General features: G+C 38.1%; 58 protein-coding genes. 25 read left to right on the top strand and 33 right to left on the bottom strand.

The genetic code is table 11. From position 1 onward, the window contains the following. Window positions 1-415: 415 nt before the first annotated feature. Window positions 416-1,768 (top strand): MFS transporter, encoded by a 1,353-nt coding sequence (locus AC1M89_RS13295; protein WP_481614311.1) that lies wholly within the window; start codon window positions 416-418, stop codon window positions 1,766-1,768. Between the two features lie 26 nt (window positions 1,769-1,794). Here AC1M89_RS13295 and AC1M89_RS13290 read toward each other — a convergent pair whose 3' ends face one another. Continuing rightward, window positions 1,795-2,283, bottom strand: coding sequence for a lytic transglycosylase domain-containing protein (locus tag AC1M89_RS13290; protein WP_481614315.1), 489 nt, complete (start codon window positions 2,281-2,283; stop codon window positions 1,795-1,797). A 266-nt stretch (window positions 2,284-2,549) separates the two neighbouring features. Here AC1M89_RS13290 and ybaK point away from each other — a divergent pair, with 266 nt between their 5' ends. Further along, complete coding sequence (gene ybaK, locus AC1M89_RS13285; protein ID WP_481614314.1) at window positions 2,550-3,020, top strand: Cys-tRNA(Pro) deacylase; 471 nt, start codon at window positions 2,550-2,552, stop codon at window positions 3,018-3,020. 10 nt (window positions 3,021-3,030) lie between these two features. On the opposite strand, the gene ppk1 is transcribed toward ybaK, so the two are convergent. The 6 genes from ppk1 to AC1M89_RS13255 all read right to left on the bottom strand — a co-directional run bounded on the left by ppk1 (window position 3,031) and on the right by AC1M89_RS13255 (window position 9,348). Then, window positions 3,031-5,097, bottom strand: a complete 2,067-nt coding sequence (gene ppk1 / locus AC1M89_RS13280) for a polyphosphate kinase 1 (protein ID WP_481614310.1) — start codon at window positions 5,095-5,097, stop codon at window positions 3,031-3,033. A gap of 177 nt (window positions 5,098-5,274) precedes the next feature. Then, on the bottom strand, window positions 5,275-6,366 hold the full coding sequence (locus AC1M89_RS13275) for a porin (protein ID WP_092768457.1): 1,092 nt from the start codon (window positions 6,364-6,366) through the stop codon (window positions 5,275-5,277). Between the two features lie 219 nt (window positions 6,367-6,585). After that, window positions 6,586-6,999 (bottom strand): HIT family protein, encoded by a 414-nt coding sequence (locus AC1M89_RS13270; RefSeq protein WP_092768455.1) that lies wholly within the window; start codon window positions 6,997-6,999, stop codon window positions 6,586-6,588. 29 nt (window positions 7,000-7,028) lie between these two features. Further along, complete coding sequence (locus AC1M89_RS13265) at window positions 7,029-7,295, bottom strand: YARHG domain-containing protein (protein WP_035266544.1); 267 nt, start codon at window positions 7,293-7,295, stop codon at window positions 7,029-7,031. Window positions 7,296-7,378: 83 nt separating this feature from the next. Further along, complete coding sequence (locus AC1M89_RS13260; RefSeq protein ID WP_481597983.1) at window positions 7,379-8,248, bottom strand: NAD(P)-dependent oxidoreductase; 870 nt, start codon at window positions 8,246-8,248, stop codon at window positions 7,379-7,381. 5 nt (window positions 8,249-8,253) lie between these two features. Further along, on the bottom strand, window positions 8,254-9,348 hold the full coding sequence (locus tag AC1M89_RS13255; RefSeq protein ID WP_481614309.1) for an alpha/beta fold hydrolase: 1,095 nt from the start codon (window positions 9,346-9,348) through the stop codon (window positions 8,254-8,256). Window positions 9,349-9,489: 141 nt separating this feature from the next. Here AC1M89_RS13255 and AC1M89_RS13250 point away from each other — a divergent pair, with 141 nt between their 5' ends. The 9 genes from AC1M89_RS13250 (at window position 9,490) to trpB (ending at window position 17,154) form a co-directional block, all read left to right on the top strand. Continuing rightward, on the top strand, window positions 9,490-10,677 hold the full coding sequence (locus AC1M89_RS13250; protein ID WP_481614308.1) for an O-succinylhomoserine sulfhydrylase: 1,188 nt from the start codon (window positions 9,490-9,492) through the stop codon (window positions 10,675-10,677). A gap of 24 nt (window positions 10,678-10,701) precedes the next feature. Next, on the top strand, window positions 10,702-11,031 hold the full coding sequence (locus AC1M89_RS13245; RefSeq protein ID WP_035266548.1) for a YbaB/EbfC family nucleoid-associated protein: 330 nt from the start codon (window positions 10,702-10,704) through the stop codon (window positions 11,029-11,031). A 12-nt stretch (window positions 11,032-11,043) separates the two neighbouring features. Further along, window positions 11,044-11,640: a recombination mediator RecR gene (gene recR, locus AC1M89_RS13240; protein ID WP_092768447.1), complete on the top strand. Its 597-nt coding sequence runs from the start codon at window positions 11,044-11,046 to the stop codon at window positions 11,638-11,640. 209 nt (window positions 11,641-11,849) lie between these two features. After that, window positions 11,850-12,992: a ribonuclease D gene (locus AC1M89_RS13235; RefSeq protein ID WP_035266550.1), complete on the top strand. Its 1,143-nt coding sequence runs from the start codon at window positions 11,850-11,852 to the stop codon at window positions 12,990-12,992. A 129-nt stretch (window positions 12,993-13,121) separates the two neighbouring features. Beyond that, window positions 13,122-13,427: a YcgL domain-containing protein gene (locus AC1M89_RS13230; protein ID WP_035266558.1), complete on the top strand. Its 306-nt coding sequence runs from the start codon at window positions 13,122-13,124 to the stop codon at window positions 13,425-13,427. Between the two features lie 34 nt (window positions 13,428-13,461). Next, window positions 13,462-13,833, top strand: a complete 372-nt coding sequence (locus AC1M89_RS13225) for a hypothetical protein (protein WP_092768473.1) — start codon at window positions 13,462-13,464, stop codon at window positions 13,831-13,833. 29 nt (window positions 13,834-13,862) lie between these two features. Beyond that, the gene (locus AC1M89_RS13220; RefSeq protein ID WP_092768445.1) at window positions 13,863-14,714 is read left to right on the top strand and encodes an AAA family ATPase; all 852 of its coding nucleotides are present in this window, start codon (window positions 13,863-13,865) and stop codon (window positions 14,712-14,714) included. 8 nt (window positions 14,715-14,722) lie between these two features. After that, window positions 14,723-15,910, top strand: coding sequence for a vWA domain-containing protein (locus AC1M89_RS13215; RefSeq protein ID WP_092768443.1), 1,188 nt, complete (start codon window positions 14,723-14,725; stop codon window positions 15,908-15,910). Between the two features lie 35 nt (window positions 15,911-15,945). Further along, window positions 15,946-17,154 carry a tryptophan synthase subunit beta gene (gene trpB, locus AC1M89_RS13210; protein ID WP_481593958.1) on the top strand — a complete coding sequence of 403 codons (1,209 nt, stop codon included), beginning with the start codon at window positions 15,946-15,948 and terminating at the stop codon, window positions 17,152-17,154. A gap of 35 nt (window positions 17,155-17,189) precedes the next feature. Here the strand turns inward: trpB and AC1M89_RS13205 are convergent, their stop codons facing one another. The 4 genes from AC1M89_RS13205 to AC1M89_RS13190 all read right to left on the bottom strand — a co-directional run bounded on the left by AC1M89_RS13205 (window position 17,190) and on the right by AC1M89_RS13190 (window position 19,577). Beyond that, entirely contained in the window at window positions 17,190-18,125 is a 936-nt protein-coding gene (locus tag AC1M89_RS13205; protein ID WP_481614307.1) for a hypothetical protein, read from the bottom strand. A gap of 176 nt (window positions 18,126-18,301) precedes the next feature. Further along, a complete protein-coding gene (locus tag AC1M89_RS13200) occupies window positions 18,302-18,733 on the bottom strand; it encodes a CBS domain-containing protein (protein WP_035266567.1) in 432 nt (143 codons plus the stop codon). An 87-nt stretch (window positions 18,734-18,820) separates the two neighbouring features. Then, window positions 18,821-19,204 carry a DUF2750 domain-containing protein gene (locus tag AC1M89_RS13195; protein WP_481609263.1) on the bottom strand — a complete coding sequence of 128 codons (384 nt, stop codon included), beginning with the start codon at window positions 19,202-19,204 and terminating at the stop codon, window positions 18,821-18,823. A 139-nt stretch (window positions 19,205-19,343) separates the two neighbouring features. Then, window positions 19,344-19,577: an SEL1-like repeat protein gene (locus AC1M89_RS13190; RefSeq protein ID WP_035266572.1), complete on the bottom strand. Its 234-nt coding sequence runs from the start codon at window positions 19,575-19,577 to the stop codon at window positions 19,344-19,346. A 225-nt stretch (window positions 19,578-19,802) separates the two neighbouring features. On the opposite strand from AC1M89_RS13190, the gene AC1M89_RS13185 reads away from it, so the two are divergent. After that, entirely contained in the window at window positions 19,803-20,162 is a 360-nt protein-coding gene (locus AC1M89_RS13185) for a hypothetical protein (RefSeq protein WP_481587962.1), read from the top strand. A gap of 106 nt (window positions 20,163-20,268) precedes the next feature. Beyond that, complete coding sequence (locus AC1M89_RS13180; protein WP_180028944.1) at window positions 20,269-20,589, top strand: hypothetical protein; 321 nt, start codon at window positions 20,269-20,271, stop codon at window positions 20,587-20,589. On the opposite strand, the gene AC1M89_RS13175 is transcribed toward AC1M89_RS13180, so the two are convergent. Both AC1M89_RS13175 and AC1M89_RS13170 read right to left on the bottom strand, forming a co-directional pair. Beyond that, entirely contained in the window at window positions 20,586-22,097 is a 1,512-nt protein-coding gene (locus AC1M89_RS13175) for a M16 family metallopeptidase (RefSeq protein WP_481614306.1), read from the bottom strand. The genes AC1M89_RS13180 and AC1M89_RS13175 overlap by 4 nt on opposite strands. 7 nt (window positions 22,098-22,104) lie before the next feature. After that, window positions 22,105-23,412 carry a M16 family metallopeptidase gene (locus AC1M89_RS13170; RefSeq protein WP_481614313.1) on the bottom strand — a complete coding sequence of 436 codons (1,308 nt, stop codon included), beginning with the start codon at window positions 23,410-23,412 and terminating at the stop codon, window positions 22,105-22,107. 252 nt (window positions 23,413-23,664) lie between these two features. Between AC1M89_RS13170 and ftsY the strand changes: the two genes are divergently transcribed. The 3 genes from ftsY to AC1M89_RS13155 all read left to right on the top strand — a co-directional run bounded on the left by ftsY (window position 23,665) and on the right by AC1M89_RS13155 (window position 26,330). Further along, window positions 23,665-24,744 (top strand): signal recognition particle-docking protein FtsY, encoded by a 1,080-nt coding sequence (ftsY, locus tag AC1M89_RS13165; RefSeq protein WP_035266635.1) that lies wholly within the window; start codon window positions 23,665-23,667, stop codon window positions 24,742-24,744. A 237-nt stretch (window positions 24,745-24,981) separates the two neighbouring features. After that, window positions 24,982-25,575, top strand: a complete 594-nt coding sequence (locus tag AC1M89_RS13160; RefSeq protein WP_035266583.1) for a nitroreductase family protein — start codon at window positions 24,982-24,984, stop codon at window positions 25,573-25,575. 113 nt (window positions 25,576-25,688) lie between these two features. Then, the gene (locus AC1M89_RS13155) at window positions 25,689-26,330 is read left to right on the top strand and encodes a DUF2057 family protein (protein ID WP_481614305.1); all 642 of its coding nucleotides are present in this window, start codon (window positions 25,689-25,691) and stop codon (window positions 26,328-26,330) included. Window positions 26,331-26,389: 59 nt separating this feature from the next. Here the strand turns inward: AC1M89_RS13155 and AC1M89_RS13150 are convergent, their stop codons facing one another. The 8 genes from AC1M89_RS13150 to AC1M89_RS13115 form a co-directional block, all read right to left on the bottom strand. Beyond that, entirely contained in the window at window positions 26,390-26,686 is a 297-nt protein-coding gene (locus AC1M89_RS13150) for a cyd operon YbgE family protein (protein WP_092768427.1), read from the bottom strand. A gap of 1 nt (window position 26,687) precedes the next feature. Beyond that, the gene (gene cydX / locus AC1M89_RS13145) at window positions 26,688-26,789 is read right to left on the bottom strand and encodes a cytochrome bd-I oxidase subunit CydX (protein ID WP_035266590.1); all 102 of its coding nucleotides are present in this window, start codon (window positions 26,787-26,789) and stop codon (window positions 26,688-26,690) included. 26 nt (window positions 26,790-26,815) lie between these two features. Further along, on the bottom strand, window positions 26,816-27,961 hold the full coding sequence (gene cydB / locus AC1M89_RS13140; protein ID WP_092768425.1) for a cytochrome d ubiquinol oxidase subunit II: 1,146 nt from the start codon (window positions 27,959-27,961) through the stop codon (window positions 26,816-26,818). Between the two features lies 1 nt (window position 27,962). Then, on the bottom strand, window positions 27,963-29,543 hold the full coding sequence (locus tag AC1M89_RS13135) for a cytochrome ubiquinol oxidase subunit I (RefSeq protein ID WP_481614304.1): 1,581 nt from the start codon (window positions 29,541-29,543) through the stop codon (window positions 27,963-27,965). Further along, window positions 29,543-29,734, bottom strand: coding sequence for a cytochrome oxidase putative small subunit CydP (gene cydP, locus AC1M89_RS13130; protein WP_481587955.1), 192 nt, complete (start codon window positions 29,732-29,734; stop codon window positions 29,543-29,545). The genes AC1M89_RS13135 and cydP overlap by 1 nt, the downstream gene beginning before the upstream one ends. A gap of 411 nt (window positions 29,735-30,145) precedes the next feature. Continuing rightward, window positions 30,146-30,760 carry an OB-fold-containig protein gene (locus AC1M89_RS13125; protein ID WP_035266601.1) on the bottom strand — a complete coding sequence of 205 codons (615 nt, stop codon included), beginning with the start codon at window positions 30,758-30,760 and terminating at the stop codon, window positions 30,146-30,148. A gap of 17 nt (window positions 30,761-30,777) precedes the next feature. Beyond that, window positions 30,778-31,086: a Rieske (2Fe-2S) protein gene (locus tag AC1M89_RS13120; RefSeq protein ID WP_171076765.1), complete on the bottom strand. Its 309-nt coding sequence runs from the start codon at window positions 31,084-31,086 to the stop codon at window positions 30,778-30,780. A gap of 16 nt (window positions 31,087-31,102) precedes the next feature. Then, window positions 31,103-32,107, bottom strand: a complete 1,005-nt coding sequence (locus AC1M89_RS13115; protein WP_481609268.1) for an adenosine kinase — start codon at window positions 32,105-32,107, stop codon at window positions 31,103-31,105. Window positions 32,108-32,365: 258 nt separating this feature from the next. On the opposite strand from AC1M89_RS13115, the gene AC1M89_RS13110 reads away from it, so the two are divergent. Both AC1M89_RS13110 and AC1M89_RS13105 read left to right on the top strand, forming a co-directional pair. Then, window positions 32,366-35,305, top strand: coding sequence for an insulinase family protein (locus tag AC1M89_RS13110; RefSeq protein WP_481609269.1), 2,940 nt, complete (start codon window positions 32,366-32,368; stop codon window positions 35,303-35,305). A gap of 73 nt (window positions 35,306-35,378) precedes the next feature. After that, complete coding sequence (locus tag AC1M89_RS13105) at window positions 35,379-36,470, top strand: phospholipase A (protein ID WP_228143132.1); 1,092 nt, start codon at window positions 35,379-35,381, stop codon at window positions 36,468-36,470. A 39-nt stretch (window positions 36,471-36,509) separates the two neighbouring features. Here the strand turns inward: AC1M89_RS13105 and AC1M89_RS13100 are convergent, their stop codons facing one another. The 7 genes from AC1M89_RS13100 to AC1M89_RS13070 form a co-directional block, all read right to left on the bottom strand. Then, entirely contained in the window at window positions 36,510-37,145 is a 636-nt protein-coding gene (locus AC1M89_RS13100; RefSeq protein ID WP_092768415.1) for a CoA transferase subunit B, read from the bottom strand. Between the two features lie 3 nt (window positions 37,146-37,148). Beyond that, window positions 37,149-37,853 (bottom strand): CoA transferase subunit A, encoded by a 705-nt coding sequence (locus AC1M89_RS13095; RefSeq protein WP_092768413.1) that lies wholly within the window; start codon window positions 37,851-37,853, stop codon window positions 37,149-37,151. Between the two features lie 78 nt (window positions 37,854-37,931). Next, window positions 37,932-38,864: a hydroxymethylglutaryl-CoA lyase gene (locus AC1M89_RS13090; RefSeq protein ID WP_481614312.1), complete on the bottom strand. Its 933-nt coding sequence runs from the start codon at window positions 38,862-38,864 to the stop codon at window positions 37,932-37,934. Beyond that, a complete protein-coding gene (locus AC1M89_RS13085) occupies window positions 38,864-40,858 on the bottom strand; it encodes an acetyl/propionyl/methylcrotonyl-CoA carboxylase subunit alpha (RefSeq protein ID WP_481614303.1) in 1,995 nt (664 codons plus the stop codon). Before AC1M89_RS13085 ends, AC1M89_RS13090 begins: the two co-directional genes overlap by 1 nt. Before the next feature lie 13 nt (window positions 40,859-40,871). After that, entirely contained in the window at window positions 40,872-41,672 is an 801-nt protein-coding gene (locus AC1M89_RS13080) for an enoyl-CoA hydratase/isomerase family protein (protein WP_481592297.1), read from the bottom strand. A gap of 12 nt (window positions 41,673-41,684) precedes the next feature. After that, window positions 41,685-43,286 (bottom strand): carboxyl transferase domain-containing protein, encoded by a 1,602-nt coding sequence (locus AC1M89_RS13075; protein ID WP_481614302.1) that lies wholly within the window; start codon window positions 43,284-43,286, stop codon window positions 41,685-41,687. 26 nt (window positions 43,287-43,312) lie between these two features. Continuing rightward, window positions 43,313-44,485, bottom strand: coding sequence for an isovaleryl-CoA dehydrogenase (locus tag AC1M89_RS13070; protein WP_481613563.1), 1,173 nt, complete (start codon window positions 44,483-44,485; stop codon window positions 43,313-43,315). Between the two features lie 145 nt (window positions 44,486-44,630). On the opposite strand from AC1M89_RS13070, the gene AC1M89_RS13065 reads away from it, so the two are divergent. The 5 genes from AC1M89_RS13065 (at window position 44,631) to AC1M89_RS13045 (ending at window position 50,446) form a co-directional block, all read left to right on the top strand. Then, entirely contained in the window at window positions 44,631-45,257 is a 627-nt protein-coding gene (locus AC1M89_RS13065) for a TetR/AcrR family transcriptional regulator (protein ID WP_092768402.1), read from the top strand. A gap of 102 nt (window positions 45,258-45,359) precedes the next feature. Next, a complete protein-coding gene (locus AC1M89_RS13060) occupies window positions 45,360-47,051 on the top strand; it encodes an AMP-binding protein (protein ID WP_481592300.1) in 1,692 nt (563 codons plus the stop codon). Window positions 47,052-47,151: 100 nt separating this feature from the next. After that, window positions 47,152-47,826, top strand: coding sequence for a class I SAM-dependent methyltransferase (locus tag AC1M89_RS13055; protein WP_481592301.1), 675 nt, complete (start codon window positions 47,152-47,154; stop codon window positions 47,824-47,826). Window positions 47,827-47,948: 122 nt separating this feature from the next. Further along, on the top strand, window positions 47,949-48,947 hold the full coding sequence (gene cysK, locus AC1M89_RS13050) for a cysteine synthase A (RefSeq protein ID WP_481592302.1): 999 nt from the start codon (window positions 47,949-47,951) through the stop codon (window positions 48,945-48,947). A gap of 182 nt (window positions 48,948-49,129) precedes the next feature. Then, on the top strand, window positions 49,130-50,446 hold the full coding sequence (locus tag AC1M89_RS13045) for a flavin monoamine oxidase family protein (protein WP_481614301.1): 1,317 nt from the start codon (window positions 49,130-49,132) through the stop codon (window positions 50,444-50,446). A gap of 60 nt (window positions 50,447-50,506) precedes the next feature. On the opposite strand, the gene AC1M89_RS13040 is transcribed toward AC1M89_RS13045, so the two are convergent. Together AC1M89_RS13040 and AC1M89_RS13035 are read right to left on the bottom strand one after the other, a co-directional pair. Beyond that, window positions 50,507-52,129 (bottom strand): long-chain-fatty-acid--CoA ligase, encoded by a 1,623-nt coding sequence (locus AC1M89_RS13040; RefSeq protein ID WP_481614300.1) that lies wholly within the window; start codon window positions 52,127-52,129, stop codon window positions 50,507-50,509. Between the two features lie 113 nt (window positions 52,130-52,242). Beyond that, window positions 52,243-53,598: a flavin-containing monooxygenase gene (locus AC1M89_RS13035; RefSeq protein WP_213032621.1), complete on the bottom strand. Its 1,356-nt coding sequence runs from the start codon at window positions 53,596-53,598 to the stop codon at window positions 52,243-52,245. 104 nt (window positions 53,599-53,702) lie between these two features. Here AC1M89_RS13035 and AC1M89_RS13030 point away from each other — a divergent pair, with 104 nt between their 5' ends. Beyond that, complete coding sequence (locus AC1M89_RS13030; protein ID WP_035270045.1) at window positions 53,703-54,320, top strand: TetR/AcrR family transcriptional regulator; 618 nt, start codon at window positions 53,703-53,705, stop codon at window positions 54,318-54,320. A gap of 4 nt (window positions 54,321-54,324) precedes the next feature. Here AC1M89_RS13030 and AC1M89_RS13025 read toward each other — a convergent pair whose 3' ends face one another. Further along, complete coding sequence (locus AC1M89_RS13025) at window positions 54,325-55,197, bottom strand: alpha/beta hydrolase (protein ID WP_481614299.1); 873 nt, start codon at window positions 55,195-55,197, stop codon at window positions 54,325-54,327. A gap of 152 nt (window positions 55,198-55,349) precedes the next feature. On the opposite strand from AC1M89_RS13025, the gene AC1M89_RS13020 reads away from it, so the two are divergent. After that, window positions 55,350-56,018 (top strand): phosphatase PAP2 family protein, encoded by a 669-nt coding sequence (locus AC1M89_RS13020; RefSeq protein ID WP_481614298.1) that lies wholly within the window; start codon window positions 55,350-55,352, stop codon window positions 56,016-56,018. Between the two features lie 4 nt (window positions 56,019-56,022). Here the strand turns inward: AC1M89_RS13020 and AC1M89_RS13015 are convergent, their stop codons facing one another. Both AC1M89_RS13015 and AC1M89_RS13010 read right to left on the bottom strand, forming a co-directional pair. Continuing rightward, on the bottom strand, window positions 56,023-57,051 hold the full coding sequence (locus AC1M89_RS13015; RefSeq protein WP_481614297.1) for an ATP-binding protein: 1,029 nt from the start codon (window positions 57,049-57,051) through the stop codon (window positions 56,023-56,025). A 34-nt stretch (window positions 57,052-57,085) separates the two neighbouring features. After that, the gene (locus AC1M89_RS13010) at window positions 57,086-57,496 is read right to left on the bottom strand and encodes a phosphoethanolamine transferase domain-containing protein (RefSeq protein WP_481614296.1); all 411 of its coding nucleotides are present in this window, start codon (window positions 57,494-57,496) and stop codon (window positions 57,086-57,088) included. Window positions 57,497-57,671 lie beyond the last annotated feature (175 nt).

The following is a 57,671-nucleotide window of genomic DNA, read 5'->3' as shown; positions in this document are numbered from 1 at the left end:
TGATAAGGCTAATATCATAAAAACAACCCAACTAATTAGTTGAAAAGCTAAATAATAAACAATAATGAATGGTTCAAAAAATGAATGATTTACAATGAAATTTTTATTTACAAAGAGCATCAAAGTTGACTATTAAATAAAATGCCAATCCTAATTTGCAGATTGAGTATTAAAAATCAAGATTTCAGTCGAAAGGTTATATAAGAATTCATTCTTAGTAACTAAGAATAAATATAAAACTCTTAAAACTTGAATTTTCATGATTTTTTATGCCAATTGAATTATTAATCAATCTATTAAATGAATAGTCCACTAGAAAGTTGTATAGACAAAAATCCTAATTTATTGCATTTATATAAAATATGAATCTAGGTTCATTATTTTAAAAATACTCACAATTGGAGGTGAGATAAAAATGACAGCGCAGACAATGAATGTGAATGCTGTAATTGATAATGCAAAATTTAAACCCTTTCATTTATCAATCGTATTATGGTGTTTATTTATCGTAATTTTTGACGGTTATGATTTAGCAATTAATGGCGTAACGTTGCCACTTCTTATGCAAGAGTGGGGTATGACTTCTGTCCAAGCTGGGTTATTAGCGAGCACAGCGCTAGCGGGAATGATGTTTGGTGCGATGCTTTTTGGTATGTTGGCAGATAAAATTGGTCGAAAAAAAGTTATTTTAATTTGTGTAACCTTGTTCAGTGGTTTTACTTTTTTAGGAGGATTCGCAAGTAATCCAACAGAATTTGGAATTTTAAGATTTATTGCTGGACTTGGTATCGGCGGTGTTTTGCCAAATTTAGTAACTTTAACTTCTGAATATGCACCACAAAAATTGAGAAGTACCTTAGTTACGATTATGTTTAGTGGCTATGCAGTTGGCGGAATTATGGCGGCTTTATTAGGTGTAAAATTTACACCTGAATTTGGTTGGCAGATTATGTTCTTTATTGCAGGAATTCCATTATTAGTATTACCGTTTATATGGAAGTATATGCCTGAATCACTAACATTTTTAGTGAAACAAAAAAATTATGAACCTGCCTCAGAAATTATTAATAAGATCAATGCAGATTTAAATGTTAATTCTACAACTCATTTGGTTCTAAACGAAATTAAACTACCTGATGCATCGGTTAAATCTCTATTTACTGATAGTAGAGCGAAAACGACGTTATTATTTTGGTGCTGCTTTTTTATGTGTCTTTTAATGACATACGCATTAGGAAGTTGGTTACCAAAGTTAATGATGGCTGCAGGTTATTCTTTAGGAAGTAGTTTAACATTTTTACTTTCATTAAATATTGGCGCTGTCATAGGTACTATTGGTGGTGGAATTCTAGCAGACAAATTTCATCTCAAACCTGTTGTGATTTCGATGTTTGTAATCGGAGCTTTTGCTTTATTTGGATTAAGTTTCAATTCGCCGCCAATGGTGATTTATCTACTTGTGGCATTGGCTGGTGCAGCATCAATTGGTACAAGTATTTTAATATATAGCTATGTAGCGCAATCTTATCCAATTGCTGTACGTTCAACTGGGATTGGTTGGGCTTCAGCAGTAGGGCGTATAGGTGCAATTGTCGGCCCCATTGTCATTGGTATTCTTTTAGGAATGGAATTGCCGCACAAATGGAATTTCATTGCCGTTGCTATACCAGCAGTAATTGGTGCAATAGCCGTATTATGTATTAAAAGGACAAAAGTGATTGAAACAGTTCCTGAAAAAATAAAAATCGCATCTTCAATTACACAGTAGAATAAAAGCCTCATAAGAGGCTTTTTTTATAAATGTGATTTTAAAATTTTTTGATGCTCTATAACCTGTTTGGCATAACGTTTACCTTGTTTTTTCATTTTTCGATTTGTGTTGTATCCAGTAGGTCCAACGTTGTAATAGGCCAGTGCTTTTTTCCAGCTACCAGCAGATTGATTATATTTTGATAGGATAAAAGTCCCACAATGTATATTAATATTTTCTTGAAAAAGGTCACCTGGACAAGATTGTTGCCAATATCTAGGGATAATTTGGGTAAGACCTACAGCGCCTGCTGGTGATACTGCATAATTTCGATAACTCGATTCTTGTCGAATAAGAGCGGCCATTAACAGGGGGTCGACATCAAATTGTTGCGCACTTTGCACAATTAGTGGTGAAACCCTATTTGCGGTGTCTGGGTGTACAGAGTATGCCTTTTGAATACCTGTTGAAAGTTTTGCGGCGCGTTTTTGTACTGAACCACCACCTAAAGATGAGCAACCGACAAACACGATACACGATGATAGAACTAAACTATATTTAAGGAAAGTAAAGGATGGGGGAGGTGATTGTAAACGTTGTAAAAAAAGCAAAATAGTAACCGTACAAATTCAATTTGCAAAAATCATAAGTAAGCTGGTGATTGGGGTCAAGCCCTAGATAAATTGGAGTGTTGTAGTTTTGCAATATATTGATGAGTAAGATAAATAGATCAGAAAAACTTTAAAATTGATTCAATATTTTCTTATAATAATGCCATTATTAAATGCCTGAAATCATCATGACGCCAGCTTGTAAATTTCTAAAAAACAAAAAGATAGATTATTCTGTTCATGAATATGAGCATGATCCTAATGCTGAAAGTTTTGGTTTAGAAGCAGCTCAAAAATTGGGTTTATCTGTACATGAAGTTTTTAAGACACTTCTAGTGACAGATGATGTCAATTATTTTGTGACAATTTTACCAGTGGACCATCAACTTAATTTAAAAAAGGCGGCGAATGCTTTCAGTTGTAAAAAACTTAAAATGGCTGATCCGAAAGTGGCTGAGCGTCTGACCGGTTACTTAGTGGGTGGGATTAGTCCAATTGCTCAAAAAAAGCGACTTAATACAGTCATTCACCAATCGGCAAGTTCTCTTGAAAAGGTGTACGTGAGTGGTGGAAAACGTGGGCTAGATATCGGATTAGATCCTCAATCATTGGCCCAAGTATTAGATGCTCAATTTAAGGACATTGTGGATCACACTTAATGTTTGATCACTACATTTGACGTAGATTGGTTAGATATTCTTGAGCGATAAAAATTTCTTGATCATCAGTTGGGCATACCTTGTTCCATTGATGTTCTTGATCTAATTCCCAAGCACGTTGATTATCGTTCAGATAATTCAGTAGACCATCTTTAATAATCGTTTTCTTTAGTTTTTTATCTTCAATCGGAAAACAAGTTTCTACTCTTGAAAATAAATTACGTCCCATCCAGTCTGCACTTGAACAATATAATTTCTCATTGCCTTGATCTAGAAAATAGTAGACCCGTGTGTGTTCTAAAAAACGTCCTACAATGGATCTGACGCGGATATTTTCTGATAACTGTGGTACTTGAGGTCTTAATGAACAGATGGAACGAATGATCAGATCGATTTGAACACCTGCATTTGACGCTTGATAAAGTGCCGCGATTAATTTAGGTTCAGTTAAAGCGTTAACTTTGATAATAATATGCGCTTTATGACCAGACTTAGCATGGTGGATTTCATTGGCAATGAGTTTTAAAAGCTGTTCATGCAAGGTAAAAGGTGCATGGAACAGCTTTTTAGGCTTTGCCATTTTTCCCATACCTGTCAATTCTTGAAAGATTTTATGGACATCTTCACAAATGTCATCATCAGTGGTCAGAAGACCGTAATCGGTATACATTTTTGCATTACCAGCATGATAATTGCCAGTTCCCAAATGAACATACCGTTTCAGATGATCTGCTTCTCTACGAACAACCAGAATCATTTTAGCGTGAGTTTTATAGCCCACGATGCCATACACAACAACAGCTCCAGCTTCTTGTAGGAGGTTGGCGACCAGGATATTGGATTCTTCATCGAATCTAGCACGTAATTCAATAATCGCAGTAACTTCTTTACCATTTCGTGCTGCTTCTGCTAAGACCTGAACGATCTCTGAATCTGGTCCGCTGCGATAAAGAGTTTGCTTAATTGCCAAGACATTAGGGTCTTTTGCAGCCTCTTTTAACAGGTTGATGACGGGTGAAAATGAGTCAAAAGGATGATGTAAAAGGACATCACGTTGTTTTAATACATCAAATATACTTTTTGATTGTCTCAATATCTTCGGTATCACGGGTTGATAGGGTTTAAACTTCAAATCTGGACAATCAAAATCTGAAAATAATCGAGCTAAATTTACAGGACCTTGAACACGATAGAGTTGTGAAGGTTCTAAAGAAAATTGTTCAAGTAGATATTGGTTAATCGTTTCTGGGCAATTGTGATCAATTTCAAGTCGAACTTCACGTCCAAATCTTCGCGAAGAAAGTTCATCTTTAAGAGCAACTGCCAGATCGTCTACATCGTCAGCTAAAATTAAGTCAGCGTTGCGTGTAACACGGAATTGGTAGCATCCTGTCGCCTTCATTCCTGGAAATAAGTCATTGATATGTTGTTGCAGAATAGCCGACAACAGGATGTAATGTTGCTTACCTTCGCATAAGTCATCAGGAATTTTGACCGCCCTTGGCAAAGTTCTCGGTGCAGGTACGATCGCGAGCTCAATCTGACGACCAAAAGCATCTTTACCTTCAAGCGTGACAATAAAATTAAGGCTCTTATTGACTAAACGGGGAAAAGGATGGGCAGGGTCTAAACTGATGGGCGTGATTACTGGTTGAATAAATTTACTGAAGTAGTTTTGAATCCATTCAGTATATTTATCTAAAATTCCATGATATTGGATAAATTCGATACCATAAGATTTAAGTTGAGGAATGAGCTCGTTATTAAGTATCTGATATTGTTCTTGAACCGCATGATGCGTTGTTTTAGATATTTGTTCTAAAATAATTTCATTGGGAATAGCATCAGGCGCAGTAGTTATTTGATTTAATTCGATCTGTTTTAAAAGTCCAGCAACGCGTATTTCAAAAAACTCATCTAAATTCCGAGAAAAGATGATTAAAAAATTTAGTCGCTCTAATAAGGGGTGGTGAGGGTCTTTAGCTTGAGCTAAAACTCGTTTATGGAATTCTAATAATGAAAGTTCGCGATTAATGTAAGTGTCTGAATTGTGTTGAAAGTTTTCAAAAGAGTGCATAGTACCAATTATTGCTTTTTGAGCCGTCAGGAAAGACCTTGCAGCGATGGTACGTTTGATGTGTGACAGTAATATTACATTGATTGGTATATATTCGATAAATATATATAATTGGATTTATTTTATTTTAATCAAAAAAGCACACAATAAGTGTGCTTTTTTTAAATCAATTAGGGCTTAGAAATCGTAACGGAAACCTAAAGATAAACCTAAAGCATCCTCACCTTTGAAACCCTTCACATTATTTGTACGTGCTTGTTCCCACGGTGTAAGGCTTGAGTTTTTGTCATTAAGCACAGTTGCGACGTTACCGTAAACACGAACTGCTTTATCAAGACGATGTTCAAGTCCTAAAGCAATGAGTGTTGCGTTCGCATCTTTAGCATCTACATCACGGTGCATCACTTGACCACGGATATATGTTTTTGGTGCAAATTTATAATCAGCTGCAACACCAATGACTTGTGCATCAGGATTTTTTACGTCATTGTCATGAGTCATATATTGATATAAACCACCAATATTTAGCTCAGGTGTGATTTTATAAGCACCAGCTAAACGGAAGCCATCACGTTCGCCGCGAGTCGCATCTTCTTCATAGTGTTCATAAGCAGCTGCGAAATCAACAGGACCTTCTTTATAGGTCAATGCAAGATCGTAAGCTTTATTCTTTTTAGAGTCGCCTTTCTTTTGAATAACTTCACCAGTATCTTTATCTACAATTGTTTCCGTGAAGCCTGGAGAATTACTTTCGTGCAATGAAAGTGCTGCTAATACATTGAACCCATTTCCGAATTTTGGTGATTTATATTCGATGGTATTTTCATTACGCTCATCGAAACGTAAGTCACCAGCACGTGTTACATTACGTAAATCACCTACTTGATCGCCGAAATAGTTAACTGGACCACGTGCTATTTTAAAAGGGCTATCAAAACGACCGACACGAGTTTGACCGAAATTACCTTTTAAACCAACAAATGTATCACGTGTTGCAAAATCAACACCTGAATTTTGTCCACCGCTAGCAAAGTTGATTTCTTGTTCAATTTGACCAAAAACAGTCATATCATTTTCTAGTTTCTGTTCAACTTTAAAGCCTAGACGAGATGAATTAGATGATAAACCCACTTCATTATAATCTTTACCATCATCAAGGTAATCTAATGAAACATGCGCACGACCATAAATTTTAACGTCGGCTGCCATTGCGATTGATGGTGTAATTAGTGTTGCCCCAACTGCTAATGCACAAAGTGTTTTTTTCATTTCTAGCTCCAGTAAAGACTGATTTATTGTCCTAATAATCATGATCAGTAGTTTTTTTGTAACTACTGTTCTCTATTGGTGCTAAGTATTCATTACAAATAAGTCAGTAATATTAAGAATTTATTTCATTATCATGAAAATGGATAGAAACAATTTATAGTAATCAAAAGGCATAAAACAAAAAAAAGGAGCCAAAGCTCCTTTTTTTATGAGGATCTGTTATAAAGCAGCTTTAATCTTCTCAGCCAAAGCCTTGATACGCTCTTGATCACCCATTTGTGCTGCGTGTTTACCCAGTTCATGAATTGAACTTGGAATAAGATGGAAGTGAACGTGAGGCACGGTTTGCCCAGCTGCAGCACCAGATAACTGCATCAACACTATACCTTTTGCATCTAGTGCTGTTTCAATCGCTTTTGCAATTTTTTGAACGATTTGAATCGTGTACGCTGCAGTGTTTGGATCTAAGTCGAGTAAAGTTACGGCAGGTGATTTAGGGATGACTAAAGTATGACCATCTGCCTGAGGCATAATGTCCATAAATGCAAGAACTTGCTCATCCTCATACACTTTAATTGCAGGAAGTTCACCACGTAGAATTCTTGCAAAAATATTTTGATCATCGTAAGCCATAACTATTCCCAGAATGTAATTAGATTGAATTATTTACAGTTCAATTCTTTCTGACGTTGCTTAATGGAGTCAAGCTTTTGTTGCTCTTTTTCTGAGAACTTAGGTTTAGTTGTATTGCAATTTTCATTGCCGAACTTTGCCTTAGTATCTGGATCTTTAAAACAGAAGCCTTTTGATGCATAGATGATGTTGTAATCATCTTTAAGTTTTTCACACTCTTTTGTAGTATCGGCAAAAGCATTAACCCCAGCTGAAACAGATACAGCAGTAATTAAACCTAATAAAAACTTATTCATGAGTATCCTCATTTAGAAATGGACATTTGATATTGTCACATTTCAATTATATGGGCTTTATATGTGAATTCAATGGCGAAAATTTATTCTAAGGTAATTTTGCTCCATGATTCGTACATTTTAACTGCTGTCGAAAAATCACTATTAGGTTCAGCTATTGCATTAGCAGCACCAATTAGACTTTGAGTAAGCGTAATGACAGGTGCGGATAATTTTGCTTGATGAATGAGGTCTACTGCGATACCAGTGTCTTTGCTTAGTAACGGTAAGGCAAAAGTATTTGGAAAACTTCGATTTAATACCCGTTGAGGCAATACATTTTCAGTCACACCACTTTTACCACTTGAAGCATTGATGCACTCTAATGCTTCATTTAAATCCACACCATGTGCTTTAAGTGCAGTAAAACCTTCAGCAGCGGCACATAAGTGAACAGCCAAGAGCATGTTGTTCACTGCTTTCACAGCAAAACCAGATCCTGAGTCTCCTACATGCTTAATCAGTTTACCCATGGCTTGCATTGCTGGTAATGCAGCTTCAAAAGCCGCTTTTTCACCACCAACCATGAAGGTTAAAGTCGCATTTTCAGCACCAATAGTTTGTCCGCTAACAGGCGCATCTAGAAAAAATACACCTTTTGATTTTAAAAAAGCTTGTTGTGCTTTAGCTGCATCAGGCACGCCACTGGTGCAGTCTACCCAAATTGATCCAGGTTTAATGTCGACTTGATGAATGATCTCATTGACTTGCTGACTCGTTGGTAAGCAACTAAAAATGATATCAGCGTGGGCAGCTTCTTGAAGTGATACAGCTTGTGTTTGATATTCAGTTGCATGTTGTTTGGCTTTCTCGAAATTTCGATTCCATACCAAAACTGATTCATAGTGTTTGGGTAAATGAGCTGCCATACGGTAACCCATTGCGCCTAATCCAATAAATGCAACTGTCGTCATTTTCTTTACTCTATTTGTGTTGAACGCTCTGCTAACCAGTGAGCAAGTTCAGGCCAAAATTGATCGGCACTTTTTTGACTCGACATTAAACCTAAATGCCCACCAGGAATAAGAGTAAACGTGACATCACGACTATTTGTCAATTCAGTCAATGGTCTAACAGCATCAGCTGTGACCATTTGATCGCTTGAACCCGCGCCAATCATAAGAGAGCAGTATATATTTTTTAATTCGATTTTCTTATCTTGAAGTTCGATATAACCATTTTTTAGCGGATTTCTTAACCAGACATTGAATAACATATCTTGGTTTACCCCAGCAGGATAATCAATCATATGATTGAGGAAATAACCTAAAGTGGCATGTTCATGCAAAAGTTTTTTATCATCAAGATTCAGTAATAATTGTTTGTGACCTTCATACCAACCTTTTGGATCTAAAATTTTAAATCCAATTGCATTTAAAATACCTGGGGAGTGAATGAGGCGCTTAGGAATACGACCGTTATAAACTTTATGTTTGAGTAGACGAGTTCTTTCAAGATAGCGATTCATCTTAGCATATAGCTTTCCGATATTGCCTGAAGCAAAGCTATCAATTGGACTACCTAAAACGATTAGATTTTTTACATGGTTCGGCTGTCTGAGCGCTGTGTACAACAGAACAAATATTCCCGCCATACTCCAGCCATGTAAAGAAATTTGATCACATTTAGCGTGTGTACGAATTTGATCGATACAATTCGGGATTGCATCATCAATAAAACCTAAAAAGTTGAGATCGCGATCTTTATAGCTAAAGTGTCCCCAATCCAACAAATACACGTCAAAACCTTGCTCTGTATAATATTTGATAAGAGAACGGTATGGATAAAGATCATAAATATCCATCTTGATCGCTAAAGGCGCGACAAAGACCAATGGCTCAACATATTTTTTATTTTCAGATGCGTAATATCGAATTTTACTCGATTTATGAGTACCTATCACTTCATACGGCGTTGCTTGAGATAAAACCAAAGATTTACCGTAAAAAATGCGTGTCCCTAAATTTTTTAACTTGCTTTGTTTAGAACGCCAGTTAGTTTTTAAATGTTCCATGAAGGTTGAAGATCTCATAAGCATGTGATTTGAACGAAGTCTAAGCGATATTTATATATTTTACCTTGACCTTAAATGCTTTGGGCGCTCAAAATGTTGGCAATTATTCACAAAGGCAGTTTTTAGGACTGATTTAGAGCAATGAGCCAGCAAGACGACATTGAATACCAACTTGATACATTAGCACTTCGTACAGGTCATACGCGCAGTTTTGAAGGTGAGCATGCTGAACCGATGTTTCTAACTTCTTCATTTGTATATGCAAATGCAGCAGAAGCAGCAGCTAAATTCTCTGGGAAAGAGCCCGGTAATATTTATTCTCGCTTTACAAACCCAACAGTTGCAATGTTTGAAAAAAGATTGGCTGCAATGGAAGGTGCTGAACGTGCAGTGGCAACAAGTACGGGTATGGCTGCGATCATGGCGGTGGCGATGTCATTCTTAAAGGCTGGTGATCATATTGTATGTTCTCGCGCAGTCTTTGGTTCAACCGTGGCCTTATTTGAAAAATACATTTCTAAGTTTGGTGTGACTGTCAATTTTGTTGATTTAACAGATTTAGATGCTTGGAAAGCTGCGATCAAACCAGAAACTAAACTACTATTTGTAGAATCTCCGTCAAATCCATTATCGGAAATTGCTGATATTCGCGCATTAGCAGATATCGCGCATGAAAATGATGCTTTACTCGCAATTGATAATAGTTTCTGTACGCCAGTGCTACAACAACCATTAAAATTGGGCGCGGATCTAGTTGTCTATTCAGCGACAAAATATCTAGATGGTCAAGGTCGTGCGTTGGGTGGTGCTGTCGTAGGTAATCATCAATTACTTGAAGAAGTTTTTGGCTACGTTCGTACAACTGGGCCTTCTATGAGTCCGTTCAATGCTTGGGTTTTCCTAAAAGGTTTGGAAACGCTTCGTCTACGTATGAAGGCTCATTCTGAAAGTGCACAAAAGATTGCTGAGTGGCTTCATCAGCACGATAAAATCGAGAAAGTATTCTTTGCTGGCTTAACGGATCATGTAGGTCATGATTTGGCTAAACAGCAACAAAAAGGTTTTGGTGGTATCGTTTCATTCGTGGTAAAAGGTGGGCGAGAAGCTGCTTGGAAAGTGATTGATCACACTCAATTTATTTCTATTACTGGGAATCTTGGGGATGCAAAATCAACGATTACTCATCCTGCAACGACTACTCATGGTAAATTGTCTGATGAAGCGAAGGCTGCAGCTGGCATTGCAGAAGGTTTAATTCGTCTTTCAGTAGGTTTGGAAGACGTTGATGATATTATTGCAGACATTCAACGTGGTCTTGATTTAGTCTAATTTAAATTTGTTCGGAGTATACAAATGAACATTAACATGCTTATGCAACAAGCACAGCGCATGCAAAAGGAAGTAGAGTCCAATATCAAGAAAGCGAAAGAAGAGCTTGCACAGAAAGAAGTGCATGCTGAAGCTGGTGGTGGTTTGGTAAAAGTGACAATGACTTGCCGTAATGTGGTAAAACGCATTGAAATCAATCCAGAATTACTTCAAGACGATCCAGATATGATTGAGGATTTGATTGCAGCTGCTATGAATGATGCTGCACGCCAAGCCGAAGCGATTTCAGAAGAAACAATGAAGTCTGCAAATAGTGGTATGGGATTACCTCCTGGCTTGTCAGGTTTATTTTAAGGATATTGCCGAGTGTTCAGCGAACGGTTTGACCAACTCGTCCAAGCACTGCGAATTTTACCAAGCGTTGGGCCTAAGTCGGCTCAGCGCATGGCGTTGCATTTGATCATGAAGAATAAGCAAGGTGCTTTGGCATTATCTGAAGCACTTAGCGATGCCGCTGATCATATCCATGAATGTTCAATTTGCCACTCATTGACTGAGAATGAGGTGTGTGACATTTGTCTGTCGCAAGACCGAGATGATACCTTGCTCTGTGTGGTTGAATCTCCTGCAGACGTGATGGCAATTGAGCAAAGTGGAAGTTTCAGAGGCAAATATCATGTATTGGGGGGGCATTTATCTCCTTTAGATGGTATAGGGCCTGAAGAGGTTGGCATACCTGCATTAGTTCAACGCTTAGCTGAAGGTCAGGTAGCAGAGGTTATTCTCGCTACCAATGCAACGGTTGAAGGACAGGCTACGGCACATTATTTGGTAGAAGCTACACGTCATTTGAATATCAAAATGACACGTATTGCTCAAGGTGTACCACAAGGGGGTGAGCTTGAGTATGTCGATAGTCACACCTTAAGCCAAGCAGTTCATAATCGTATGCAAATGAAATAAGCACAAATCGTGCTTATTTTTTTGATTAGAGAAATATCACTTTTCGGAATAGTTTTTTAGTCAAAAAAAATATTAAATTTTTCATGTTTTATAACTATTTACAGTGTATACATAGATTTGCTTGACGCTTTAATTGAAAATTTATATTTAAAATTGATAATTTAAGCTAAAATACATCTCGATACCAATCTAGCACATTGTTTTTTATGATGTTTCAATTTATCCAAGAGCAAAAAGAACTAGAGCATGTTTTGACACTAATGAGTCAACAAGATGTTTATGGTTTAGATACTGAATTTATCAAAGTCGATACACTATGGCCAAAATTGGGTGTCTTGCAAATCAATGTCGCAGATCAGGTGTTTTTATTAGACGGTACACGTCTAGATTTTTCGAGTTTCTGGCCTAAAGTTTTTGCTGCAAAGCAAAATATTTTCCATGCTTGTGGTGAAGATATTGATCTGATTTACCATTATTCAAAAGGCAATCATCTTAATAATGTATTTGATACTCAGGTGGCTTTGTCTTTTCTCGGACACGGATTACAGGTCAGTTATCAAAATGCTCTCAAAGAAATTTTAAATATAGAAATTGATAAAGATCAAACACGTTCAGATTGGCTTGCACGTCCTTTAACTGAAGAGCAAAAAGCATACGCAGCGAATGATGTCTTATATATTATGAATTTAGCCGATGCGCTAAAAAATGAATTAGAGAAAAAAGGGCATTATCAGTATGTACTAGAGGATTGTAAGAGCCTCACGCTTGAGATTGCGACAGAAACGCCAAAAGAGAAACTATACGAAGATGTCGGAAATTATAGACACTCTCGAAAGCAGTTAATGCAGCTACAATTGCTCAGTGTTTGGCGTGAAGAAATGGTGAAGGCTTTAAATCAGCCTCGAAGTTTTATTCTGAAAAATGCCACTATGATTGATTTGGTGGAAAAAAATCCAAAAAATACATTTCAATTATCCCAAGTTAAAAATATTCGTCCGAATGTGGTTCGTGAGCACGGTAAAACGATTTTGGATATTATTGCGTTGCTGCCCCCAATGGAAGAATGGCCATTACGAATTGCTCGACCAATTAAACATTCATCTAAAGATATTACACATGATGTTGATAACATGATTGGTAATCTTGCAGAAGAGTTAGTGATCCCCAAAGAAGTGTTAATGCGAAAAAAATGGCTCGGGGCTTTATATCAGCATGTGGTTTTTCATGGCGATGAACAAGACTTACCTCAATATTTACTCGGTTGGCGTTATGATTTACTGACGAAGCCATTAATTGAGTTGCTTCATAAAGATGCACAATATTTGAGTATGCAAATGAAAGTCAATGAATGACTTCTCTCAAAATTTGATTAAAGAATTACCAGTCATCCTAAACTAGACTGATGCGTTAACAAACGCTAATGTTTCGCCGTTTTTTTTGATGTATGCTTTGCTTTGAGTTTAAAAGGTGTTGTTTGAATCATGTGGTGTGAAATCTACAAATCTAGTAAGAAAGACGAAATGTATATTTACGTTGCGCGTCCTGAACAAGCGGAAAACCAAGAAGCTGTTGATCCGTTATCAGTATTATCTGATGCAATGAAAAATGCATTTGGCCGAGCGACATTTGTGATGTCACTGGAATTACATGCCGAACGCAAATTAGCGCGTGCAAATGTTTTACATGTGATGGATTCAATTCAGACGAAAGGATTCTTTTTACAATTGCCGCCTGAAGGATTGATCAATCCTAATGCGGTAGAGCCAGAGGGACTACGCGGTGCGTGATAATCAAGTTGGAGGATGGGATCAGTTTGTTTCAATGTTGGATTCAATTCCAGAATATAACATTGCAATTACCGTCTATATTCTCGGAACTTTGATTATTCTGTGGTGTTGGTACGGCATAGCGAAACGCCTACCTTCACCTTTAGGTGGAGTGACTTGGATTTTTGTGTTTGCTATTTTGGCAACACCAACGATTTCTGAAGGTCCTAATTCCGCCTTAGCACCTGCAACTTTTGGTTTGATCTTTGGGGTATTAACAAAAGATTCACCTTTGATCTGGTCTAATTTCTCATTGATTGCCTTTGTTATTGCTTTAGGGTTATTGGCAGGTTATTTCTGGACTAAGTACGCTTCTAAACAAAAGAATCCGAGACACACATCGTCAGTGAAGACACCACCACTTTAATTATCCAAATAAAAAAATAAGGTTTCATTATGTCTGTTGATGCACATCAATTTACGGGTACAGATCAATATATCGCCACAGATAGTCTCAAGCTTGCTGTGAAGGCCGCTCGAGCGTTGCAAAAGCCTCTTTTAGTGAAGGGTGAGCCAGGTACAGGTAAAACATTATTGGCTGAACAAGTTGCTGATAGCCTGGGTTTAAAACTGATTACTTGGCATATCAAATCAACGACGAAGGCTCAACAAGGTCTTTATGAATACGATGCCGTTTCAAGATTACGCGATAGTCAATTGGGTGATGAGCGTGTTTATGATATTAAAAACTATATTAAACCAGGTAAATTGTGGGAAGCATTTACCTCTGAAGAACGTTGCGTTTTATTAATTGATGAGATTGATAAAGCAGATATCGAGTTCCCAAATGATTTGCTTCATGAACTAGACAAAATGTCATTCTTTGTTTATGAAACTGGTGAAACAATTACTGCAACACAGCGTCCAATTGTGATCATCACTTCAAATAATGAAAAAGAACTTCCTGATGCTTTTTTACGGCGTTGTTTCTTTCATTATATTGAATTCCCAGATGAACAGACCATGCGTGAAATTATTGCAGTTCATTTTCCAAGAATTTCAACGACATTGGTCAGTGAGGCACTTCAGGTCTTCTTTAAGCTTCGCCAAATACCTGGTCTTAAGAAGCCACCTTCAACTTCTGAATTAATTGATTGGTTAAGCTTATTGATGGCTGATGATATGCCTGAAGATATTTTAAGAAACCATGATAAGTCAAAAGCAATTCCACCGCTGTATGGTGCGCTCATCAAAAATGAGCAAGATGTGCAGCTACTTGAGCGCCTCGCATTTATGACTCGTCGATAGGTGATACTATGTTCGTAAGACTGTTTTACACCTTGCGAAAATACGGAATCCCCGTAACGACGCGCGAGCTGATTGATTTAAATCAAGCAATTAGTCTAGGTTTGGTTTTTGCAGATCAAGATGATTTTTATCAGCTTGTGAAGACAGTCATGGTCAAGGATGAGCGTTACTTCGATAAGTATGATCGTGCTATGAAGGATTATTTTCAGGGCATTCAAACCTTTGATGTAGATGATTTACTCAGTAAAGTTAATCAACTTCCTAAAGAATGGTTTGATTTAGAACTCCTTGAAAAACACTTAACGCCAGAGCAACGTGAAGCACTACAAAGAGCAGGTTCTTTAGAAGAGCTCATGAAAATGCTGGAAGAGCGTTTGCGTGAGCAACATAAAAAACACCAAGGTGGTAATCGTATGATTGGCACTGGTGGCACTTCACCGTTTGGAGCTTTTGGTGATCACCCAGAGGGGGTGAGAATTGGAGGGCCGGGACGTAAAAAATCTGCGGTGAAAGTGTGGGAACAACGTAAATACCAAAATCTTGATGATGATCAAATTCTGGGAACACGTCATATGCAAATGGCGTTGCGTCGTCTGAGAAAATTTGCGCGTCAAGGTGCTGAAGAAGAGCTTGATATAGATCAAACGATTCGCGAAACGGCTAAGCAGGGAATTCTTGATGTACAGATGGTGCCAGAGCGTCGTAATCGAATTAAAGTTTTGATGTTGTTCGATGTAGGCGGTTCTATGGATGCCTATATTGCACAATGTGAAAAACTGTTTAGTGCAGCCAAAACAGAATTTAAGACTTTAGAATATTTCTATTTCCATAACTGTCTTTATGATTACGTTTGGAAAGACAATCATCGCCGTACTTCGACAAAAATGAATACCTTAGATTTATTTAATACCTATGGTAAAGATTATCGAGTGATTGTTGTTGGTGATGCAAGTATGGCGCCATACGAATTAAAATCTGCTGGTGGTTCTGTCGAATACATGAATGAAGAGTCGGGTGAAATTTGGTTGCGTCGTTTGCGCCAGCATTATGAAAAGACGGCTTGGTTGAATCCTGAAACTGAGAATTACTGGCATTACACTCAAACGATAGGAATGATCAAAGAAATATTTGAAGATCATATGTATCCAATGACTTTAAAAGGCATTGAAGATATGACTAAATTCCTCTCGCGCTAACTTTTTTAAATAATATTCATCTAAAGGATCTTGATATGAGCTATCAAATCAATGGTGTGGCATTGCCAAATGAAGAAGGTTTTTTTGGTGAATATGGTGGTCAATTCATTCCACCTCATTTAAAAGCAGCAATGGATGAAATCAATGTTGCTTATGAAGAAATTCGTAAAACACCTGAATTTCAAAATGAGCTTTCAGAGCTGTTTGCGCATTATGTAGGTCGTCCAAGTCCTTTATTTCATGCCAAACGACTTTCAGAACAATTGGGCGGTGCTCAAATTTATCTGAAGCGTGAAGATTTGAACCATACAGGTGCACATAAAATTAACCATTGTTTGGGTGAAGCTTTACTTGCTAAATACATGGGCAAGAAAAAAGTCATTGCTGAAACTGGGGCAGGTCAACATGGTGTCGCATTAGCCACCGCTTGTGCCTTGGTTGGTATCCCATGTGAAATTCATATGGGTCAAGTTGATATTGAAAAAGAACATCCAAATGTCGTGAAAATGAAAATTTTGGGTGCGAATCTAATTTCAGTCACTCGTGGAACAGCAACATTAAAAGATGCTGTTGATAGTGCTTTCGAAGAGTATTTGAAAGACCCTGATAGCTTTATTTATGCCATCGGATCAGTCGTTGGTCCACATCCATTTCCTAAAATGGTGCGTGATTTCCAAGCAATTATCGGTGATGAAATTAAAGTTCAATCACAAGACAGATTTAATAAATATCCTGATTATATTGTTGCTTGTGTTGGCGGTGGCTCAAATGCAATGGGAGCATTCAGTGCATTCCTTAATGATGGTAGTGTGAAATTAATTGGTGTTGAACCAGCAGGACATGGTTTAGATACTGATCAACATTCGGCAACATTAACTTTAGGTAAACCAAGTCAACTTCATGGTATGGCGTGTTATGTGCTGGAAGATGAAAATGGCGAACCATTACCTGTGCATTCAATTGCTTCTGGATTAGATTATCCTGGTGTGGGGCCTCAACACAGTTTCTTAAAAGATATTGGTCGTGTTGAGTACTCAACAGCAACTGATGAAGAATGTCTGAATGCATTCATGACTCTATCTCGAGTTGAAGGGATTGTGCCTGCATTAGAAAGTTCACATGCTGTTGCTTGGGCGATACGCGAAGCTCCACAATTGTCCAAAGATACCATTGTTGTGGTGAATTTATCAGGTCGAGGTGATAAAGACTCGGACTATGTGGCAGAAAAATTAGGTTTAAATTAACACATAAAAAAACCAGCTTAGGCTGGTTTTTTTAATTACATTTCTGGTGGTTCTTCATTCAAAGGCGTAAGAATATTTTCAAAGGAGGAAATTTCAATTGGAATGAGCGGAGTTTCAATTGAAAGATCTTGAGCAAGTGTTTCAGTCGCTTGTTGAGCTTGTTGAGCTTGTTGAGCTTGTTGAGCTTGTTGAGCTTGTTGAGCTTGTTGAGCTTGTTGAGCTTGTTGAGCTTGTTGAGCTTGAACCATGGTTTTCATAATTTCATCAGCTGGTGCACTTAGTTCGTGTGCTTTTTTGCTGTCATATTTGGTGGCAAGTTCTTTTAAAATTGCGTAAGACAAATAACTCGTAAATGCTGGATTCTCAGATTTAGCCTTGGATGGAAGTAGAGAAACGCAAGCGGCATGAAATAAACCATGTTGTACGTATGTTGCATTGAATGAAGGATCTTTAGCTTTATCAGGATCACCTAAATAACCAATCTTAAAGCCAATTTCAGATGCAGCACAGGCATTGGTCACTTCAGAAGAGGGATTGCGATAGTCAGCATTTTTTTTGAAATATAGCACTTCTGCGATCGACATCATTTCATCTTGAATTTCTTTGAGTCGGCCATCTAAGTTTGGGACTGCAAAATAATTTTTTAACTTAAATAGCGTTATAGTACCTTCGAGCCATTTTTGGGGTTGTTCTGTATAATTCAAATTTGTATAACAGGCAGAAGTTTGCAGGGCGGCTTCAACAAATTCTTTGTTTTTTCTTGGATTTTTCATATCTTGATCAGCCCCTAAATATCCCATTTTGTAGGCTTTTTCATAGGTATTACATGCCGGGGTGATGAGCGTCTTTTTTTGATATGTTTTTGCTTTTTTTAGCAGCTCTATTTGATTCTTTATCGTTGGTTCAAGTTCAGATGCATAAGTGGAAGCAGTTACAAATAAAGCGGTGTAACACAATAACTTTTTATACATCATTAGTCCTTAGGCAAAAAAATTCCATAATGTGATGACTTTACTAATGCTATTTAAATAGTTCAATGACTCAATAAAAGAAAATCTTTGTAAAAGATGACTAATTTCAATCAATTGTCCAAAATTGAGATCATGATGGAGTTATCAAAAAAAGCCCCCGAGATGGGAGCTTAGCTTTATCCTGAAATATACTGTTGAAGTTGTTCAATCAACACTTTTTGGTCTTCCATCGCGGCTTTAACTAAGTCACCAATAGATACAATTCCGACGAGTCTATCGTCTTCTAATACTGGCAGATGGCGAATATGACGTTCTGTCATTAAATCTAAACACTCATCTACGGTGTTGCTTTTACTTACAGATAAAACCGTACCAGTCATAATTTCTGAGACTGTAGTTAAGTCAGATGTACGTTGCATAAGTGCAATTTTACGCGTGTAATCCCGTTCAGATAAAATTCCAACAAGTCTTTCATCCTGTACGACAACAACGGCACCAATACCTTTTGTTGCCATTAGTGTGATTGCTTCTAAAACCGTAGCATCAGGTGTGATGGTAGAGATTTCTGAATTGTTTTTATTTTGTAGGACTTGAGCTACTGTTGTCATAAAGGTTCCTCTTGTTGGTTATTCGTCCATGTATAAGTTAATAACTGAAATCTTAAATCTTTACAATCGTTTTAGTGGAATTTTCTGCTAAATAGATGGGCTCAAATGATTTTGAAAAAATAGCATCTGCATGTGTGGAATAGTGAGCTTAAAGTGGCGATCTCGATGATTGCACAGGGCAGGTGTGACTTTTAGTCGCGTTAGTGTTGGGAGTAGTGAATTTTTAAAATCATCAGGCGTTATTTTTCGAGGCTGATAGTGCGGCCAGTGAATTTTTGCATAATGTAAAGCCTGCACTGAATTGAGCCAGAAGGGGAATATGTATTCTTGATTGATTGATCGAATGGCCCAACCTTGATGTTCTGGATTGTACAGTCCCCAAAGTACTCCACAATACATCATGGTTTTAAGGATATTAATTTTGAGTAAAAAATGCTTTGAATTGGGTTGCAACTGTACAAAGGTGTTCATGATCGTTCAATGATTCATTATCAATGATGATAAGTTCAGTCTAATGTTTTTTTCTTAAAGTTTAGTTGCATTAATTTAAAGTTTGGTAAGCAAATATGTAATAAAAGACTAAAAAAAACGCCACGAATGTGACGTTTTTTTATGCTTGCATTGTGGCCATGTTTTGCCAATACTGTGCTTTCAAAGAATCACGTTCTACACGGAAACCTTGAAGATAGAGTTCAGCTAGAAACATCGCTGCTTTACCGTGACCCGCACGTGCTGCATTCTCAAGTTCTGAAACTGCGTCTGTAAAATTCATTTCAAATTGAATGGTATTCACAGCATTCGAATACATATGTTCGAGGTCTTGTTGAGAGAATTGTTTAATCATATAAAACTCCTTATTCTAATTATGATTAGTACTACAGTTATAAAGACCTAAATTAGGTCAAAATGGAATATAACAAAGTAATATTAAACTAATATTACAATTTGCGTTAATTGTCAAATAAATTTTCAAGATAAATCTTTTAAAAAATACTTACATGATTAAACTTTAATCATTTTATATTGGGTTTATGATAAAACTGTAAATAACTATAAAGGAGAATGACTTATGACTAATACCATTGATGGTTTCACATTTGGCAATCCACCAGAGCCATCCGATATTATTGCGCTTGCACATCATCATAAAAAACAACTTGATGAAGCAATTTTTCATCAAGAAATCCATTTAGGTCACTACTGTTTAGAGCAGCGTAAACGTGTGCATGATTACACGCAGACGCTTGATCCTGCAGCGAAAGCTGAATTTTATCGCTACTATGATGGCGAATTAAAACGTATCGCCGTCATTGACGAAGAACACCCTGATGATGCTGAAGGTGGTTTAAGTGTTTTCACTATTTTTATCGTACTCGCGGTGATCGCTGCTATCTTATATTTTGGTGTTGTGCAGAATGTTGTCTCTTAAAGGTGAATAAGCGCCATTGTTAGCATAATGGTTCTTGTTAAATTCAACGTTAACACTATATTTTTAAAGCATCTCGGATTACACTTAAGCTAATCCGAGGTTGTACATGCTCCATTTAAAAAAAATTTCGTCTGATCTTTTCTCACAATTAAATATTGAGCAGATTCAAAATGCTTTCATCATAGGCATTGTACTTTTTATTCTTATTGTCTCTAGTATTGCACTGAATCGTCCAATTAATTCTGCCCACTTTGAACAAGTTCAAGCGCTCGCGGCTCAAAATCGTTTAGAGCGAACGCATGAAATGGCAACTTTGTTACTTGCAAAACCTAAGATTAAAAATATTGAATTTTATCGTTTGCTGAATGCTTATCATATCGAGAATGCTCATATAAAAATTTATCCAGCGATTGAAAAGTTGGATTAGTCTTCAATCTTATTCAGATTGAGCCCAAGATTTTGATTCAGTATTTCTTCGATCTCCTTGGCAGTGACACGTTCAGAGACAGCAATAACAGTCATTTGATCGGGGTGTAAATGTTTTTGTATTGCATTATGAATATCTTGGCGAGTTAGTTTTCGAATCTGCTCCTGATACTCATTTAGATAATTGGAATTAAGTCCGTAAAAACCAATTGATGCGATTTGGGCATTAATATTTGCATTACTATTTAAGGTCATTGGAAAAGACCGAAGAATACTTTCTTTATTTTCTTTAAGCAAAGATTCAGTAATAGGCTGTTTTTTGAAGTCAATGAATACTCGATGTGCGAGCTTTAAGCTTTCGAGCAATTGGTCTTGTTGTGTCGCATATCCAAAACTAAAAACGCCAGGTACCTGTGGTGTAGTCAGCGTACTCGATGCGCTATAGGTGAGTCCTCGTTTAACTCGTAACTCTTTTGATAAGATTGAATTAAAACTCCCACCACCAAGCATTCTGTTGGCAACTTCCAAAGCAGCACGATCTGGATGTGCTCGTTCTAAAGATAAATGACCCAATAATGCATGTGCTTGTAGGCTTTCGCGTTTTAGTACTGTAATTTTAAAACCTGATTCACTTACGGGAGTTGGAAGGTCAGGCTGCCTTTGCCCTTGCGGTAAATTGATACTAATCAGTTCCGAGATCTGTTGAGCTTGATCTTGAGTGAGTTGTCCTGTGATTGCTATATTGGAATTTTGAGCGACAAGTAATCGATCTCTAAATTCTTTGAGTAATTCAGGCGTAATTTTTTTTAAACTACCGACTGTCCCAGCTGTTGGTTGAGCATATGGATGATCTCCATACAGCATACGGTACAGTTGTATTGACATTAATCTGGATGGATTCTCTTGAAGTTGTTTTTGCCCAATTTGAGTATTACTGAGCGCGAGATTAATGCCTGATTGTTTAAAGGTGGCATGCTTGATTAAATGCAGTAGTAAGTTCAATGCAGGGTCAAATTTTTCAGGATCATTTAACACTCTTAGTCGAACAACAAACATATCGCGATAGGCATTGAAAGAATATTTGGCGCCTAATCCCTCAAATGTGGTGGTAATCTGTTTGGCACTGAGCTGATCTGTTCCTTCAAGCATAAGGCGAGCTGTCATATTGGATATACCGTAAAGTCCTTTACCTATGACTTCATCTCGTGCAGATCCAGCATTAAATGTAATTTGAATGTCGACCATTGGCAGATCATTCGTTTCGACAAATAAGGTTCGTACATTTAAAGAGTTTTTAAGTTCTTGAACAAAAGGCGCTTGATAATTGTGCGAATTTTTTTTGATCTCTTTTAAGCTTAACAAGTTTTTGATTGAGCTTAGACCACTGGAATCTTCTTCGATGATTTGTTCAATTGGTTCAGCTTCTATAAGTTCATCCGCATGCGACAGTGAACTCAACATGGCACTACACAAGACACTCGTTAAAAATAGAGAAGACAAATAATTCATAAAACACCTAGTTATTGTTTTTCTGTTCAGGATAAAGATGTAAAACGCTCAAATTGTCACGATTAAAATAAATATTGGCAATGCGTTGTAAATCATGAGGTGTGACTTTATCGAAGTAATCAGGGAGTTGATCAATCATGCGATAGTCTAGATCATTGATGCTGAGCAAACCAATGAGTCGAGCTTGCCCAATAATATCATCTTGGCTATACACTAAATTGGAAATGAAATTCGCCTTGACCCGATTGAGTTCTTTTTCATTGATCAATTCTGATTTGAATAAATCTAGTTCCTGCTGTATGCGTTTTTGCGCTTGCTCAAGACTGATACCCTCAGCAGGTATGGCAGAGATTAAAAATAGGCTATCCCCACGATTATATGGATCATAACTCACATTAATTGAGGTCAGAATTCGCTTATCTCGGATCAGTCTCTCTTGTAGACGTGCTGAAATTCCGCCGTCCAATAGATTTTGAATAATGGTTAAAGCGTAGGCGTCTTGAGGATTTTTTGCTGTTTTAATGGAATTGACATTCCAAGACATAAATAAGTTGGGTACGTGTACAGCCTGATATTGCTCCATAAAGCGATATCCAATTCTTGAAAATTCAAGCACATCATTTCGTTCAGGAACTGATTTTTTGGGAATCTTATTAAAGTATTTTTTTACATCTCGAATGGTTTGTTCAGGATCTACATCCCCAATAATGACTAATGTTGCATTATTCGGCGCGTACCAAGTTTCGTACCATTGTTTTAAATCGTTCAATTGAATGTTGTTCAGATTTTTCATTAAGCCAATCACTGGTTGGCGATAGTGACTGGTCGGGTATGCAATCCATTTAAATCTTTCAAAAGCAAGGTTGCGAGGATTGTCCTCTGTTCGTTGCCGTCGTTCAGCCATTACGACTTTAATTTCGGGTTCGAAATCTTCTTGGCGCAGAACTAAATTTTGCATTCGATCTGCTTCTAACTCTAATGCCAGTGGAAGATATTTTTTAGGATAGAATTGATAGTAATTGGTGTAATTTGTGGATGTGAATGCATTGACACTACCACCGTAAATTCGACTAAGGCGTGTAAATTCATCATTCGGTACTTTTTTAGTGCCTTTGAACATCATATGTTCTAGTACGTGTGAAATGCCGAGTAAATTCCCTGACTCGTCACTACTGCCGACGGCATACCAAATTTGGCTAATTACTACAGGTGCGCGGTGATCTTCTCTAATAATGACTCTTAAACCATTATCCAGTGTTGTTTCGACGGTGTTTCGAGAGAGTTGAGTAGTTTGCTGATTTGCAAATGCCATCATCGGTGCTGATGTAATCGCAGCAATGATGATTGTCTGTTTGAAAATGAGTTGCAGAGAGAATTTGAGCCGGCTGAGAGACACAATTAATCCGAATAATGACTTTAAAATTATTCTTGATGATGTCGTATATTTATTCAAGATTGAACTGTTGCAATTTGGTTGATCGTTTTAAAAGTAATTGCAGATCGTGAATTTAAAGCAATCTATGCTAAACTCCATTCTTTTAATCGCAATGCTTTTCAAGGAATCGGCATGCAAGAACAGCAAAATAAATTCTTGATTGATGCGGATATTGGTGATGACGATGTCACCTTACCGAGCCTCCCGGCCGTTAATGTGCCTATTATCGAAAACAATGAAGTAGAAAAGCTGGAAACGGTGCCGGCCGTTGAAGAAACAAAACCGAAAGGTGGTTTCTTCAGTCGTATGAAAGAAGGCTTATCAAAATCTCGTAAAAATTTAGCTGATGGAATGATGAATATTCTAGTCGGTGGTAAAGAGATTGATGATGAGCTGCTCGAAGAAGTTGAAGAGCAATTATTGGTCGCAGATATTGGGGTAGAGGCGACGAAAACAATTATTGCCAATTTGACTGAAAGAACTGCGCGTGGCGATTTGATCTACTCTCATTCTCTCTATAAAGCTCTTCAAGAAGAATTAGTTGCTTTATTAGCACCACGTGTCAAACCGTTACATATCGATCCGAATAAAAATCCCTATGTGATTTTGGTTGTGGGTGTAAATGGTGTAGGTAAGACAACCACGATTGGTAAACTCGCAAAACGATTGCAAGGTGAAGGTAAAAAAGTCATGCTCGCGGCAGGCGATACTTTCCGTGCTGCGGCGACTGAACAGCTACAAATTTGGGGTGAACGTAACGATATTCATGTCGTTGCACAAGGTCATGGTGCAGACAGTGCTTCTGTAATTTTTGATGCTTTTGAAAGTGCACGAGCGAAAGGGATCGATGTATTGATTGCAGATACCGCAGGGCGTTTGCATAACAAAGGTCACTTGATGGAAGAGCTCAAAAAAGTAAAACGTGTTATGCAGAAAATTGATGCGACTGCACCGCACGAAGTGATGCTTGTTGTGGATGCTGGCACAGGGCAGAACGCGATTAACCAAGTTGAAATGTTTGATGAAGCTGTAGGTTTAACGGGTCTTACTATTACCAAATTGGATGGTACTGCAAAGGGCGGTGTGCTATTTAACATTGCGAGCCGTACACATGTGCCAATCCGATTTATTGGTGTAGGTGAAAAGATTGATGATTTGAGACCGTTCTCAGCAAAATCATTTGTCGCTGCATTATTCGATAACGAAAAATAATTATTCTTGGGTTAATTTAAAAAGCTCCTTATACGGAGCTTTTTTTATAAATACTTAAAATTCATAAAGTTATTCAAATTTGAGAAAGCCGAATTTTTTGACTCAATACATTAAATACGCAATTTGTTCCAAAAATAGAACACTTTGTTATAAAGATAAGGCTGAAAAGGTTTCGTAATATGAATAAGATAGCATCATCGTTAGCACACAATGAATGTTAAAAATAAGGAATAAGTTATGTCTTTTCTAAATCAAATTAAAAATCGCCGTACCATCTATGCAATTGGTAAGAATGTTTCTTTAGACAATACTCAGATTGAAGAAACCATTAAAGAAGCGGTACGTCAAAGTCCATCGTCATTTAACTCACAGACATCACGTGTTGTAACACTTTTTGGTGAGTCACATGACAAATTTTGGAATATCGTTTTAGAAACTTTACGTAAAATTGTTCCTGCAGAAGCATTTGAGGGAACTCAAAATAAGATCAATAGCTTTAAAGCGGGTCATGCAACTGTATTGTTTTATGAAGATCAAGATACGGTGAAAGGTTTACAAGAGCAATTCCCACTTTATGCTGAGAATTTCCCAATCTGGTCTGAACATTCAACAGCTATTGCTCAATTTGCGGTTTGGACTGCATTGTCAGAAAAAAATATTGGAGCATCATTACAACATTACAATCCAATTGTGGATGAAGAAGTGGCTTCAACATTTGAAATTCCAGCTTCTTGGAAACTTCGTGCTCAGCTTGTGCTCGGTTCAATCGAAGCGCCTGCTGGAGATAAAACGTTTATTGATGACGAGATTCGTTTTAAAACTTTTAATTAATCCAAATCATATAAAGGCACTTTGGTGCCTTTTTTTATGACGAGTTCTGTCATTAAATTGTCATCGCTTGGTAGCATAGTAGTCATATCTAACAATCTAATATTGAGTTATTTATGAAATTAAAAATTGCGTCTGCATTGATATTTACGGGTTTGAGCAGTCAAATTTTTGCAGCGGCGACCTTGGTGGTTCCAGAGGAACTGGTCGTAATTTCATTGAATAATCAAGAGGTTAAATCAGGACTATTTAAATCAAAAAAACAATACCAAATTGATGTGAATCAACCTTTGGTGAATGTTCGATATAATCAATACTTTGAACTACCTTTAAATAATCATGAGATCGTAAAGTCGGATATTCTTACTTTGAAATTGCCAGCCCTAGAGGATAATAAGTCATACAAATTGGATTTAATTCATCCACCACGAGATTTGGACCAAGCAAAAACATTCGCCAAAAATCCTCAATTGGCAATTTATAATCAAAATAATCAACTCATTTCAAATAATCTGATTGTTCAAATGACCTCGCAAAGTTTGCTAGGCGGTACGATCAATCAGATATTGCATAATGATCCACAAGTTAGCCCAATGACTAAGTCAAGTTCATCATCAATAAATACTCAAACAGTGGAACAAGCTGACATTAAAAATACAAATTCAAATACTCATGTTGGTCAGACGTTGATTGAAGTATGGAAAAATTCTTCAAAGCAGGAACGTCAAAAATTTATGACTTGGCTTGCAACGCAATAAAACATTTAATATTTCATAAACAGATATAAAAAAGCCCTCATAGAGGGCTTTTTTATAAATTAAGTGAACAGCCAAGTATAGTAACCATAAATCATCAATGGCCATGCTACAAATGGACTAAATAAATACTTCCATATCCAATAACGTGGTATAAACCCTACGCCATGGATAAATCCACCAGATATTCCAATCATAATCAGCATCATGGCACGATGACTGTAATTACCACTTGCATCCAACATCAGACTTGGGTGGATGAGTAATATGGTAGCGAGAGGCAATGCCATCAGAAATGAAATGATCATTGCGAATGAGTATTTACGTTTTTCAGAATTTGACATTGCAAGCTCACTCATTTCATTCACCATCTAAGTCTTGATGTTGTTCCATGTAAATGGCTGCAAGTACACTCGCGAAACATGCCATTAACACACCTAGTATCCATGCGAAGTACCACATAATTATCTCCTAACAGTGATTCGGTTTTAATACAGACTATGCGTGTGGTCTTGAATATGTTTCTTGGTGATCACACCCCACATTTTGTAGTAACACCAAGTGGTGTATGCCAAGATCAGTGGAACAAAAATACATGCAGCAACAGTCATTACTGAAAGCGTCATTTGGCTAGATACTGCATCCCACATCGTCAAGCTAATGTTTGGATGAATACTAGATGGCATCAGGAATGGGAATAGGGCAAAACCAGCAGTGAGAATTGTGCCAATCACAGCGAACGATGTACCCAGAAAACTAAGTCCCGCTTTATTTTTAGACGATGCTAAAACCACAATTATTCCTCCGATAATCGCCATTACCGGTGCCAATATTGTGATTGGATAAATAGAATAATTGTTCATCCAGCCATGATTGGCATTAGTGAGTACTTCTTTAGCAAGTGGATTAGCTACACCATTCGTATCATAAGGTGTTACAAGCGTGTAGCCTTCGATATTGCCGAAATACAACCATGCACCAGCACCGAGAAAACAGATGAGAAAAAGAATACCCATATATCGTGTAGCTTGAGCAGAGCGTGTTCTTAATGCACCTTCAGTGCGTAGCATTAACCATGCACCACCATGCGCAGCAAGCATCGTCAAACTGACCAATCCACAGACCAAGGCAAATGGATTTAAAAGTGCAAAGAAGCTTCCTGTGTAAGTTGAACGAACAGTTTCATCAAGTGTAAAGGGGATGCCAAGGAACATATTGCCAAATGCAACACCAAAAACGAGTGCTGGTACTGCGCCGCCAATACATAAGCCCCAATCCCAAGCATTACGCCATTTAGTATTTTCGAGCTTAGAGCGATAGTCAAAACCAACAGGTCTAAGGAATAAAGCAAATAATACGAGTAACAGCGCCCAGTACATACCCGAGAAAGCTGTTGCATATACCATTGGCCAAGCTGCGAAAAGTGCACCACCCGCCGTAATAAACCAAACTTGGTTTCCATCCCAATGTGGTGCAATGGTGTTGATAGCAGCACGACGCTCTTCATCGTCTTTACCGACGAACGGCATCAGTGCCATAGAGCCCATATCAAATCCATCAGTCAAAGCAAACCCAATAAGGAGGACGCCGACCAATACCCACCAAATGATTTTGAGAAGTTCATATTCAATCATGTTAAATCTCCTCAGTTGACTTATTGGCTGCTGCTAGTTTTTCGAAATGATACTTTCCAGTATGTAAAGAGCTTGGTCCTAGTCTTGAGAACTTGACCATTAAATACATTTCTATGATGAGCAGCACTGTATAGAAAGCAGCGAGTGCTAAAATTGAACCCCATACATCCGCTGAACTAATACTTGATGCAGATAGGTGTGTTGGTAAAACTTCACCAATAGTCCATGGTTGACGACCAACTTCAGCAACGTACCAACCTGTTTGAGCTGCAATCCATGGAAGTGGAAGGGCGATCAGTGCAAACTTGAGCAACCAAGTTTTATTTTCAGCATTACGTTTCATGACGGCATACGTTGCAAGAATGAACAACAAGAGCATTAAGAAACCTGACGCCACCATCGCTCTAAATGCCCAAAATAAACTTGGAACATGAGGGATAGTATCTAAAGCTGCAGATTTAATTTGTTGTTCAGTAGCATCAACCACAGTTGGTGTGTATTTCTTCAACAATAGACCATAACCCAAATCTTTTTGAGTCTCGTCAAATGCAGCTTTGAGTTCTGGTGATTGATCTCCAGCACGAAGTTGTTCAAGCTGTGCATAAGCGACCATACCATTACGGATACGTTGCTCATGTTGTGCGATTAAATCTTTGATCCCTGTGACTTGTTCAGTTGTAGAGCGAGTCGCAATTAAACCCATGACATATGGAATTTTCACAGCATAGTCTGTTGTTTGCGTCTCGGGATTGGGGATACCAAATAATGTGAATGCAGCTGGTGCTGGATGTGTATCCCATTCTGCTTCAATTGCAGCGAGTTTGGTTTTCTGAACATCACCTAATTCATATCCTGATTCATCACCCAGTAAAATTACGGATAATGTCGAAGCAAGACCGAAAATAGCAGCAATGGCAAATGAACGACGGGCAAAGGCCAAATCACGTTTTTTAAGTAGGTAATAACTTGAAATTGCCAATACAAAAATTGCACCAGTCACGTAACCCGCAGAAACAGTATGGACAAATTTAACTTGTGCCACTGGGTTAAAGATTAGTGCGGCAAAATCTACCAGTTCCATACGCATGGTTTCATAGTTAAATGCGGCACCGACAGGGTTTTGCATCCAACCATTTGCAACCAAGATCCAAAGTGCTGACATATTAGAGCCTAAAGCCACTAACCATGTCACACATAAATGTTGGACTTTAGAAAGACGTTCCCAGCCGAAAAAGAATAAACCAATAAAAGTAGATTCTAAAAAGAAGGCCATTAATCCTTCGATTGCTAATGGTGCACCAAAAATGTCACCTACATAATGTGAGTAGTAAGCCCAGTTTGTACCAAACTGGAATTCCATCGTTAGTCCAGTGGTTACCCCTAAAGCAAAGTTGATCCCGAATAACTTACCCCAAAACTTGGTCATGTCTCGGTAAATCTCTTTGCCTGTAATGACATAGGTGGTTTCCATGATGGCAAGGATAAATGCCAAACCTAGAGTGAGGGGTACAAATATAAAGTGATACATTGCGGTCATTGCAAATTGAAACCGCGATAGATCGACCACGCTTTCAGAAATCATCAACGTGTCTCCTTCATTTTAAGTTCGCTGCCCGTAATTCGTTCAGCGACTTGATGGTCAAAGTTTTTGGGAATGGTAGGTGCATCAAACCAGATATTTTTAATCACGATAAGAATGATTACTTTGATAATAAGAATCAGAGTAATCTCTTTGATTAAATTTTTATTTAAACTTGAAGGTTTAATCATCATATTTAAATGCATTATTTGAATCTATTTTAATTATTATTATCTTTTTTTTATTTAAAATAAATACTTTATAGTCATAAATATTTTTAATATAAAAAATATAATAAAAACAGTTATTTATAATTTTTATTTTTAATAAAATTAAATCCTACTAAAATGGTTATATTTAAAAATAAAATAGACTAAATTGCTTGGTATTAATATTTTAATTCCAACTAAAATAATAGGATTGTTGTTTTAAAGCTTATTAAATTGGTTGGTTTTAAATCTGATTAAAATAGTTGGTTATAAAGATTTTATTAATTTTATATAATCGTTGAGTTGATTGGATTTAAATTTAATAGGCGTCAAAAATACCTTGAATGAACTATTTTCAAATCAAATGCATATAATTGAAGTGGGGGTAATACCTAATTAATGCTGATCAACATTGAAAAGTTGATTTGTTTTTGCAATTTTTTTAGCAATAAAATGAGATCTTTTTGCACGGATCAGGAGGATTTGAGATTGAAATTCAAGTTCCCCAAACTCTGGTTCAACTTGTACATAATGTAATTGACCGAATTCATCGCGAACGCGTGCTTGAGCAGAGAAACCAGGTCGTGCATTACCACTAGAAACAGTTGCTAGTCGACCAAGCAAATTTGAGTGCTCTGATTTGTATTTGGGTTTGATTACTTGATCCAAACAATGAATCATAAATACCGTAAAGAAGATTGCGATAATTAAAGCGGGTAATAAAACATAGTACCAAGCTAGAAAGGTTTTCTGGCTTGCAAATACAATGAGCTGAAGAAAATATCCAGCAAAACTAAAATTGATCAGAAAAAAAACAAGAATGAGAACTTTGGAAAATTTAACTTGAAGCAAAGGAAGGCGAATAAGCCAATAAGGTGTTAATTTTTTTATAAATTGACTAGGTCTTAAGCCAACAAAATAGCCTAAGGTTTCAGCCATGCTGAGCATTAGCAATGCAAACACGCACATATGAAATGGCATTAAATCAATTTCCATTAAAAATGCCAGCATGTCCTTCACCTCATGACTTAAGATTCTAAGTAAATTCCACCATCAGAATGAACTTTAATCTCGACTTTTTCTAAAGATTCACCTTGGCATGGGCCTGAAATGCACACACCAGTTTCTACATCAAATAAAGCACCATGAGTAGAGCATTCAATGAACTCTTGATCACGATCTAAGAATTGATTTTCAAGAAACTCGAGCTCAACTTGCAAATGTGGGCATACATTTTGATACGCATAGAAGCAACCATCTCGTTGCGTAATGAAAATGTTGTCACCATTTTCAGTTTCAAAAGATCGAGATTCTCTTTCAGGAATGTCTTCAGTCATGCAAATTTTATTCATTTTATGCGACTTCTATTTGAAATTCTTTAAGAAGTTTAGCGTAATCAGCTACGTCTAAACGTGGACCAAATTGAGCAACCACTTGGCTTGAGATTAAAATAGCCAATTCAGTCGCTGTTTGTAAATCTTTACCAGCATTTAATGCATATAAAAATGCACCAGAGAAAGCATCACCAGCACCGTTCGTGTCTAAAGCAACAACTTTACGTCCTTTCACTTGAAGTTCAGTTGATTCCGTTGCTACAAGAGCGCCATCTGCTCCAAGCGTAATAATGACGGTAGAGCTTAATTTTTTAAGTGCAGCAAGAGCATTTTTTAAGTCATCAGTTTGTGTATACATCAATGCTTCTTGTTCATTACAGAATAGAACATCTACACCATCATCTAATAATTCGTCCAAGCCTGTACGCGCGTACTGCACCATAGCAGGATCAGAGAGCGTTAACGCAATTTTAACATTATTTGCTTTCGCAATTGCACGCGCTTGCTTCACGGCAGCTCGTGCCGTATCACTCGTAGAAAGGTAACCCTCTATATATAACCATTTAGCGGTTTTTAGCGCTTCAAAATCAATTTGTTCATTACTGAGTTCAGCTGTAATACCTAAGAAAGTATGCATGGTACGTTCTGAATCAGGACTGACCAAAACCATGCAAGTCCCAGTTACGCCTTCACTGATCGAACGTTCAGAGGTTTGTATTCCTGCATCATTTAGACCTTTTAAGTACAACGCTCCAAGATCATCATTGCCGACACGGCATCCATAAAACGCTTGACCACCTAAGGCACTAAAAGCCACTGTTGAGTTAGCTGCAGATCCCCCAGAGGCTTGACCTTTATATTCTTGAGAATTTTTTAAGTTTTGAAATAGACGGGCTTGAGTTTCCCCATCTGTAAGCTGCATAGTACCTTTTTGCAAATTTTGCTCTAAAAGAAATTCATCAGATACTTTGAATTCTTGGTCAATGAGGGCATTGCCAATCGCAAAAAGGTCAACTTTAGCCATGTCTAAATTCACATCACGAAAAAAGAAAACGATTTTACACCAATGCGATTGAATTCAGTAGCGTATAGCTTGATTTTCAAGCTTTAACCCACATTTAATCGAAATGAATCATTTAATTCAGATATAGTTTTATTGATTTAGTTTTAATCTGACTATTTTACTCGGAAAATAGTTGGAGTTTGTTGTATAAATGATGAATTGTATTGAACTATCAGTATAATGATCTTTGTTAAAATTTATGTAAATTAAGGAGCACACATGACCGTAGATGTTACTGAAACCATTCAAAACACCGTTCATCCCGCGTTTCAGTTGGTACGTCAACATCATGTAGCCGCACTCGATATATTAGTTTCAGAATACCGTCATAAAGAAACTGACGCTGTGCATTTTCATCTAGCAACTGAACATGATGAAAATGTTTTTTTAGTTGCTTTCCGTACACAACCGATGGATTCAAAAGGCGAAGCACACATTCTTGAGCATACTGCATTATGTGGTTCTGAAAAATTTCCTGTACGTGATCCATTCTTTTTAATGATTCGTCGTTCTCTAAATACGTTTATGAACGCATTTACAGCTGCCGATTGGACAGCTTATCCATTTGCGACACAGAATAAAAAAGATTTCCAAAACTTACTTTCCGTCTATTTGGATGCAGCATTTGCAGCCAATTTAAACCCTTTGGATTTCGCTCAAGAAGGTATCCGAATTGAGTTGGAGAATGGTGAGCCTGTTTACAAGGGTGTGGTTTTTAATGAAATGAAAGGTGCAATGAGTTCACCTTCAGATCAGTTATATCACCAACTTGCTCATCATTTATTCCCTAAAACGACTTACCACTATAATTCAGGTGGTGATCCGAAGGATATTCCTGATTTAACTTACGAAGAGTTAGTCAGTTTCTATAAGTCACATTACCATCCAAGTAATGCTATTTTCATGACTTTTGGTAATCAATCTGCCTATGAGTTACAAGAGCAGTTTGAAACTTTAGCGTTATCTAAGTTTAAGAAAGGTCAAACCTTATATTCGACACCAGAACAGCGTCTAGAAGCACCTATTGAGGTGACAGAGACTTACGCGGTAGATGCTGAAGATTTGAAAGATAAAACCTACCATGTACTGGCATGGTTACTTCCTGAATCTAGTGATATTCAACTTCGTTTAGGCTTACGTTTGGCTGAAGGGATCTTATTGGAAGATTCTGCTTCACCATTACGTCACTATTTAGAAACGTGTGGTTATGCTCAATCTACAGGACCAATTTTAGGTCTTGATGATTCTAACTATGAAATGACTTTCTACTGCGGTATTCAAGGTTCAAATCCTGAACATGCAGAAACATTCAAAAACGGTGTGTTGAATGTGCTGAACGAGGTTGCCTCGAAGCCTGTAGATCAGTCATTGGTTGATGCGATTTTGCATCAAATTGAATTACACCAACGAGAAATTGGTGGAGATGGCACGCCTTATGGTCTAAGCCTCATCCTCAATGGTTTAAGCAGTGCAATTCATCATAATGATCCAATACATGTTTGGGACGTAGATTCGACCATTGAGCAAGTGAAAGAGCAGTTGAAAGACCCGATGTGGTTGCCTAATCTGATTAAGACCCATTTGATTGATAATCCGCATCGTGTACAGATGACGCTTGTACCAGATGCGAATAAGTCGAAATTAGAGGCTGAAGCAGAAAAACAGCGTTTAGCTGATATAGGCGCACGCTTAACAGATGCCGAAAAAGCGGAAATTGTACGCCAAACTGAGGCATTAAATGAAAGACAGGCGACTCCTGACAACTTAGATTTATTGCCGAAAGTTGGTCTAGAAGATATACCCGCTGAGCTTCCAGTCGTTCAAGGTCAATTGCGAGAAATCATTTCTAATAACTTAGATACACCTTTGAACTTATACCATGCTGGTACTAATGGAATTTATTACCAACAAGTGATTATTCAAATTCCTGATCAAGTCGTGAAATCACCATATTTTAACTTACTCTCCGTGCTCATGGGCGAGGTCGGTGCAGGTCAATATAATTATTTAGAATTACAGCAATTACAAACAGCGGTAAGTGGTGGCCTTGGTATGGGGGCATCTCTACGTAGTAAAGTTGATGATAAAGGTAAAATTAGCGCATTTTTAACGCTGACAACCAAATCGCTTGCCCACAAACTAGATACGATTCAATTGTTAAAATTGGCATTTGAAAAACTACGTTTTGATGAAAAGGATCGTATTATTGAACTCTTACAACAACGTAAGACGCGTTGGGCATCCCGTTTGTCTGGTTCTGGACATAGCTATGCCATGCAGATCGCTTCTCGTAATATGAGTGCATTGGCATTACGTGATTATAATAATACTGGCTTAGGTGCGCTTAATTGGTTGAGCGAGCTTGTTCAAAGCATCGAAACAGATGAGCAAGCTTATGCGCACCTCATTCAAGAGTTGCAAAATATTCACCGTTTGTTGTTACTCGCGCCTAAACAGTTTCTACTGGTCTGTGAAGAGCAGCAGTCTGAACGTTTAATTGAAGAAATTCAAAATGTTTGGGATAAACTTGAAGTGAATCGTGAACCAGTGCGTCTTGCTGAAGTTAATTTTGAACAAACACAAAATGATGAAGCATGGCTGATTCAATCCAATGTCCAATTCTGTGCTTCTGCTTATCCAGCAGTTGAAGTTTCTCATCCGGATGCAGCACCGTTAATGGTGCTTGCGGCTTATCTACGAAATGGTTTCCTACACAGTGCAATCCGTGAAAAAGGAGGCGCTTATGGTGGTGGTGCAAGCTATGATGGCAATGCTTGTGCATTTAGATTCTATAGTTATCGTGATCCACGTTTAGCAGAAACTTTCCAAGATTTTGAAGCAAGTATTGATTGGTTATTGAATACTGAACAAAAACCACACCAACTTGAAGAGGCGATTCTGGGTCTTGTATCGAGCATGGATAAGCCAGGTTCTCCAGCAGGTGAAGCAATTACTGCATGTTATGCATTATTGCATGGACGCACGCCTCAATTCAGAAAAACTTTACGAGAGCGTTTGCTCAATGTAACGTTAGATGATCTAAAGCGTGTAGCAGAAACGTATTTAGTGAATCAAAAACCAACGAAGGCTGTTGTAGCACCAATGGCTAAAAAAGAGCAACTTGCAGAACTTGGGTTTTCAATAAAACAAGTGAATTAAAATTAAAAATGGGGCTTAGCCAATGCGAAATAGAATAAAACGTTCACCAATATGGTTGGGTGTGTCGTCGTTTATGTGTTTGCCTATACAGACAGTTTGGGCAACAGATGTGGTACCAGCGAATCCAGCGTCACCACAAGCGTGCGTTGCACTTGATTCAAATGCAGAGCGTTTAGCCTGTTATGATGCATTGTTCAAAGCCCCTGAACTTGAGCAACCTGCTTATGTTTCTGAGCGTCAGGCTGCGCGTGAAATACCAGCACCGCAGGTTGAACCACAGGATTTAAAGTCTAAAATCGAACAAAAAGTTGAAAACTTGTTTTCGGTGGAAGGTCCTGTAATTACACCGAATTCATCGTTGCTTGATAAACGATGGGAATTGGCTGAAGACAGTAAATTAGGTACATGGAATATACGCGCACATCAACCTGTCTATTTACTTCCTGCATTTTGGACATCTGATAAGAACGAATTTCCATCGAGCCCAAATCCTCAAAATACCGTAGAAGATGATCAAAATTTAAAGTCTTTAGAGTCCAAGTTTCAAATTTCACTCAAAACTAAAGCTGTTGAAAACTTAATCGGGAATAATGGCGATATTTGGTTGGGTTATACCCAGTCCTCTCGTTGGCAGGTTTACAACTCTGAAGAATCACGACCATTTCGTGAAACGAATTATGAACCTGAAGCAAGTATTGTGTTTAGAACCAACTATGAATTTTTAGGTTTAAATGGTCGCTTACTCGGTTTAACGCTGAATCATCAATCAAATGGACGTTCGGATCCTTTATCACGTAGTTGGAACCGTGTGATGCTGAACTTAGGATTTGAGCGTGATAATTTCGCTATGATGATTCGACCTTGGTATCGAATCGAAGAAGATTTCAATGATGATAACAATCCTGACATTAAAAACTATATTGGTCGTGGTGATTTAACGACTTTTTACCGTTGGAATGATCATGATTTTAGTTTGATGTTAAGACATTCACTTAAGGGTGGGGATGATTCTCGAGGAGCTGTTCAATTTGATTGGGCATTTCCAATCAGTGGCAAACTTAGAGGTCATTTTCAATTATTCGATGGGTATGGTGAGAGTTTGATTGATTATAATCATCGTGCTACCTATGCGGGTATTGGCGTTTCTTTAATGAATGCTTTCTAAATAAAAAAACCACGCTTAGGCGTGGTTTTTTTAGCGATCTTATTGCGATTGAATTAGGGGAACTCCAGTCACTTTCTGTATCTCATCAAAGTTGACGTCATGAGCCAGTTCTATCAGTTTTACCCCTTGAGGCGTGATATCCAAAACCCCTAGATCTGTAATCACGCGATGAACGACTGCTTTACCTGTAAGGGGCAGTGAACATTGCGGAACAATTTTTGGGGTGCCATCTTTGGCACAATGTTCCATTAGCACGACGACTTTTTGTACGCCAGCCACCAAATCCATTGCTCCACCCATACCTTTGACTTTTTTCCCTGGAATCATCCAATTCGCAAGATCACCTTGCTCAGAGACTTCCATAGCGCCAAGTATAGCTATATTCACGTGCCCACCACGGATCATGGCAAATGAATCAGCACTGGAAAAAAATGCAGCGCCTGCTCGCGCCGTAACAGTTTGCTTACCCGCATTAATCAGGTCAGCATCTACGGTTTCTTTTGTTGGAAATTCGCCAATTCCCAGCAAACCATTTTCAGATTGGAGCCAAACATTGATATTTTCAGGAATATAGTTCGCAACCAATGTAGGCAATCCAATCCCTAAATTGACATAAAATCCATCTTCGAGTTCCAAGGCAGCTCGTTGTGCCATTTCATTACGCGTCCATGCCATAACTTATGCCTCCGCCTTTAAGGTCATTTGTTCGATTCTTTTTTCTGGTGTAGTGTTAAGAACGATACGATTTACATAAATGCCGGGCAAATGTATCGAATCGGGATCGAGCTCACCGATCTCTACAATTTCCTCAACTTCAGCGACTGTGATTTTCCCAGCCATCGCACAAACGGGATTAAAATTTTGAGCTGTTTTCCTAAAGATTAGGTTACCTGCCTTATCTGCTTTATACGCTTTGACCAAAGCGACATCTGCAGTTAAAGAGGGTTCTAAAATATATTCTTTACCATTGAACTCACGTACTTCTTTACCTTCTGCAATCAACGTACCTACGCCTGTTTGGGTAAAAAATGCAGGAATCCCAGCTCCACCAGCACGGAGTTTTTCAGCCAAAGTGCCTTGAGGGGTTAGCTCGACTTCAAGTTCACCATTTAAGTATTGTCGCTCAAATTCTTTATTTTCTCCGACATAGGACGAGATCATTTTTTTAATTTGTTTTGTTTCGAGTAGTAATCCCAAACCAAAACCATCTACACCTGCATTGTTTGAAATACAAGTCAGCTCTTTAGCTCCTGTTTGTTTCAGGGCTGCAATCAAAGCCTCAGGAATACCACATAAGCCAAAACCACCAACAGCTAAGGTTTGACCATCTTGAATGATATCGTTCAGTGCACTTTCAGCACTTTCATACACTTTGTTCGTCATTGAACACCTCATTGTATTTTTATTTTGTTCATCCTGAATCAGCTTCCGATCTTCATCATTTCATAATGCTGATACGTACTAAGCACATTTTTTTTGCCAATACGCATTGGCATAGTTAGATGGATTGTTTCGTTGCAAAACTTGACTAATGTTACGACTCGCAAGCATCAGGGCATCTAGGTTAATGCCAGTTTCATAGCCCATATTGGACAAAAGATAAAATAAGTCTTCAGTGGATACATTACCCGAAGCACCTTTGGCATAAGGACAACCGCCAAGTCCTGCAATCGATGAGTCAAATATGCGGATGCCTTGTGTCAGTGATTGATAGATATTGGCAATTGCCATGCCGTAGGTATTGTGAAAATGACCAGCTAAAAGTTGTGGTTCAATTCGTTCCAAACATGCATTCCAAACTTTGGAAACACGATCAGGTGTAGCTGTGCCGATGGTTTCACCCAAGGATACTTCGTAGCAACCTAGATCAATTAACTTTGCACTGACTTCAGCAACCTTAGATGGATCAATTGGACCTTCATAGGGGCAGTCGACGATACATGAAACGTATCCGCGTACTTTAATATCATGTTGTTGAGCAAACTGTAATACATCAGCAAACTTCTCAAAACTTTCCTCAATTGAACAATTTATATTCTTTTGAGTGAAGCTTTCAGAAGCAGCGGTGAAAACCGCAACTTCTTTACAGCCTACAGCTAAAGCTGACTCGAATCCCTTAAGGTTTGGTGTCAGTAAGCTGAACTGGATATCTTCATCATGTGGTAGGCTAGCATAGAGTTGATCACTTTCTGCCATTTGAGGTACCCACTTTGCAGATACACAAGAACCGACTTCGATATTCTTCAAACCAGTTTTCATCAAATCAAGAATAAGATTGCGTCTGTCTTCGAATGTTAAGGGTGTTTTTTCATTCTGAAGACCGTCACGAGGTCCAACTTCAACGATTTTCACAAAATTATCGTGATTTGGTGTGGTTTTATTGGTTGTTTTCATCATGCCGCATTCTCCTCAGCAGCTTGAAACTCAACCAGCTCATCACCAGCTTTCACTTGATCACCTTGTTGGAAATAAGCTGCGACAACGACACCATCAAATGGTGCACGTATAGCGTATTCCATTTTCATTGCCTCTAACGTTAATAACACTTCATCTTTTTTTACACGTTGATTTGCTGAAACAAATACTTGTGTCACTGCACCCGGCATTGGTGCTTTTAGATTTGAGTCAGATGAAGATTGATCATTTGTATTAAAATTAGGTTTGATGAGTTCAAATTTAAAAGTCTGCCCATTTTTAAATAGGGTGACCGCATCATTGGTTTTTTTAAAACTGATTTTCTCTTGACCGAAAGAGGTATAGATCGCCATGAGATTTTCATTGAGCAACTGACCTGAGATAGCGTAGCTTTCGCCATCAAGCTGTGCTTCGAACCCTTGTGAAGTTGAGATAAATTCAACTTGATACGTTTGTCCGAGATGTTCAAGTTTTATCGGTGTACGCGCATCAACATTACTTCTCCACAGGGGTTTTGCTTTCCAAACTGGATGGCTTGTACGCTTGGATTCATTTAACTGAGAATGCAGTTCAATAAATGCTGCTGTGACAATTGTTTCAGACGAAGAAGGAGTAGTGGTTTTAAATAGGAACTCATCTTCGCGCTGAATTAAATTAGTATCTAGGTTGGCATTTTTGAAAGAGTCACATGCCACTAAGCGATCTAAAAATGCAATATTGTTGCCTAAGCCTTCGACATGAAAGTGGCTCAAAGCATGATGCATTTGGACGAGTGCTGCTTCACGATTTTCTCCCCATACGATGAGTTTAGCAATCATTGGATCATAGAACGTTGTGATCTCATCACCTTGCACAATGCCACTATCAACACGGACACATTCATTTTGAGGCGGATAATGAAGATAATTAATTTTTCCAATTGCTGGGAGAAATCCTTTCTCTGGCTCTTCTGCATAAACACGAGCTTCAAGTGCATGGCCATGAATTTTTAATTCAGACTGTTGTTTTGGCAAACGTTCACCATAAGCAACACGTAATTGCCATTCAACCAAATCTTGTCCTGTGATCATTTCCGTCACAGGGTGTTCAACTTGTAGGCGAGTGTTCATTTCCATGAAGTAAGCTGTACCATCTTGTTCAACAATGAACTCAACCGTTCCAGCACCGACATAGTCTACTGCTCGGGCAGCATTAATCGCAGCTTCACGCATCGCTTCGAGTTTAACTTCGGCCATTTTAGGGGCTGGGGCTTCCTCTAGGACTTTTTGGTGACGGCGCTGCACAGAGCAATCACGTTCAAAGAGGTGAACATAATTGCCATGTTTGTCACCAAAAACTTGCACTTCAATATGACGAGGATTGACAACATAACGTTCAATTAGAACGTCATCATTGCCAAAGCTTGATTTCGCTTCACTTTTGCATGAGTTCAGTGCAGGAAGAAAGTCTTCAGCACGCTCAACTAAGCGCATGCCTTTACCACCACCACCTGCACTGGCTTTAATCAGTACAGGATAGCCAATCTGATCAGCTTGTTGTTTTAAGAAATCAGCATCTTGATTGCTGCCATGATACCCAGGTGTGAGTGGTACACCTGCTTTTTCCATCAATGCTTTAGACGTTGCTTTTAAACCCATGGCTAAGATGGCAGCCACTGGAGGCCCTATAAAAGTAATATTGTTTTTTTCACAGGCTTCCGCAAATTGATCATTTTCAGATAGGAAACCATAACCTGGATGGATGGCTTCAGCCCCTGTTTTAAGTGCAGCTTGAATAATACGATCTGCTTGTAAATAACTTTGTGCAGCAGGGGATTCACCAATATAAATAGCTTCATCCGCTAATTTGACATGCTGCGCTTGGGTATCTGCATCTGAGTAAATTGCAACCGTTGCGATACCTAATTTTTGTGCACTACGAATCACACGACATGCAATTTCGCCACGGTTTGCAATGAGAATTTTTTTAAACATATAGAATCCCTTTTTATTGTTCTGCCGTTGCTTGAATCCATGCTGGGCTTTGTTTATTTAAAAAAGCAGTTAAGCCATTTTTGGCTTCATCACCTTGACGTACGTGCGCAATGTGTTGAGCGGTTTGAATCAGTAAATCTTCTGTGACTTCTTGATGATCAACTAAACGAATCAAAGACTTTGATGCAGCTTGAGCTTCAGGGCCTCCAAGCAAAATTGCATCAATGATTTCCGATACGGTGGCATCCAACTGTTCTGGCTGACAAACTTCATGGACGAGACCAATATGCTTTGCTTGTTCTGCAGAAATACGTTCAGCCGTGAGAAAATATCGAGATGCTTGACGAGCACCGATGGCACGGATCACGTATGGACTAATCGTTGAAGGTGCTAAACCTAATCTCACTTCTGAAGTGGCAAACTTAGCATCAGTGGAAGCCACACAAATATCGCATGCTGAAGCAAGCCCCATGCCGCCGCCAAATGCAATACCATGGACACGTGCAATAGTCGGTTGTTTCAGCGTGGCTAAACTTTGTAACATTTTGGCAAGTTTCAAAGCATCCTCTTCATTTTCCACTTTTGATGCTTGACCTGCTTGTTTCATCCAATTGAGGTCCGCACCTGCAGAAAAGCTTTTACCACGACCTGCCAAAACGACAACACGAACGTCATCATTAGCATTTAAAGTTGTGAAACAGTGATTCAGCTCTTCTATCACTTGTGTATTGAATGCATTGTGTAATTCAGCACGATTAATCCAAACGGTCGCAACTTGGCGTTCAATTTCAAGCTGTAAAAATTCATAACTCATGTCATTTTCTCCTTACATGCGGAACACGCCGAACTGAGTTGGTTCAATTGGTGCATTCAATGCAGCAGCCAAACTCAGACCTAAGACATGACGTGATTCTGCTGGATCAATCACACCGTCATCCCACAACCGTGCAGATGCATAATAAGGGTGTCCTTGCTTTTCAAATTGATCACGATAAGGTTGTTTGAATTGATCTTCTTCTTCAGCTGACCAAGTTTCACCACGTTGCTCAATTTGATCACGCTTAATCGTGGAGAGAACACTAGCAGCTTGTTCACCGCCCATCACGGAAATACGTGAATTCGGCCAAGTCCATAAGAAGCGAGGAGAATATGCTCGACCGCACATTCCATAGTTGCCTGCACCAAAAGAACCACCGACCACCAAGGTGATTTTAGGAACATTTGCGGTAGCTACTGCCATGACCAATTTGGCTCCATTTTTGGCAATACCTTCATTTTCATATTGGCGACCGACCATGAAACCGGTGATATTTTGGATAAAGAGCAGTGGAATATTGCGTTGCGTACACAGTTCAATGAAATGCGCACCTTTCTGAGCAGACTCTGAAAATAAAATTCCGTTATTGGCAATGATTCCGACCTTCATGCCGTAGATAGATGCAAAACCTGTAATTAAGGTTGTACCAAAACGAGCCTTAAATTCATCAAGTCTTGAACCATCCACGATACGTGCAATCACTTCACGGATGTCAAAGGGTTTGCGTGAGTCACTCGGAATGACACCATAAAGTTCTTCAGCACTATAAAGTGGTTCTTCAATTTCGGTCTTTAATGCTTTCGGTTCGATATTTAGGTTTTGAACAATATTGCGTGCAATTTGAATCGCATGTTCATCACTTTCTGCAAGATGATCTGCGACACCAGATAAACGGGTATGAACATCGCCACCACCAAGGTCTTCAGCAGTCACCACTTCACCTGTTGCAGCTTTTACCAAAGGTGGACCACCGAGGAAAATCGTGCCTTGATTGCGGACAATAATTGTTTCATCGGACATGGCAGGGACATATGCGCCACCCGCAGTACAACTCCCCATAACCACGGCTATTTGTGCAATACCTTTACTCGACATGCGTGCTTGGTTGTAAAAAATTCGTCCAAAATGATCGCGATCAGGGAATACTTCATCCTGCATTGGCAGAAATGCACCGCCTGAGTCGACCATATAAATACAAGGAAGATGATTTTGTTCAGCAATTTCTTGCGCACGTAAATGTTTTTTTACAGTTAAAGGATAATATGTACCTCCTTTAACTGTTGCATCATTGGCAACGATCATGCATGTCACACCATGCACTTGACCAATACCTGCAACCACACCTGCGGCTGGTACATCGTCAGCATAAACTTGATAAGCAGCGAGTTGACCAATTTCAAGAAAGGCAGTTCCTGCATCAATGAGTTGATCAATGCGCTCACGCGGTAATAGTTTTCCACGTGCTAAATGCTTCTGACGTGCTTTTTCTCCACCACCTAAGGCAATGGTTTGAGCTTGTTTTTTTAAGTCTGCGACCAATTCAAGCATTGCAGCTTGATTGATTTTAAACTCTTCACTACGTGGATTGATTTTACTTTTAATTTCGTTCATCAATGACTTCCTTGTATTAACTTGAATTATCTGGTTTCGTTGAATAACTCACGACCAATTAACATGCGTCGAATTTCAGAAGTTCCTGCACCGATTTCATAGAGTTTGGCATCACGCCACAATCGACCTGTGCTGTAATCATTGATATAACCATTGCCCCCAAGGGTTTGAATAGCTTCACCAGCCATCCAGGTTGCTTTTTCAGCTGAGTAGAGAATGGCACTTGCTGCATCTTTACGTAAACCACGATCATGATCAGCTTTATCACATGCTGCACCCACGGCATAAACCAAAGCCTTGCTTGCCAACCATGTAGAATACATATCCGCAATTTTGCCTTGCATGAGTTGGAATTCACCTAAACATTGACCGAATTGCTTACGTTCATGAATGTATGGGATGACCACATCTAAACATGCATCCATAATGCCTAGTGGTCCACCACTGAGAACTGCACGCTCGTAATCCAATCCACTCATGAGCACTTTTGTACCGTTACCCACACCACCCATGACGTTTTCTTTAGGCACTTTGACATTGTCAAAGAACAGGGGATAAGTATTTGAACCACGCATTCCGAGTTTGTCTAAGTGACTCCCATGACTAAAGCCTTCCATGCCTTTTTCAATAATGAAAGCAGTCATGCCTTTGGCACCAGCATTGATGTCAGTTTTGGCGTAAACCACCAGCACGTCAGCATCTCCACCATTGGTAATCCACATTTTTGAGCCATTAAGTACAAAGTGATCACCATGCTCTTCAGCACGTAATTTCATACTCACGACATCTGAACCCGCATTTGGTTCAGACATTGCCAAAGCACCGACATATTCGCCAGAAATTAATTTAGGAAGATATTTTTGTTTTTGTTCTTCGCTACCATTACGGTTAATTTGATTCACACAAAGATTTGAATGTGCCCCGTATGAAAGTCCAATGGAAGCAGATGCTCGTGAAATTTCCTGCATGACAATGATATGAGCCAAATAACCCAGATTGACACCACCGTATTCTTCACTCACGGTAAGTCCAAGTAACCCCATATCACCAAATTTTTTCCATAAGTGAGCTGGAAATAAGTTGTCTTGATCAACTTGTTGAGCAATAGGTGCGATTTCCTTTGCACAGAATGCAGCTACAGAATCACGTAAAGCGATTAGTGTTTCGTCTAGTCCAAAGTCAATACTCTGTAAATTCATTTTCATTCATCCTAAAATTTAATTTTTATTTCCAGTGAAGCATTTTGTCCTTGCTTGAGAAATACAATACAGTTATTTTTTAAAAAAGTGAATATAGATTCAGAAAATGATTTATAATTCATTTTAGTTGATTGGGTGAACAATTATGAGTTATAAAAGATCCACTTTGATGCAAGAGCGTATGGAGCAAAATCGTCAATCGATACTGCAATCCGCGCGCGAACTTATTGCGGGTGGTGGTTTTAAAGATGCACAAGTGCAAGCGATTGCAGATAAATCTGGTGTCTCGAGTGGTTTGGTCTATCGCTATTTTGAGAACAAAAATCAGATTTTGATTGAAGTGCTTTCACAGGCCATCAAAGGTGAGGTCGATATTCTGAATCAGATTGCAAAAAATGATTGGACTTCGACTGAGAAGTTGACAAAGGCCGTCACTGCTTTCGTAAAACGTGCTCTGAATAGCCCTCAACTTGCATATTCACTCATGTTTGAGCCCGTAGACCCAACGATTGAGCATGAACGTTTTAGAAGTAAGCAACTGATAAAACAATCCATTAAGGAGATTCTTGCCGAAGGAAAGGTCAATGGTGAGTTCGAATTTGAAGATTTAAATACAGCTGCATTATGCGTGGTTGGTGCGATGACATTCGTTGTGATTGAACCTTTAAATCCATCGCGTAATGTGATGTTTGATGACGGTTATAAAGGTTATTTCGTTAAGCAAATTGCAGACTTTTGTGTCAATGCAGTTAAGGCAAAGGAGGAAAATTAATTTAATTCACACAAAAGGATGTCATGTTTAAACGAGTAATCGCGTAATTAATAACGAAATATTGGATTGATATAAGAAAATAGAATCAAGGAGTATGATTCAATGACGCAATTACGACTCAGTTATGCCTATGGCACCAGTGAGCAACCCTTATTGGGTATGACCATAGGCCATAAATTTGATCAAGCATGCCTACAATATGCCGATCAGGATGCTGTGGTCAGTGTGCATCAAAATGTACGTTTGACCTATCAGCAGTTACAAGAGAAAGTAAATGCTTTTGCATGTAGTTTATTAAAAATCGGTTTAGAAAAGGGAGATCGTCTAGCGATTTGGTCCCCTAATTGTGTGGAATGGACGATCGCACAATTTGCAGCCTTCAAGGCTGGAATTATTTTGGTCAACTTAAATCCTGCGTATAAAAGCTACGAGCTAGAATACGTACTCAATCGAGTATCTTGCAAAGGATTGATCATTGCATCGACCTTTAAGACGACCAATTATCAAGAAATTTTGACGCAAATTGCACCAGAAATTTTACATACGACCAATGGCGTTTTAAATGCTGAAAAATTGCCGCATTTAAAGTATTTGATCAAAATAGATGATCAACAACATACTGGGTTTTATCGCTTTAGTGATTTATTGGCTGAACCGACTTCAGAGCAGTTAGATCAACTTAATGAGATAGCATCTGGTCTTCAATTCGATGAAACCATCAATATCCAGTTTACCTCCGGAACGACAGGTAGCCCCAAAGGGACCATGCTGACACACAATAATATTCTGAATAACGGGTATTTTGTGGGAGAGGCAATCAAACTGACTTCTAAAGATCGAGTTTGTATTTCTGTACCGTTATTTCATTGCTTTGGTATGGTGATGGGTAATCTTGCCTGTATTACACATGGATCAACCATGATCTATCCATCAGCTGTATTTAATCCTCTTGATAGTCTTAAAGCGATTGAACAAGAGAAATGTACCGCAGCTTATGGTGTGCCTACCATGTTTATTGCCATGCTTGATCATGAGCAATTTGACGAATTTGATTTGACCACATTACGTACAGGCATCATGGCTGGCAGTCCATGTCCAAAAGAAATCATGAAGCGCGTCATTGAGCGTATGCATATGCGAGATATCACGATTTGTTATGGCATGACTGAAACAGCGCCAGTAAGCGCACAAAGTTCGATCACAGATTCGCTAGAACAACGAGTGAGCACTGTTGGTCGAGTTCATCCACATATCGAAATTAAAATAGTCGATGAACACGGTAAAGTAGTGCCTCGTGGCAAACTCGGAGAGTTGTGTGTACGAGGATACTCAGTCATGCTGGGCTATTGGGATGAAGAAGAAAAAACCCGAGAAGTCGTAGATGTCGCAAAATGGATGCATACCGGTGATATCGCTGAAATGGATGATGAAGGCTTTATCAAAATCAAAGGTCGCATTAAAGATGTTGTGATTCGGGGAGGTGAGAATTTATTCCCTAAAGAGATTGAAGACTTCTTATATAAACATCCGGCTGTTAGCGATGTTCAAGTCATTGGGCTTCCTGACCCGAAATATGGCGAAGAGTTATGTGCTTGTATTATTTTGCATGAAGGACATGAATGTTCTGAACAAGTGATCAAAGATTACTGCAAAGCCAATATCTCACATAATAAAGTGCCACGATATGTACATTTTCTTAAAGAGTTCCCAATGACTGCTTCTGGTAAGGCTCAGAAGTTTAAACTCCAAGAATATATGCGTGAGCAGCTCAATATTTTTGATGAGAGTGCTTAATCGTCATTGAGTAATATTTTAACTTCAAGCTAGAAAAACAACAAAGCCGAACTTAGTTCACTAAGTTCGGCTTAATTTTAAAAAATAGTAGAAGAGCGATATGGCAAAGAATTTTGATCACCCAAAAATCGTAGAAAACTATGATGAACATATCAGGCAGCTCATACCAGGATATGAACTGATGCATCTACATATATTAGCGCTGCTTGAAACTCATCTCAAAGAAGAGGCTAAAATTGCCATTGTCGGGTGCGGAACTGGATTTGAACTGAATTATTTATTAGATCATTTTCCAAAGGCGGAGTTTGTTGTGTTTGATCCATCGGCAGCGATGCTTGAAAAAACAAAACAGATCGTTCAGTTTAAGCAGCAAATGCACCGAGTCATAATTCTGCAAGGTGACACGACGGTGCTCCAGAAATATTCTGAAAATTTTGATGCAGTATTGAGTATTTTGGTTTTTCATTTTGTTTCACATGCATACAAAAAGAGTTTTTTAGGTGATATTTACCATGCTTTGAAACAAGATGGTGTGGTTCTGAGTTTCGATCTGATGCAATTCGAAGAACCAAATGATCAGTTAGTATTAAAAAATTTGGTGACAAAAATAGGATTAAGTGAAAAACAAAGTCAGGTCATGTTGGAAAGAATACATGATGACTTTAATTTAATGACGGTGAAAGAGATTAAGAATCTATACCTTCAGGCTGGTTATCAAAATTTAAGAACTTTTTGTCAAATGTCTAATTTTTATGGATTAAAAGCAGTAAAGTGATAATTTCATATTTAGAATAACCTATTCATTTTATCTTATATGAAAATCGTACAAATGGTTATATATCTAAAATGAAAAAGGATTATGATAAAAGTATTGTTTTATGAATATAAGGATTGTTCATGACCACAGAGACTCAATTTCCACAAACTTCTAATCGTGGAATCGCGGTATACAGTAATAACGCTGAAGCGATTGGTAATACACCGCTCATTCGCATTAATCGTGTAATACAGGGTGGGGCAACAGTTCTTGCCAAAGTCGAAGCACGTAACCCAGCATTTTCAGTAAAATGCCGTGTTGGTGCAGCTTTGATTGCAGATGCAGAACAACGTGGTGTGCTTAAAGCAGGAATGCATATTGTTGAACCTACGAGTGGTAATACTGGAATTGCGCTAGCTTTTGTTGCTGCTGCTAAAGGTTATGACATCACACTGACTATGCCTGCAAGTATGAGTATCGAGCGCCGTAAAGTACTCAAAGCATTGGGTGCTCATTTAGTATTAACCGATCCTGCTAAAGGGATGAATGGTGCTGTTCAAGAAGCAGAACGTTTAGTTGCTGAGAACCCAGAGCTTTATTATTTACCTCAGCAATTTGAAAACCCAGCAAATCCTGCCATTCATGAAACTACAACTGGACCTGAAATTTTTGAAGCAACGGGTGGTAAGGTTGATATTTTAGTGGCTGGTGTAGGTACGGGAGGTACGATCTCTGGTATTTCGCGTTATTTTGAGAAAGTTAAAAATCAATCCCTTTACTCAGTTGCAGTTGAACCAGCAGACTCACCAATTATTGGACAAGCGAAGCGTGGCGAAACACTGACTCCGGGACCACATAAAATCCAAGGCATTGGTGCAAACTTTATTCCTAAGAACCTAGATTTAGATTTGGTGGATGAAGTTATCGCGATTGAAAATCAAACTGCAATTGATTTTGCTCGTCAATCTGCAATCAAAGAAGGGATTTTTGTGGGGATTTCAAGTGGTGCAGCATTAGCGGCCGCTCATGAACTTGCTCAACGTCCTGAAAATGCGGGTAAAACCATAGTGGTGATTTTACCTGATGCTGGAGAGCGCTATTTATCTTCAGTTTTATTCGAAGATATATCAGCAGATTAATGAGAAAGTCAAAGCATTCTAAAAAAACGGTCTTCATGGCCGTTTTTTTGTGATTTATTCGATTCAAACAATTTTAAACTCTTCTTAAGTTACCAATCATTTTAAATTTATTACATCACACGACTATTTTCACAGTTTTGAACGCGATATCTTTAAGCGAATTTTTTCTAATAAAAAAATGAATGAACGACTTTAATCATCCTATTTATATTATCGGCGCTGGTGTTGCAGGATTAAGTTGTGCTCAGCATTTAAAATCAGCAGGATTTAATGTTGTTGTTTTAGAAGCACGTGATCGTATAGGTGGGAGAATACATACACAAAACATTGATGGTCATTGTTTTGACCTTGGTGCATCATGGATACATGGTATTGATAATAATCCGATATGGAAAATTGCAGAGTCCAATCGGATAAGTACTCAAGTTTTTAATTATGATCAAGTGGATTATTTTCATGCCAATGGTCAGCCATTTACCGAACAAGAGAGCTTAGAATTTGAAAAATGCCTTCGTGATGTTCAGAAGGTTTTTCAAAATAAATCAAAAGAGCAGGATATCTCCGCTTTTGAGCAACTTGAGAATGTTTTAGGAAAGATACGTTTTCAACTTCATTATTTTGATCGAGACGTCATCACACAAAAAATTAAGCAGTATTACTCAAGGCTTGCCAATGATCCTTTTGCGACTGATTTAGAGCAATTAGCCCATAATTTTATGGATTTTGAAGGCTACTTCTCAGGCGATGAAGTGATATTTCCAAAAGGTTATGAACAGATTGTTAAAGTTCTGGCTACTGATTTAGAGATTCATACGAATGCAGATATTGTTGAAATCGATCATGACTCTCATCAAGTGCAGATAAAAACAGCATGTGGACAGCTTTACATAGGTTCTCAAGTTGTGGTGACAGTTCCACTCGGTATTTTAAAGCAAGATAAAATTAAGTTTGAGCCGCCTTTGCCTAGTGGATTAGTCCGATCGATTCAAAAGCTGGGTTTTGGATCTTTCAATAAAATATTTATACAATTTTCAAAAGCTCTAGAATTTAATGGGAATGCACTTAAATACAATACGGCATTTTTTTGGGATGAGCGTGAGCTGTATAGTATTTTAGATTTTAGTCGTTTATATAATAAACCGACTTATCTACTTCTCGTTGGAGGTACAAAGTCAGAATGGGTTGATCAAGCAACGGAGCAACAGGTGCATGAATATATCAAGAAAATATTGAAGATTTGCATGCACTCCAATGAAATTCAGAACATCATAATTACCCGCTGGGGGAGTGATCCGTTTAGTTTAGGTTCATTTAGTTTTCCAAAAGTTGAACATACTAAAGATGATGTAGAGATCTTTAAAAAAGAGCATCCAGCGCAAGTATATTTTGCAGGTGAACATTGTCATACCGATTATGCAGGCACTGTGCATGGTGCATATCTGTCAGGTCGTGATACTGCTAATTTAATTATTCGTAATGGCTTAAATATAAAGCTGTAACTGATGTACAGTTACAGCTTTATTTAGTTAGTATGAGTGAGTTGAGAAATTAACCTGAACTCACATTAATACATGTCCATATTCTTCGCGAAGTTTTCTTTTTAGCATTTTTCCAGTGCCGCTAAGCGGTATGGCATCGACAAAAATCACTTTATCTGGAGTTTGCCATTTAGCAATTTTATCAGCATAGTAATCAATGAGTTGTTGTTCAGTGATTTGGCTATTAGGATGTTTAACGGCGATTAAGACAGGTCTTTCATCCCACTTTGGATGTTGTGCTGCGATGACCGCAGCCATCGCAATTTCTGGGTGACCCATTGCGATATTTTCAAGCTCTACAGAAGAGATCCATTCTCCACCAGATTTAATCAAGTCTTTGGCACGATCACTAATATGCAGATAGCCATCAGCATCTATAGACGCAATATCTCCAGTATCAAACCATCCATCACTGGTCAATGGTGAGTCGGACTGACCAAAGTATTTGTCAACAATCCAATGTCCTTTGATTTGTAAATTACCAATAGTCTCACCATCATGTGGAACAAGATCGGTTCCTCTTTCTTCAGACACTAAACGAATCCTGACTCCAAACGGCGGGCGACCTTGGGAAAGACGTAGATTTGCTTGTTGATCCTGAGAAAGTTGTTTATGTTTGGCTTTGAATTGATTGGCAGTGCCAAGTGGACTAGCTTCAGTCATCCCCCATGCATGAATGGTTTCACAATCATATACATCACGGAATGTCGCTAACATGCTTGGTGGGCAAGCCGAGCCACCAATGACATTACGTTTTAAAGAGGTCAGTGAACTGTTCATTGCTTTTGCAGCAATCAACAAGCTTTGCCAAATGGTAGGAACACCAAGTGCAACAGTCACTTCATATTGATCAATGAGTTTAACTAGACTCTCACCATCAAGACCCGGCCCTGGTAATATAATTGAAGCACCTACCATCGCTGCGGCATAAGGTGTTCCCCATGCATGAACGTGAAACATCGGAACTACAGGTAAAATAATATCTTTGGCTGATAGATTGAGTGAGTCAGGTAAGCTGGCCGCTAAACTGTGAAGAACAGTTGAGCGATGAGAATAGAGAGCACCTTTAGGATTGCCTGTTGTTCCAGAGGTATAACATAGTGAACTTGCAGTGGTTTCATCAAATTCAGGCCATGTATATTCTGCAGTTTGACGTGCAATTAAATCATCGTAGAACAAGACTTCGGGTAAGGATTGACGAATCTTTTCATCAGGTGCATCTAAGCAAATGAAATGTTGCACAAGGGGAATATGTGCTTTTATTCCTGTAATCAAAGGTAGGAATGTTTTATCAAAAATAATCGCTTTATCTTGTGCATCATTAATAATGAAAATCAGTTGTTCTGGAAATAATCTTGGGTTAATGGTGTGACAGATTAAACCACTACCAGAAATAGCATACCAAGCCTCTAAATGACGATGATTGTTCCAAGCTAATGTTGCAATACAATCGCCGTGAATGAGTTTAAGTTCATTCAATGCCTTTGCACCACGTTTAGCATTATCCGATACATCGCCCCAATTGGTTTCGTAAAGTGTGCCATCGGTGTTTATTGAAACGATCAGGGTGTCTTTATGAAATTCAGCAGCATGTTCTAGTAAACTGCTGATTAATAAAGGTTGAAACATCATACGTCCGTGCATGCAAAGCTCCTGCTATTGATCATTTAAGTTGTTATTTTGAGTTGATTATACTTATGTAAGGTGAGTGCTCACGATTAACGTAACACTCACTGATGACCTAGAAATACACTAAATTATGCAGTCAGTAAAGAACCAACTAATTTACGGATTGAAACCAAAGGTTTACGCTCTGGAATGATGACACCAGCAGTTTTAAGGTCAGATACGAGTTCTGCACGGAAGTCATTATAGTCAACTTCTGCTGCATGTCGTTGACCGCCTTCAAAGTTGTAATGTGGATGATCTAACTCATGCTGAATCGCTTTTTTCATATCAGCTGGACGTTTATATTTTCCTAAAATTTCCTGACATGCCAAATTGGCTTGATGATCTGAAATTGGCCAAATACAACCTAATGGTTGGAATAAACCAATGAAATAAAGATTGTCATGTTCGGCATGCATCATTTTACGGTAAAGCGGTAATTTTTCAGCATGTTGGAAATCTATAAAATCTTTATCGAAGAAAGGGAAGACGGTCCAGAAACCAGTACAACAACAAATAATATCAAACTCTTGTTGAGTACCATCGACGAATTCTACAATTTTACCATTGAGACGCTTGATCGCTGGTTTTGGTTTGATTTTACCGTGACGCACATAGTCAATGAAGTCAGAGTTCGCCGTTGGATGTTGTGTCAGCATCGGTTTGTCATTTACAGGCAAGCCAAAATCTGCGTAATTTCCACTGAATGCTTTTACCAATTTGGTCAGAATTTTTTGGCGCATTTTGGGCGGAAGTTTTTCCATTGACTTGACGAGTATGTCTGCGGGATGTCCAAACATAAATTTTGGAACAAACCATTGTGGACTGCGCATCGATATATACACATCTTTTGAGACACGTGCTGATTCTACGGCAACATCACAGCCTGAATTACCTGCACCAATGACTAAAATTTTCTTTCCACGCCAGTCGTCATTTACACCTTTAAAATCATGTGAATGCATCCACTTGCCAGTAAATTCACCTTCATACTCAGGGTATTTTGGTTTCCAGTGATGACCATTTGCAACCATTAAATAGTCATATATTTTCTGTTGTTCTTTACCTTGATCATCGGTGTAATCCACCACCCATTTTTTATTTTCATTTTTATGAATATGGTGAATCGTGTGATGAAATTTAATCTTGTCATATACACCAAAATGTTTGGCATAATTTTCAAAATACTGCTGTAGATGATCATGTCGTGGATAATCAGGGTAACTGTCTGGCATTGGATAATCTTCATATTCAGACATTGTACGCGAGCTAATAATGTGTGTATTCTCATAGACTGAAGAATGACCAGTTTTAGAATTAAACACCCAATTCCCACCGACTTTGTCATTTTTCTCGAAGATATCGTATGCAATACCATTTTGTTGACAATTTTTAGCAGCCGTAATTCCTGACGGACCTGCACCAATGATACAGACTGTGTTCATATTCATATCCTTGAATGATGTTCTTTTTATTTATAACCAACTATAGTTGGTTTTATGACTATAATCGATTTATTTTTAAACAGCAAGACAGGGGATTTGTTTAAATGCTTTTTGATGAAATTAAGCTTCCTGTACAAAAAAGAAGTAAAGCAAGGTTAGAACTTGTATTAGAAACAACGAAGAAAATATTAGAAGAACAAGGCATCAATCACTGTACTATTCCCGAAATTGCAGCACAGTCCGATCTTCCTAAGATTACGATTTATCAATACTTTCCAACAGTTAATCATTTGTTCAGCATATTGGTGAAACGTTATTTAGATGAACTGCAGGCCTATGTTTTGTTTAAAAATGAGTGCTATCAAACTTGGTCAACACGTGATATTTGTTTTGATCTAATTTCTAAGGTGGCTGAGTTCTACAATTCAAATCCTGCTGCAAGTATTTTGATTCTGGGTGGGCCAGTACATGTTGATGGTTTTAATTTACAGGAAATCGTGATTGAGAAGATTGCTCATGATTTACAAGCGGTATTTGAGCAGAAAGTACATCCGCTGAAATTGAATAGAAAAGAGGAAGCGGTGTATCTGGTTGAAATGGTTTTTGCATTAATGAAACACAGCTACTATCAGCATCAACAAGTCACTGATGACATTCTAAAAGAATGCCATTTCATCAGTGAATTTTACTTAAGCAGTAAGGGATATAACTACCAACTTTAAAAGTTTATTTTAGTTTTTCCAAAAAATGTTGATGCGCTGTGATGAGTTGATCAAAAACGGGCGAATGGAATAGATCGAAGTGACCGCAGACGAACTCACGATATTCACCTTGTTTTAGTTTTTGTGCGAGTTTACGTGTTGCTTTGATAGGAATAAGTGAATCTAGTTCCGCACCTGACACAAAAACAGGGCATTGAATTTTATGTACGATCATTGTTGGTCGGTATAAACCAATGGTTGCAACGATTCGAGCTGGTACAGCATTTTTCCAATGTATCCCGTCTGGGATCAGTCGATAATATGCATCATAGCAATCTTCACCCGCCAAAATGGCAAACCGATCTTTTGCAACTACAGGCATGGTTTTGACTCTACCTATTTTTGCTAGGGCTAAATCTTGTAATGCAATCATGATTGCAGGCAATAAATATTTTTTCGGATACAGTGTCAAGCTCGCTAAACCATCAACGTGTGGAAAATTAGAGATCACTGCTTTAAAGGTGTGTTCACTTGCTAATGTTAGAACATGCGCACCACTGAACGAATACCCCCATAAAATGATATTTTTTTTCGGGATATAGAATCGGGATTGAATATAGTCGATAACGACGTTCCAATCCTGAAGCTGACTATTTTTATCGACAAGATGCTGAACAGGACCACTGCTTAATCCAAAACCAGAATGATCAAATACGCATACGTTATATCCCAATTCTGCATAAGCTTCAGCGAAAGAGTTTAAGCCACAGCTTTTTTCTCCACCTAAGCCATGAGCCATAATGATGATACTAGAATCTTTTGTGATCGGCTCTGGCATATATAAATCCGCTTGGATTTGATAGCTGCCATTCGGAATGAGTAATTCTTGAGTTTGCATCGTGGTTATCCTTAACATTTTTTTATTTTTTAAACCCAACTCAGGTTGGTTTAAGCATATCGTTATGCAGTATAAAAGTCTATTTGATGTCAAATCGTTCAGAAAATTTTAAGCCTGATTGATTTAAATACATTTTTATTCGATGTATTCGTATGAGTTTTTTCTATCGCAAGCAATGTATCGCCTTAATCTTGAGCTATTTCATTTTGGTCAATCTATTTCCAGTACATGTTGCAGTCGACATGAAATTGATTCAATTAGGCTTAAATTCAAAAGGAGTGTTCTATTTAAAAGATGCATTTTGGCCAAGTGTAGTCGGGCATGAATGGATTAAATATGTGCTAATCGCGATGTACTGCAGTATGCTGATATCTGTAGTCATGGTTGCTCATCCCAAATCGAGAAATCAAAATTTGGAAACCTCTAAAAATTACATCACAATTTTTGCAGTTGCTTTAATTTCAATTATTTTAATAGCGTTGTTCAAATCACAGTCGAACTTGATGTGTCCATGGGATGCAGCTCAACCTCAGGGAATGACAGTTGTCTGGAGTCTCAGTAGTAAAGTTGGGCATTGTTTTCCTGGAGGTCATGCTTCTGCTGGTTTTGCATTATTGAGTGGGTATTTTGTGTTCAGGAGCAAAAAAAGCAAATTAGCTCAATTTTACTTATTGAGTGCAATTCTCTTGGGAATGCTTATGGGATGGACGCAAATGCTCAGAGGAGCGCATTTTTTTAGTCATAATCTTTGGACTGGTTGGCTGATTTGGATGTTCAATGTCGTAATATTTAGTCTAAAAGAAAAGGTTAAATTAGCCTAAGCAATTAATGTAGTTTAATTTCCACTCTCACCAATAAACCACCTAATTGAGGGCTGCGATCAAAGATAAGATTGCCCCCCATACGTTCTACCGCTTTTTCAACAATTGATAAACCTAAGCCACTACCAATTTCTTGATGTTGCTCGACTCGATAAAATCTTTTTTTAATACGTTCATAGAGATCTGCTGAAATTCCTGGGCCACTATCTTCGACTTGAATGATAGCTATATCATTCTCTTGAAATGTCGAAACATTAATGATGCCATTGGGAGGCGTGTATTTAATCGCATTCTCTATTAAGTTGGTTAATATTGAATCTATAGCAGATGAGTAATTTATAATTTGAACGTGTTCATAACGTTCCATACCTAAATCGATTTCTTTGGCTAAGGCTAAATGAATCAATTGTTCAATAGATTGATAAGCACGTTCATCTAACCGAATACTCATTTTTTTCTCGTTACTGGCATTCAATGAATCTTGTTGAGCGAGATTTAAAAGCTGTCCGACCAAATGCTGAGTTCGATGTAAACCATTATTCATTTTGATTAACGATTCGTGATGGGGGAGCTCTTTGAGTAAAATTTTAGTTTGAAGATTTAATGCTGTAATTGGTGTTCTTAATTCGTGAGCGGCGTCTGCAATAAATTGTTTTTGTTCTTGTTGGGCATCAGAGATCCTTTGAAATAATTGATTGATCGCTTGAATGCTGGGTACTAGCTCAATAGGGTACTGTTGAGGGTCAATTACGGTCAGCTCATTTGGTTTACGTGTACTTAATTCGGATTTAAATTGCTCAAATGGAGCAAAATTTCTTCTAATTATAAAACCTAAGCCATAAATCGCGAAAGGCATAATGATTAAATAAGGTAAAAACATGTTGATTGCGAGCTCTATGGCTAAAGCTTGTCGAACAGAGTCTTGTTGGCTCACTTGGACTTGAACAGTTTTCAATGGAATCACATAGGTATGCCATTTACCATAATGATTAGTGTGATGATAAAAACCTGACTTAGCAACTGGCTCAACCAACTGTTTAAACTTTTCGTGTAAATGTGATTGTTGGTCATAGGCCCAAACATCTACAAATAAATAATCTTATATTTATCAGATCAAATGCTTCCATCGTATTGGTTTGCATCATATTTTGAATCTGATCAGCATTAATAATAATGCCTAAACTACTTACAAAATATGCAGACATACCGCCTAATACAATCCAGATACTTGCAAATATCTTTACGTTCAATCTCCAATGAATAAGGTTGAAAATAAAAAAATAAGCAGCTGTGATTAAGACAGATGAACCTATTAAAAAAAGAATTGCTGGGTAACCTTGATAAGGTGTGAGTGAAGTAAGTTGTTTGTAGAACGCAATATTTAAACCAATGCCAACCCATACTGAGAGTACTAAATTGAATAGTGCTAGGCTTATCGTTGGTTTTTTCCATTGCTGAATGATAGATGTGTAGCGCATACGATGAGTTCTAATATTTAACTACGCTGAGATTAGGTTTTATTTCTTAAAATTTACTGAATAAATGATTGAAGTCTAGGACATAAAAAAAGCCAGACTGGTGGAGCAATCTGGCAAAGCGTCAAGATGAGTCACCCGTGACAAGTGATGTTTCCTGAGTTCAGGTTTGAGTTGT

The organism is Acinetobacter sp. ANC_7635 (assembly GCF_056779945.1).
This window is presented reverse-complemented; position numbering and strand designations above follow the sequence as displayed.

Excerpts from the sequence above, each read along its gene's own strand:
- AC1M89_RS13190 (WP_035266572.1), bottom strand. The coding sequence starts at position 19,577 with ATGATTAAACAATTCTCTCAACAAGACCTCGAACATATGTATTCGAAT.
- AC1M89_RS13155 (WP_481614305.1), top strand. The coding sequence starts at position 25,689 with ATGAAATTAAAAATTGCGTCTGCATTGATATTTACGGGTTTGAGCAGT.
- AC1M89_RS13215 (WP_092768443.1), top strand. The coding sequence starts at position 14,723 with ATGTTCGTAAGACTGTTTTACACCTTGCGAAAATACGGAATCCCCGTA.
- AC1M89_RS13170 (WP_481614313.1), bottom strand. The coding sequence starts at position 23,412 with ATGATGGCATTTGCAAATCAGCAAACTACTCAACTCTCTCGAAACACC.
- AC1M89_RS13265 (WP_035266544.1), bottom strand. The coding sequence starts at position 7,295 with ATGAATAAGTTTTTATTAGGTTTAATTACTGCTGTATCTGTTTCAGCT.
- AC1M89_RS13185 (WP_481587962.1), top strand. The coding sequence starts at position 19,803 with ATGACTAATACCATTGATGGTTTCACATTTGGCAATCCACCAGAGCCA.
- AC1M89_RS13270 (WP_092768455.1), bottom strand. The coding sequence starts at position 6,999 with ATGGCTTACGATGATCAAAATATTTTTGCAAGAATTCTACGTGGTGAA.
- AC1M89_RS13100 (WP_092768415.1), bottom strand. The coding sequence starts at position 37,145 with ATGGCATGGACGCGTAATGAAATGGCACAACGAGCTGCCTTGGAACTC.
- AC1M89_RS13110 (WP_481609269.1), top strand. The coding sequence starts at position 32,366 with ATGACCGTAGATGTTACTGAAACCATTCAAAACACCGTTCATCCCGCG.
- AC1M89_RS13160 (WP_035266583.1), top strand. The coding sequence starts at position 24,982 with ATGTCTTTTCTAAATCAAATTAAAAATCGCCGTACCATCTATGCAATT.
- AC1M89_RS13075 (WP_481614302.1), bottom strand. The coding sequence starts at position 43,286 with ATGAACGAAATTAAAAGTAAAATCAATCCACGTAGTGAAGAGTTTAAA.
- cydB (WP_092768425.1), bottom strand. The coding sequence starts at position 27,961 with ATGATTGAATATGAACTTCTCAAAATCATTTGGTGGGTATTGGTCGGC.
- AC1M89_RS13010 (WP_481614296.1), bottom strand. The coding sequence starts at position 57,496 with ATGCGCTACACATCTATCATTCAGCAATGGAAAAAACCAACGATAAGC.
- AC1M89_RS13150 (WP_092768427.1), bottom strand. The coding sequence starts at position 26,686 with ATGAGTGAGCTTGCAATGTCAAATTCTGAAAAACGTAAATACTCATTC.
- AC1M89_RS13120 (WP_171076765.1), bottom strand. The coding sequence starts at position 31,086 with ATGACTGAAGACATTCCTGAAAGAGAATCTCGATCTTTTGAAACTGAA.
- ppk1 (WP_481614310.1), bottom strand. The coding sequence starts at position 5,097 with ATGCACTCTTTTGAAAACTTTCAACACAATTCAGACACTTACATTAAT.
- AC1M89_RS13060 (WP_481592300.1), top strand. The coding sequence starts at position 45,360 with ATGACGCAATTACGACTCAGTTATGCCTATGGCACCAGTGAGCAACCC.
- AC1M89_RS13040 (WP_481614300.1), bottom strand. The coding sequence starts at position 52,129 with ATGCACGGACGTATGATGTTTCAACCTTTATTAATCAGCAGTTTACTA.
- trpB (WP_481593958.1), top strand. The coding sequence starts at position 15,946 with ATGAGCTATCAAATCAATGGTGTGGCATTGCCAAATGAAGAAGGTTTT.
- AC1M89_RS13255 (WP_481614309.1), bottom strand. The coding sequence starts at position 9,348 with ATGGAACATTTAAAAACTAACTGGCGTTCTAAACAAAGCAAGTTAAAA.
- AC1M89_RS13200 (WP_035266567.1), bottom strand. The coding sequence starts at position 18,733 with ATGACAACAGTAGCTCAAGTCCTACAAAATAAAAACAATTCAGAAATC.
- AC1M89_RS13085 (WP_481614303.1), bottom strand. The coding sequence starts at position 40,858 with ATGTTTAAAAAAATTCTCATTGCAAACCGTGGCGAAATTGCATGTCGT.
- ftsY (WP_035266635.1), top strand. The coding sequence starts at position 23,665 with ATGCAAGAACAGCAAAATAAATTCTTGATTGATGCGGATATTGGTGAT.
- AC1M89_RS13180 (WP_180028944.1), top strand. The coding sequence starts at position 20,269 with ATGCTCCATTTAAAAAAAATTTCGTCTGATCTTTTCTCACAATTAAAT.
- AC1M89_RS13095 (WP_092768413.1), bottom strand. The coding sequence starts at position 37,853 with ATGACGAACAAAGTGTATGAAAGTGCTGAAAGTGCACTGAACGATATC.
- AC1M89_RS13020 (WP_481614298.1), top strand. The coding sequence starts at position 55,350 with ATGAGTTTTTTCTATCGCAAGCAATGTATCGCCTTAATCTTGAGCTAT.
- AC1M89_RS13260 (WP_481597983.1), bottom strand. The coding sequence starts at position 8,248 with ATGACGACAGTTGCATTTATTGGATTAGGCGCAATGGGTTACCGTATG.
- AC1M89_RS13205 (WP_481614307.1), bottom strand. The coding sequence starts at position 18,125 with ATGTATAAAAAGTTATTGTGTTACACCGCTTTATTTGTAACTGCTTCC.
- AC1M89_RS13080 (WP_481592297.1), bottom strand. The coding sequence starts at position 41,672 with ATGAGTTATGAATTTTTACAGCTTGAAATTGAACGCCAAGTTGCGACC.
- AC1M89_RS13225 (WP_092768473.1), top strand. The coding sequence starts at position 13,462 with ATGTTGGATTCAATTCCAGAATATAACATTGCAATTACCGTCTATATT.
- AC1M89_RS13250 (WP_481614308.1), top strand. The coding sequence starts at position 9,490 with ATGAGCCAGCAAGACGACATTGAATACCAACTTGATACATTAGCACTT.
- AC1M89_RS13235 (WP_035266550.1), top strand. The coding sequence starts at position 11,850 with ATGTTTCAATTTATCCAAGAGCAAAAAGAACTAGAGCATGTTTTGACA.
- AC1M89_RS13220 (WP_092768445.1), top strand. The coding sequence starts at position 13,863 with ATGTCTGTTGATGCACATCAATTTACGGGTACAGATCAATATATCGCC.
- cysK (WP_481592302.1), top strand. The coding sequence starts at position 47,949 with ATGACCACAGAGACTCAATTTCCACAAACTTCTAATCGTGGAATCGCG.
- AC1M89_RS13275 (WP_092768457.1), bottom strand. The coding sequence starts at position 6,366 with ATGAAAAAAACACTTTGTGCATTAGCAGTTGGGGCAACACTAATTACA.
- AC1M89_RS13245 (WP_035266548.1), top strand. The coding sequence starts at position 10,702 with ATGAACATTAACATGCTTATGCAACAAGCACAGCGCATGCAAAAGGAA.
- AC1M89_RS13135 (WP_481614304.1), bottom strand. The coding sequence starts at position 29,543 with ATGATTTCTGAAAGCGTGGTCGATCTATCGCGGTTTCAATTTGCAATG.
- AC1M89_RS13105 (WP_228143132.1), top strand. The coding sequence starts at position 35,379 with ATGTGTTTGCCTATACAGACAGTTTGGGCAACAGATGTGGTACCAGCG.
- AC1M89_RS13115 (WP_481609268.1), bottom strand. The coding sequence starts at position 32,107 with ATGGCTAAAGTTGACCTTTTTGCGATTGGCAATGCCCTCATTGACCAA.
- AC1M89_RS13045 (WP_481614301.1), top strand. The coding sequence starts at position 49,130 with ATGAACGACTTTAATCATCCTATTTATATTATCGGCGCTGGTGTTGCA.
- AC1M89_RS13065 (WP_092768402.1), top strand. The coding sequence starts at position 44,631 with ATGAGTTATAAAAGATCCACTTTGATGCAAGAGCGTATGGAGCAAAAT.
- AC1M89_RS13175 (WP_481614306.1), bottom strand. The coding sequence starts at position 22,097 with ATGAATTATTTGTCTTCTCTATTTTTAACGAGTGTCTTGTGTAGTGCC.
- AC1M89_RS13295 (WP_481614311.1), top strand. The coding sequence starts at position 416 with ATGACAGCGCAGACAATGAATGTGAATGCTGTAATTGATAATGCAAAA.
- ybaK (WP_481614314.1), top strand. The coding sequence starts at position 2,550 with ATGACGCCAGCTTGTAAATTTCTAAAAAACAAAAAGATAGATTATTCT.
- AC1M89_RS13090 (WP_481614312.1), bottom strand. The coding sequence starts at position 38,864 with ATGAAAACAACCAATAAAACCACACCAAATCACGATAATTTTGTGAAA.
- AC1M89_RS13195 (WP_481609263.1), bottom strand. The coding sequence starts at position 19,204 with ATGAACACCTTTGTACAGTTGCAACCCAATTCAAAGCATTTTTTACTC.
- AC1M89_RS13035 (WP_213032621.1), bottom strand. The coding sequence starts at position 53,598 with ATGAACACAGTCTGTATCATTGGTGCAGGTCCGTCAGGAATTACGGCT.
- cydP (WP_481587955.1), bottom strand. The coding sequence starts at position 29,734 with ATGATGATTAAACCTTCAAGTTTAAATAAAAATTTAATCAAAGAGATT.
- cydX (WP_035266590.1), bottom strand. The coding sequence starts at position 26,789 with ATGTGGTACTTCGCATGGATACTAGGTGTGTTAATGGCATGTTTCGCG.
- AC1M89_RS13030 (WP_035270045.1), top strand. The coding sequence starts at position 53,703 with ATGCTTTTTGATGAAATTAAGCTTCCTGTACAAAAAAGAAGTAAAGCA.
- AC1M89_RS13125 (WP_035266601.1), bottom strand. The coding sequence starts at position 30,760 with ATGCTGGCATTTTTAATGGAAATTGATTTAATGCCATTTCATATGTGC.
- AC1M89_RS13070 (WP_481613563.1), bottom strand. The coding sequence starts at position 44,485 with ATGAATTTACAGAGTATTGACTTTGGACTAGACGAAACACTAATCGCT.
- AC1M89_RS13230 (WP_035266558.1), top strand. The coding sequence starts at position 13,122 with ATGTGGTGTGAAATCTACAAATCTAGTAAGAAAGACGAAATGTATATT.
- AC1M89_RS13025 (WP_481614299.1), bottom strand. The coding sequence starts at position 55,197 with ATGCAAACTCAAGAATTACTCATTCCGAATGGCAGCTATCAAATCCAA.
- AC1M89_RS13055 (WP_481592301.1), top strand. The coding sequence starts at position 47,152 with ATGGCAAAGAATTTTGATCACCCAAAAATCGTAGAAAACTATGATGAA.